At 72.0% G+C, this 54,910-nt stretch carries 55 protein-coding genes (2 of these 55 cut by a window edge); 20 read left to right on the forward strand and 35 right to left on the reverse strand.

All coding sequences use genetic code 11. The features are described 5' to 3' along the window. The 3 genes from ACIQ9G_RS12085 to ACIQ9G_RS12095 all read right to left on the reverse strand — a co-directional run. Window positions 1-17: the 5' portion of a methyltransferase domain-containing protein gene (locus ACIQ9G_RS12085; RefSeq protein ID WP_403608368.1), read on the reverse strand. Its footprint begins 790 nt before the window's first position; only the first 17 of its 807 coding nucleotides appear in the window; its start codon is at window positions 15-17; its stop codon lies beyond the left edge, outside the window. 121 nt (window positions 18-138) lie between these two features. Then, window positions 139-432, reverse strand: a complete 294-nt coding sequence (locus tag ACIQ9G_RS12090) for a hypothetical protein (RefSeq protein ID WP_403608369.1) — start codon at window positions 430-432, stop codon at window positions 139-141. Between the two features lie 74 nt (window positions 433-506). After that, window positions 507-968 (reverse strand): hypothetical protein, encoded by a 462-nt coding sequence (locus ACIQ9G_RS12095; protein ID WP_403608370.1) that lies wholly within the window; start codon window positions 966-968, stop codon window positions 507-509. 361 nt (window positions 969-1,329) lie between these two features. Here ACIQ9G_RS12095 and ACIQ9G_RS12100 point away from each other — a divergent pair, with 361 nt between their 5' ends. Then, the gene (locus ACIQ9G_RS12100) at window positions 1,330-1,698 is read left to right on the forward strand and encodes a DUF192 domain-containing protein (protein WP_403608371.1); all 369 of its coding nucleotides are present in this window, start codon (window positions 1,330-1,332) and stop codon (window positions 1,696-1,698) included. Between the two features lie 30 nt (window positions 1,699-1,728). Here ACIQ9G_RS12100 and ACIQ9G_RS12105 read toward each other — a convergent pair whose 3' ends face one another. The 17 genes from ACIQ9G_RS12105 to ACIQ9G_RS12185 all read right to left on the reverse strand — a co-directional run bounded on the left by ACIQ9G_RS12105 (window position 1,729) and on the right by ACIQ9G_RS12185 (window position 17,883). Next, entirely contained in the window at window positions 1,729-2,958 is a 1,230-nt protein-coding gene (locus ACIQ9G_RS12105; protein WP_403608372.1) for a hypothetical protein, read from the reverse strand. Further along, window positions 2,955-3,458 carry a hypothetical protein gene (locus ACIQ9G_RS12110; RefSeq protein WP_403608373.1) on the reverse strand — a complete coding sequence of 168 codons (504 nt, stop codon included), beginning with the start codon at window positions 3,456-3,458 and terminating at the stop codon, window positions 2,955-2,957. Before ACIQ9G_RS12110 ends, ACIQ9G_RS12105 begins: the two co-directional genes overlap by 4 nt. Then, on the reverse strand, window positions 3,455-5,608 hold the full coding sequence (locus ACIQ9G_RS12115; protein WP_403608374.1) for a Flp family type IVb pilin: 2,154 nt from the start codon (window positions 5,606-5,608) through the stop codon (window positions 3,455-3,457). The genes ACIQ9G_RS12110 and ACIQ9G_RS12115 overlap by 4 nt, the downstream gene beginning before the upstream one ends. Before the next feature lie 188 nt (window positions 5,609-5,796). Then, on the reverse strand, window positions 5,797-6,438 hold the full coding sequence (locus tag ACIQ9G_RS12120; RefSeq protein WP_403608375.1) for an OmpA family protein: 642 nt from the start codon (window positions 6,436-6,438) through the stop codon (window positions 5,797-5,799). Between the two features lie 10 nt (window positions 6,439-6,448). Beyond that, window positions 6,449-7,027 (reverse strand): hypothetical protein, encoded by a 579-nt coding sequence (locus ACIQ9G_RS12125; protein WP_403608376.1) that lies wholly within the window; start codon window positions 7,025-7,027, stop codon window positions 6,449-6,451. A gap of 34 nt (window positions 7,028-7,061) precedes the next feature. Beyond that, the gene (locus tag ACIQ9G_RS12130; protein ID WP_403608377.1) at window positions 7,062-7,667 is read right to left on the reverse strand and encodes a pilus assembly protein TadG-related protein; all 606 of its coding nucleotides are present in this window, start codon (window positions 7,665-7,667) and stop codon (window positions 7,062-7,064) included. Continuing rightward, the gene (locus ACIQ9G_RS12135; RefSeq protein WP_403608378.1) at window positions 7,664-7,897 is read right to left on the reverse strand and encodes a hypothetical protein; all 234 of its coding nucleotides are present in this window, start codon (window positions 7,895-7,897) and stop codon (window positions 7,664-7,666) included. The genes ACIQ9G_RS12130 and ACIQ9G_RS12135 overlap by 4 nt, the downstream gene beginning before the upstream one ends. Before the next feature lie 142 nt (window positions 7,898-8,039). Next, a complete protein-coding gene (locus tag ACIQ9G_RS12140) occupies window positions 8,040-8,942 on the reverse strand; it encodes a response regulator (protein WP_403608379.1) in 903 nt (300 codons plus the stop codon). Window positions 8,943-9,004: 62 nt separating this feature from the next. Next, window positions 9,005-10,420 (reverse strand): sensor histidine kinase, encoded by a 1,416-nt coding sequence (locus ACIQ9G_RS12145; protein WP_403608809.1) that lies wholly within the window; start codon window positions 10,418-10,420, stop codon window positions 9,005-9,007. Between the two features lie 473 nt (window positions 10,421-10,893). Then, window positions 10,894-11,781, reverse strand: coding sequence for a DUF5936 domain-containing protein (locus ACIQ9G_RS12150; RefSeq protein ID WP_403608380.1), 888 nt, complete (start codon window positions 11,779-11,781; stop codon window positions 10,894-10,896). Window positions 11,782-11,814: 33 nt separating this feature from the next. Next, entirely contained in the window at window positions 11,815-12,756 is a 942-nt protein-coding gene (locus ACIQ9G_RS12155) for a type II secretion system F family protein (protein ID WP_403608381.1), read from the reverse strand. An 11-nt stretch (window positions 12,757-12,767) separates the two neighbouring features. Continuing rightward, window positions 12,768-14,105 carry a CpaF family protein gene (locus tag ACIQ9G_RS12160; protein ID WP_403608382.1) on the reverse strand — a complete coding sequence of 446 codons (1,338 nt, stop codon included), beginning with the start codon at window positions 14,103-14,105 and terminating at the stop codon, window positions 12,768-12,770. A 29-nt stretch (window positions 14,106-14,134) separates the two neighbouring features. Beyond that, window positions 14,135-14,581: a TadE/TadG family type IV pilus assembly protein gene (locus ACIQ9G_RS12165; protein ID WP_403608383.1), complete on the reverse strand. Its 447-nt coding sequence runs from the start codon at window positions 14,579-14,581 to the stop codon at window positions 14,135-14,137. Window position 14,582: 1 nt separating this feature from the next. Then, a complete protein-coding gene (locus ACIQ9G_RS12170) occupies window positions 14,583-14,987 on the reverse strand; it encodes a TadE/TadG family type IV pilus assembly protein (RefSeq protein WP_403608384.1) in 405 nt (134 codons plus the stop codon). Continuing rightward, entirely contained in the window at window positions 14,987-16,231 is a 1,245-nt protein-coding gene (locus tag ACIQ9G_RS12175; protein WP_403608385.1) for a CpaE family protein, read from the reverse strand. Before ACIQ9G_RS12175 ends, ACIQ9G_RS12170 begins: the two co-directional genes overlap by 1 nt. Window positions 16,232-16,240: 9 nt before the next feature. Continuing rightward, the gene (gene cpaB, locus ACIQ9G_RS12180; RefSeq protein ID WP_356189528.1) at window positions 16,241-16,948 is read right to left on the reverse strand and encodes a Flp pilus assembly protein CpaB; all 708 of its coding nucleotides are present in this window, start codon (window positions 16,946-16,948) and stop codon (window positions 16,241-16,243) included. A 125-nt stretch (window positions 16,949-17,073) separates the two neighbouring features. Continuing rightward, complete coding sequence (locus ACIQ9G_RS12185) at window positions 17,074-17,883, reverse strand: hypothetical protein (RefSeq protein WP_403608810.1); 810 nt, start codon at window positions 17,881-17,883, stop codon at window positions 17,074-17,076. A 363-nt stretch (window positions 17,884-18,246) separates the two neighbouring features. On the opposite strand from ACIQ9G_RS12185, the gene ACIQ9G_RS12190 reads away from it, so the two are divergent. The 5 genes from ACIQ9G_RS12190 (at window position 18,247) to ACIQ9G_RS12210 (ending at window position 23,264) form a co-directional block, all read left to right on the forward strand. Then, entirely contained in the window at window positions 18,247-19,845 is a 1,599-nt protein-coding gene (locus ACIQ9G_RS12190) for a hypothetical protein (protein WP_403608386.1), read from the forward strand. 55 nt (window positions 19,846-19,900) lie between these two features. Next, window positions 19,901-20,479, forward strand: a complete 579-nt coding sequence (locus ACIQ9G_RS12195; protein WP_403608387.1) for a hypothetical protein — start codon at window positions 19,901-19,903, stop codon at window positions 20,477-20,479. Further along, the gene (locus ACIQ9G_RS12200) at window positions 20,479-20,910 is read left to right on the forward strand and encodes a DUF3592 domain-containing protein (RefSeq protein WP_403608388.1); all 432 of its coding nucleotides are present in this window, start codon (window positions 20,479-20,481) and stop codon (window positions 20,908-20,910) included. Before ACIQ9G_RS12195 ends, ACIQ9G_RS12200 begins: the two co-directional genes overlap by 1 nt. Continuing rightward, window positions 20,910-21,353 carry a hypothetical protein gene (locus tag ACIQ9G_RS12205; protein ID WP_403608389.1) on the forward strand — a complete coding sequence of 148 codons (444 nt, stop codon included), beginning with the start codon at window positions 20,910-20,912 and terminating at the stop codon, window positions 21,351-21,353. The genes ACIQ9G_RS12200 and ACIQ9G_RS12205 overlap by 1 nt, the downstream gene beginning before the upstream one ends. Before the next feature lie 216 nt (window positions 21,354-21,569). Further along, on the forward strand, window positions 21,570-23,264 hold the full coding sequence (locus ACIQ9G_RS12210) for a chitinase (RefSeq protein ID WP_403608390.1): 1,695 nt from the start codon (window positions 21,570-21,572) through the stop codon (window positions 23,262-23,264). Window positions 23,265-23,380: 116 nt separating this feature from the next. Here ACIQ9G_RS12210 and ACIQ9G_RS12215 read toward each other — a convergent pair whose 3' ends face one another. The 5 genes from ACIQ9G_RS12215 to ACIQ9G_RS12235 form a co-directional block, all read right to left on the reverse strand. Next, a complete protein-coding gene (locus ACIQ9G_RS12215) occupies window positions 23,381-24,043 on the reverse strand; it encodes a hypothetical protein (RefSeq protein WP_403608391.1) in 663 nt (220 codons plus the stop codon). Window positions 24,044-24,164: 121 nt separating this feature from the next. Continuing rightward, the gene (locus ACIQ9G_RS12220) at window positions 24,165-25,640 is read right to left on the reverse strand and encodes a GntP family permease (protein ID WP_403608392.1); all 1,476 of its coding nucleotides are present in this window, start codon (window positions 25,638-25,640) and stop codon (window positions 24,165-24,167) included. 135 nt (window positions 25,641-25,775) lie between these two features. Next, window positions 25,776-26,186, reverse strand: a complete 411-nt coding sequence (locus ACIQ9G_RS12225; protein ID WP_403608393.1) for a RidA family protein — start codon at window positions 26,184-26,186, stop codon at window positions 25,776-25,778. Then, complete coding sequence (locus tag ACIQ9G_RS12230) at window positions 26,183-26,956, reverse strand: IclR family transcriptional regulator (RefSeq protein ID WP_403608394.1); 774 nt, start codon at window positions 26,954-26,956, stop codon at window positions 26,183-26,185. The genes ACIQ9G_RS12225 and ACIQ9G_RS12230 overlap by 4 nt, the downstream gene beginning before the upstream one ends. Continuing rightward, window positions 26,953-28,032 carry a sugar kinase gene (locus tag ACIQ9G_RS12235; RefSeq protein ID WP_403608395.1) on the reverse strand — a complete coding sequence of 360 codons (1,080 nt, stop codon included), beginning with the start codon at window positions 28,030-28,032 and terminating at the stop codon, window positions 26,953-26,955. Before ACIQ9G_RS12235 ends, ACIQ9G_RS12230 begins: the two co-directional genes overlap by 4 nt. A gap of 134 nt (window positions 28,033-28,166) precedes the next feature. Between ACIQ9G_RS12235 and ACIQ9G_RS12240 the strand changes: the two genes are divergently transcribed. Both ACIQ9G_RS12240 and ACIQ9G_RS12245 read left to right on the forward strand, forming a co-directional pair. Beyond that, window positions 28,167-29,432 carry an amino acid deaminase gene (locus ACIQ9G_RS12240; protein ID WP_403608396.1) on the forward strand — a complete coding sequence of 422 codons (1,266 nt, stop codon included), beginning with the start codon at window positions 28,167-28,169 and terminating at the stop codon, window positions 29,430-29,432. 10 nt (window positions 29,433-29,442) lie between these two features. After that, a complete protein-coding gene (locus ACIQ9G_RS12245) occupies window positions 29,443-31,092 on the forward strand; it encodes an amidohydrolase family protein (RefSeq protein ID WP_403608397.1) in 1,650 nt (549 codons plus the stop codon). A gap of 354 nt (window positions 31,093-31,446) precedes the next feature. On the opposite strand, the gene ACIQ9G_RS12250 is transcribed toward ACIQ9G_RS12245, so the two are convergent. Further along, the gene (locus ACIQ9G_RS12250) at window positions 31,447-32,313 is read right to left on the reverse strand and encodes a serine protease (RefSeq protein ID WP_403608398.1); all 867 of its coding nucleotides are present in this window, start codon (window positions 32,311-32,313) and stop codon (window positions 31,447-31,449) included. 149 nt (window positions 32,314-32,462) lie between these two features. Beyond that, window positions 32,463-33,152: a hypothetical protein gene (locus tag ACIQ9G_RS12255; protein WP_403608399.1), complete on the reverse strand. Its 690-nt coding sequence runs from the start codon at window positions 33,150-33,152 to the stop codon at window positions 32,463-32,465. A 126-nt stretch (window positions 33,153-33,278) separates the two neighbouring features. Between ACIQ9G_RS12255 and ACIQ9G_RS12260 the strand changes: the two genes are divergently transcribed. Together ACIQ9G_RS12260 and ACIQ9G_RS12265 are read left to right on the forward strand one after the other, a co-directional pair. Continuing rightward, a complete protein-coding gene (locus ACIQ9G_RS12260; protein ID WP_403608400.1) occupies window positions 33,279-34,490 on the forward strand; it encodes a pyridoxal phosphate-dependent aminotransferase in 1,212 nt (403 codons plus the stop codon). A 120-nt stretch (window positions 34,491-34,610) separates the two neighbouring features. Continuing rightward, window positions 34,611-35,033 carry a hypothetical protein gene (locus ACIQ9G_RS12265; protein ID WP_403608401.1) on the forward strand — a complete coding sequence of 141 codons (423 nt, stop codon included), beginning with the start codon at window positions 34,611-34,613 and terminating at the stop codon, window positions 35,031-35,033. A gap of 290 nt (window positions 35,034-35,323) precedes the next feature. On the opposite strand, the gene ACIQ9G_RS12270 is transcribed toward ACIQ9G_RS12265, so the two are convergent. Then, window positions 35,324-37,147 (reverse strand): phosphoenolpyruvate carboxykinase (GTP), encoded by a 1,824-nt coding sequence (locus tag ACIQ9G_RS12270; protein WP_403608402.1) that lies wholly within the window; start codon window positions 37,145-37,147, stop codon window positions 35,324-35,326. 278 nt (window positions 37,148-37,425) lie between these two features. Here ACIQ9G_RS12270 and ACIQ9G_RS12275 point away from each other — a divergent pair, with 278 nt between their 5' ends. The 3 genes from ACIQ9G_RS12275 to ACIQ9G_RS12285 are packed head-to-tail and all read left to right on the forward strand — an operon-like array spanning window position 37,426 to window position 39,569. Continuing rightward, window positions 37,426-38,139: a hemolysin III family protein gene (locus ACIQ9G_RS12275; RefSeq protein WP_403608403.1), complete on the forward strand. Its 714-nt coding sequence runs from the start codon at window positions 37,426-37,428 to the stop codon at window positions 38,137-38,139. Between the two features lie 26 nt (window positions 38,140-38,165). Further along, a complete protein-coding gene (locus tag ACIQ9G_RS12280; protein WP_403608404.1) occupies window positions 38,166-38,804 on the forward strand; it encodes a TetR/AcrR family transcriptional regulator in 639 nt (212 codons plus the stop codon). 33 nt (window positions 38,805-38,837) lie between these two features. Beyond that, window positions 38,838-39,569 (forward strand): Mut7-C RNAse domain-containing protein, encoded by a 732-nt coding sequence (locus ACIQ9G_RS12285; protein WP_403608405.1) that lies wholly within the window; start codon window positions 38,838-38,840, stop codon window positions 39,567-39,569. 7 nt (window positions 39,570-39,576) lie between these two features. Here ACIQ9G_RS12285 and ACIQ9G_RS12290 read toward each other — a convergent pair whose 3' ends face one another. Beyond that, a complete protein-coding gene (locus ACIQ9G_RS12290) occupies window positions 39,577-41,607 on the reverse strand; it encodes a thioredoxin domain-containing protein (RefSeq protein ID WP_403608406.1) in 2,031 nt (676 codons plus the stop codon). Window positions 41,608-41,806: 199 nt separating this feature from the next. Here ACIQ9G_RS12290 and ACIQ9G_RS12295 point away from each other — a divergent pair, with 199 nt between their 5' ends. Continuing rightward, a complete protein-coding gene (locus tag ACIQ9G_RS12295; protein ID WP_403608407.1) occupies window positions 41,807-45,007 on the forward strand; it encodes a tetratricopeptide repeat protein in 3,201 nt (1,066 codons plus the stop codon). A 26-nt stretch (window positions 45,008-45,033) separates the two neighbouring features. On the opposite strand, the gene ACIQ9G_RS12300 is transcribed toward ACIQ9G_RS12295, so the two are convergent. Further along, complete coding sequence (locus ACIQ9G_RS12300) at window positions 45,034-45,279, reverse strand: hypothetical protein (RefSeq protein ID WP_403608408.1); 246 nt, start codon at window positions 45,277-45,279, stop codon at window positions 45,034-45,036. A gap of 6 nt (window positions 45,280-45,285) precedes the next feature. Continuing rightward, window positions 45,286-46,143, reverse strand: coding sequence for a mycothiol conjugate amidase Mca (gene mca / locus ACIQ9G_RS12305; protein ID WP_403608811.1), 858 nt, complete (start codon window positions 46,141-46,143; stop codon window positions 45,286-45,288). A gap of 224 nt (window positions 46,144-46,367) precedes the next feature. Between mca and ACIQ9G_RS12310 the strand changes: the two genes are divergently transcribed. Together ACIQ9G_RS12310 and greA are read left to right on the forward strand one after the other, a co-directional pair. Then, the gene (locus ACIQ9G_RS12310; RefSeq protein ID WP_392190925.1) at window positions 46,368-46,766 is read left to right on the forward strand and encodes a DUF4307 domain-containing protein; all 399 of its coding nucleotides are present in this window, start codon (window positions 46,368-46,370) and stop codon (window positions 46,764-46,766) included. Between the two features lie 176 nt (window positions 46,767-46,942). Then, window positions 46,943-47,443 carry a transcription elongation factor GreA gene (gene greA, locus ACIQ9G_RS12315; RefSeq protein WP_403608409.1) on the forward strand — a complete coding sequence of 167 codons (501 nt, stop codon included), beginning with the start codon at window positions 46,943-46,945 and terminating at the stop codon, window positions 47,441-47,443. Between the two features lie 88 nt (window positions 47,444-47,531). Here the strand turns inward: greA and ACIQ9G_RS12320 are convergent, their stop codons facing one another. The 3 genes from ACIQ9G_RS12320 to ilvA form a co-directional block, all read right to left on the reverse strand. After that, entirely contained in the window at window positions 47,532-48,389 is an 858-nt protein-coding gene (locus ACIQ9G_RS12320; protein WP_403608410.1) for an ABC transporter permease, read from the reverse strand. Continuing rightward, window positions 48,386-49,399, reverse strand: coding sequence for an ATP-binding cassette domain-containing protein (locus tag ACIQ9G_RS12325; RefSeq protein ID WP_403608411.1), 1,014 nt, complete (start codon window positions 49,397-49,399; stop codon window positions 48,386-48,388). The genes ACIQ9G_RS12320 and ACIQ9G_RS12325 overlap by 4 nt, the downstream gene beginning before the upstream one ends. A gap of 267 nt (window positions 49,400-49,666) precedes the next feature. Then, window positions 49,667-50,896, reverse strand: a complete 1,230-nt coding sequence (gene ilvA / locus ACIQ9G_RS12330; protein WP_403608412.1) for a threonine ammonia-lyase — start codon at window positions 50,894-50,896, stop codon at window positions 49,667-49,669. Between the two features lie 164 nt (window positions 50,897-51,060). On the opposite strand from ilvA, the gene ACIQ9G_RS12335 reads away from it, so the two are divergent. The 3 genes from ACIQ9G_RS12335 to ACIQ9G_RS12345 all read left to right on the forward strand — a co-directional run bounded on the left by ACIQ9G_RS12335 (window position 51,061) and on the right by ACIQ9G_RS12345 (window position 52,578). Beyond that, complete coding sequence (locus ACIQ9G_RS12335) at window positions 51,061-51,567, forward strand: MarR family winged helix-turn-helix transcriptional regulator (RefSeq protein WP_403608413.1); 507 nt, start codon at window positions 51,061-51,063, stop codon at window positions 51,565-51,567. A 178-nt stretch (window positions 51,568-51,745) separates the two neighbouring features. After that, complete coding sequence (locus ACIQ9G_RS12340) at window positions 51,746-52,333, forward strand: sigma factor-like helix-turn-helix DNA-binding protein (RefSeq protein ID WP_403608414.1); 588 nt, start codon at window positions 51,746-51,748, stop codon at window positions 52,331-52,333. Next, on the forward strand, window positions 52,330-52,578 hold the full coding sequence (locus ACIQ9G_RS12345) for a hypothetical protein (RefSeq protein ID WP_403608415.1): 249 nt from the start codon (window positions 52,330-52,332) through the stop codon (window positions 52,576-52,578). Before ACIQ9G_RS12340 ends, ACIQ9G_RS12345 begins: the two co-directional genes overlap by 4 nt. Window positions 52,579-52,621: 43 nt before the next feature. On the opposite strand, the gene ACIQ9G_RS12350 is transcribed toward ACIQ9G_RS12345, so the two are convergent. After that, entirely contained in the window at window positions 52,622-53,776 is a 1,155-nt protein-coding gene (locus ACIQ9G_RS12350) for a cystathionine gamma-synthase (protein ID WP_403608416.1), read from the reverse strand. 111 nt (window positions 53,777-53,887) lie between these two features. Here ACIQ9G_RS12350 and ACIQ9G_RS12355 point away from each other — a divergent pair, with 111 nt between their 5' ends. Further along, window positions 53,888-54,910: the 5' portion of a hypothetical protein gene (locus ACIQ9G_RS12355; RefSeq protein WP_403608417.1), read on the forward strand. It continues 96 nt past the right edge of the window; the window shows 1,023 of its 1,119 coding nt (coding positions 1-1,023); it begins with the start codon at window positions 53,888-53,890; the stop codon falls past the right edge of the window.

The following is a 54,910-nucleotide window of genomic DNA, read 5'->3' on the forward strand; positions in this document are numbered from 1 at the left end:
TGCCCGCTGTCTGCCATGCCCCGATGCTCGCAGGACACGATCGCCGCCCGCCTCCCATTTACGCCCCGCACGCAGGACACCGCGGCCGGGGCCCGGTCCCGCCGACGGAACCAGGGGCCCCGCGGCAGGGCCGCCCGCCTACTCGGCCGGGGCGAGGACCAGTTGGGCCCCGAGCCAGAGGAGCGCACAGTGCAGCGGTACACAGGCGGACCATCCCCTCGCCCGCCGCGGGCCGTGACGGACCACCTGCACCCAGCCGACGCCCGTCAGCAGCAGCGCGAGCCCCCACAGCACCCACGCCGCCACGAGCCACGGCGTGGAGAGACCCGTGAACACCCGCAGCAGCGCGACCGGGATCAGCACGATCAGCGGCACACCCCAGGTGCCCTCGGTGACGGGGGAACCGGTGTCCGCGGACTGGCCGTTCGCCATTGCCCTTCCTTTCGGGGTCGTTCCTTCGGCGCGGTCCGGCCCGCGGGGAGCGGGCCGGACGGCTCACCGACGACTCAGTGGTTGAAGTGCCACCAGATGTCGTAGAGGCTCAGGCCGGGAGAGACGGCCTTGATGGCGTACTTGACGTACCACGGGCGGGAGTCGACCCACCGCTTGAAGTCGTCGTACTTGCCCGCCACGGCCTTGGTGAAGCCGGCGATCCTCTTCAGTGCGGAGGCGATCTGGCCCCACTTGGGCACCTTGAGGGCCGTGATGCCCCCGCCGGGCTTGGTGGGGGCCGCGGCCGCCTGCTGGAGCGCCGCCAGGTCCTGGCCGCCGAACTCGGCCATGAAGGCCTGCACTTCGGGGTCCTTGCTGTCGAGCAGCGCCTGCAACGCCTGAGCCGCTTCGGGCTCCTGCGCGGACGTCACCACCGGCGTCGGCACCTCATCGGCCATCGCCATGGGGGCGGCTGCGGCCACGCCAAGAGCGGCCAGCACGCTCACGGCGGCCAGACGTATGCGAATGGGTTTCACGTAGACTTCCCCTTGCAGTTCCAAGGGGGAAGAGGACGTGCGGGAACGCCGGTAGGCGTCCAAACTTAACGGCCCCCCGAATGCGCTTCTTCCCCCTGCATTCACACCCGACCGGTTGGTCGTGCCGGTCGGTCGAAAAGGGACTCTAGCAGTAAAGATCATCTCTTTGGATCGCAAAGAGTGTGCAAGGAATCACTGGCGCGAACGGAACCTTTCGCCCCAATCAACCCTCCGTACCGGGTCGGCCCGTGAAGTGGATGGGCCCGTGGGCCCATGTGCGGCCGCCTGCTCGTGGATACGGTGCTGGCCGTACGGGAGTACGCGGGAGTACGTCGGTACGACGGGCGGAGGCGGGGCGGGGATGGGACGGCGCTGGCGGGACGGTCGGGGCGAGCTGACCGTGCACGGGGACGGAGCGGCACCGGTGACGGTCCCGCTGGAGCTGGCGACCTCGTACCGGGCCCGCACCAGGGGCCTGCTCGGCCGGGACACCGTCGACGGCGCGATCCTGCTCTCGCCCGCGAACAGCGTGCACACCTTCCGGATGCGCTTCCCCATCGACGTCGCCTACCTCGACCGCGACCTCACCGTCCTCGCGGTACGCACCATGCCCCCGAACCGCCTGGGCCTGCCCCGCCTGCGCTCCCGGCACGTGCTGGAGACGGACGCGGGCGTGATGGCGGGCTGGGGACTGCGGGCGGGGGTGCGGGTAGTGGTGGAGGCGGAGTAGAGGGACCGCCTCGGACGACGGGTCAGCGGTTCAGATCCATGACCAGGCCGAGCGCCAGCCCCTCCTCCGTGAGGCCGTCGGCGGTCTCCTCCTTCGCGCGTACCGCTCGGCCAGTTCCATCGTCCACGGGGTGACGAGGGCTTCGTCGTCGACGTACAGACCGGGCCAGGTGAAGACCTCGCCGGCGATCCAGCCGCCGATCCACGTCGTCCACCGCCGGACGAACCGTGCTCCTTCCTCTCCGTCCGGTTCCGGTGGAACGCCGGGGATGCCGAGCCGCGCGCACTCCCGCATCGCCTCGATCATTCGCTCCCGGGTGACGTGGCGCGCATACGGCATCAGGTCCCGCATGACCTGCCGCACCTCGAGCCAGGCGGGCGGCTCCTCGTCCTCGCTCTCCCTCCCGCCCCAGGTGGGGGCGGGGACCGGATCGGGCACGGGCTCGGCCGGCTGGCAGGCCTGGAGGATCGCCCGCGCCCGGGCGACGTTCTGCTCGGTCGCCGGCAGATCGGCCGGCCACTGGAAGCCCGCGGCCCATCCGTAGGGAAGCTCTCGTACGACGGGTGGCAGCGAGGGCTCCTCGCCAGGAGCCGGTTCCTGGACGCGCGCCTCGTAACGGGGGCGGCGCAGCAGGAGGAGCCGCGAACGGACGTACGGGCGGAAGTCCCGGACCTTGTCGTCGTGTACGAGTTCCAGCAACGCCTCCTCGCCGCGCGGCCGGCCGAGGGCCAGGAGCAGGCGGACCTCCGGCTCCACGGCCAGGCCGACGCGGACGTAGGCCTTGGCGAGCCGGGCCGCCTCGCCGTCGTGGCCTAGGTGGGCCGCGCGCTCCAGGAGGGCGAACGCGTCGGAGGCCAGGGCCTGCCGTACCGAGGTGGCCCATGCGGCGGCCGTGGTGTCGATCTGCTCCCGCGTCGGTGGCGAGGACACCGTGGGGATGCCGAGTTCGGACCACTTCACGAGCACCTGCGATATACGTTCCCGGGTGACGTCGGCGGTGGTCGGCATGAGCCGGGGCAGCCAGGCGTCGGCCTCATCCAGGGTGTGGTCGTCGCGGTCGTCGTAGAAGTCCCGCAGCGACTCGTCCCAGTCGTGCACACTGTGGCGGTGCTCGGGCAGGGAGGCCCGCAGGACCTCGAGCGCCTGCTCCGCGTGCGTGGGCAAGAGCTCCGCAAGGGCGGGACGCCTGCAACGGGTGAGGTCGTTCCAGGGCGAGGGCAGCTCACGCATGCCCATGGGCAGCAGGTGGCCGGGGGTCATCGATCGGCATCGCCCTTGTTCGTATGCAGTTCCCGAGCGATCTCGGGCAACTCGGAGACAGGGACATGCGGCAGCTCAGCGACGGCGGAGGCCACCGCGTCGATCGTGTGCACTGGTGGTTCGTCGTCCGAGGACAGCAGCCGGGCACGAGTGGTCCCACCCGAGGGGCTGGCGACCCAGTAGGCGGACGGGACGTCCTCCATCGCCGGATAGAGCACTGCGGCCCCGACTGCCGAGGCCAGTCGACCGGCGAACTCCGCCTCGGAGGGAACCTGGTCGAAGAGCTCGTCGAGGACGTAGATGTCCAGCGACATGGAAACGTCACCGCGGAGTCCGCTGTAGCCGCAGAGCACGGGCGCGGCCCAGTCCCGTGTGCTCTGGTCACCGTCCCGGTCCGCGACATCGACGTCGACCTCGCCCGCACCCACTGCCTCGATCAGGGCGCCGGCAAGCACGGCGGCACGTACCGGCCTCCCGGTCAGCAGCAGGTCGTAGATCATTTGTACGTCCCGTCGTAAACCTTCTTGGCCTTGGCCACGGCCTCCGGATTGTTGGCGAATCGCGGGTTCTTCGTCAGCGCGGGGGCGTTCACGTCGCCATTTGCCTTGGCTATCTCCGTCAGAGCCGCGTACTCGTTACGGTCCATCATCACGATCCCCGGACCCGAATCGGGGTACATCCGCCCCGAGTCCTCGATTCCGTAAGTACGGCCGTTGATCTCGTAACGGTTGGTCTGCTTGTTCCACACGGCCTTGTTCTCGGCGATCGCCTTGATGTCCGCCGCCACATCGCCCTCGTGCCCCTTCAGGATGACGCTGTTCTTCGGCCTGACCTGGCCGTGCTTGGCGCCGGCCACGGTGTGCCTGGGGTGCGGGAACTTCAGCGTCTTCCCCGCGGCCGGCCCCTCCACGTCGGGACCGGCGACCCACTCCTTCTTCTTCGCCTGGATGTCGTCGGACGTCTTGTCCGCCTCGTCCGCCTGCTTGCGGGCCTCCTGAGCCTCCTTCTTGGCCTCCTCGTCGCAGCCGTCCTCGGCGAGGATCACGAATGGGGAGGAGGCGCCGGCGGCCAGGACGGTGGTGCCGGTGCCGGGGGCGCCGGTGAGGGTGCCGGGGGTGGCATCGCGCGGGCCGTCGCCGTACGGGGTCCCGCGGGCCGGGGCGGAGAGGGTGCAGCCGGACTGCCTGGCCTTCTTCTCGGCCTCGTCGGCCGCCTCGTCGGCCTGCTTGGCCGCCTTCTCGGCGCCCTCGACGTCTCCCGCCCTGGCCGCCTTCTTGGCGTCCTCGGCCGCCTTGCCCGCCTTCTCCGCGAGCTTGCCCAACTTCGCGAGCTTGCCCAGCTCGCCGACCTTCTCCACGACCTTGGCGGCGTCGTAGCCGGGGATGAAGAGGGAGCCGACGTTCCAGATGACGTGGGTGACGGCGCGGGTCTTGTCGCCGTTCTTCCAGTCGTTCGCGACGTCGTCGCCGATGAACATGTCGTAGAGGACCGTGCCGCCGGTCTTCAGCGAGGCTCCGCCCCAGTCCCAGACGGCGCCGAAGTAGTCGCCCTTGGACCACTCGTCGCGGGCGCCCTGGGAGTTGTCCCACCAGTCCTCGCCGAGCTGCTTGCCGTAGTCGCCTATGCCCTTGAGGGTGTCGAGGGGGTGGCGGACCATGCCGTAGATGCCGGTGACGTCACCCCACACGCCGTCGACGAACAGGCCTTGGCCGACCTGCTTGACCTGGTCGCCGGCGCAGCCGAAGAAGGCACCGACACCGGAGAAGCAGCCGTCGTCCTTCTTCTCGTTGTCGCCCTGGTCGCCCCCGTCGCCCTGGTTGCCCCCGTCGTTCTGGTCGCCGTTGCCGTTCTCGTTTCCGCTCTCGTTTCCGTCGCTGTTCGTGCCGCTGTCGGTGGTCGTGTCACCGCCCGTGGGGCCGGTGTTCCGGCCGTCGGGGTTCCGGCCGTCCGTGCTCCGGCCGTCGGGGGTGGTGCCGGAGGCGTCCGTGGCGGTGCCGTTCGCCGGGGCCGGGCAGCCCATGCCGACGACCTTGCACACCTGGGCCTGTATGCCCCCGTATATCTGCGTACCGAGACCGCTGACCACCAGGGCGGTCACTATGGCGACGACGATGGAGACCAGGCCGGCGTACTCGATCGCGGTCTGCCCCTCGTCGCCGCCGCGCCGCCACCGGATCATCCGGGCGAGCGAGAACGGGCGGCGCTCGGCCCGCTCCAGCTCCGGGAGTCCGTACCACTCCCGGCTCTCGGACTGGAGCAGGAAGTAGACGATGAGGACGGGGAGGAAGAGCTGGACGCCCCCGCGGACGGAACCGGCGGCGAGGTTGGTGAGCCCGCCGAGGATCAGCCAGACCTGAACGGCGATCAGCCCGCGCCTGACCCGGGCCCCGCCCTCCCACGTCCGCCGGGCCAGCCACCACCCGAGGACACCGGGCGCGGCCGCGTAGGCGACGAGGGCGATCACGCCTCCGTCGAGGACGTCGTACGACGAGGCGGTCAGCAGCAGCCCGACCCCGCCGAGCACGGTGGCGACGAACAGCACGTGCACGAGCGTCAGTGCCACCGCCAGCGACCGCGGCATCCCGCGGCGCCCACCGCGCCCGGACGACCACGGTCCCTCGAACTCCGGCACTCCCCCGACCGAGGCCATGCCCCCTCCCCCCCCCACGTCGGCACACAACTAGGGGGAGATTAGGAAGGAAGCGCCCGCCCAGGATGGGCCCGTGGGCCCAATTCGGCACCCAAAGCACACGACGCGGTGCCCACCGACAGCCGAAAGCCCTCCGCGCCGCGATCCGGGAGATCGGGGCGCGGAGGGCCGGTCGCCTCGTGCGGTGATCAGCTCTGGGTGCGGGGGAAGGACACCTCCACCCGGCGGTTCTTCTTGCGGCCGGCCTCCGTGGAGTTGTCGGCGATCGGGTACTGCTCGCCGTAGCCGCGGACCTCGAAGGTGATGTTCGAGTCGTTCAGGTCCTGGTCCAGGACGTCCTGTACGGCGTTGGCGCGCTGCTTGGACAGGACGTCGCCGTGGGCGGAGGAGCCGAGGTTGTCGGTGAAGCCGAAGACCCGGACGTGGGTGGACTTCTGCTTCTTGATCTCCTCCGCGATCGCGGCGATACGGGACTTCGCCTCGTCGCCGAGCTTCGCGCTGTCCTTGCCGAACAGCACCTCGGCCTGGAGCGCGAAGGTCACGTCCGTGTTGGTGTCCGAACGGCGCTCCTCGCCGCCCTGGTCCTCCACCACGGACTTGATGTCGAGGACTTTGGGGGCGGCGAGGGTGGCGCCTTCCGGCAGCTTCAGGTCCGGGTCGTTCGGGTCGACCTTCACGGGGGCGGACGCGGAGGCCTCCGTGCCCGGGGGCACGCTGGGGCTGTCGTCGGCGTGCGCGACGACGGCGCCGTAGAGGTTCGCGGCGACCATGACGGTGGCGGCGGTGAGCGCGAGGGCGAGACGTGGGCGCCCGCCAGGGGTGTGGGTCATCGCGGCCGCCTCAGCCGGAGATCTGGATGGTGCCGCTGGAGAAGGTGGGCAGTTGGAAGCTCACTTCGGTCGTATTGGCCGGTGGCGCCGGGAACTGCATGAAGACCGCGACGGTGGCGCCCGCCTTGACGTCCTGGACACCTGTCGTGGTCAGGGGGCGTCCATCGGTGTCCCTCAGCACGTAGTACCGCTTCTTGCCCTGGGAGTCCACCAGGGTTGCGCCACCGAAGGACTGGCCGTTCTTCATGATCTCGGTCTCGTTGCCGGTGAGCTGAGAGGAAAGAACGGCGGTCTGGCCCCCGTCGTTCTTCAGCTCGCCGTTGACGGTGACGAACCCGCCAGTGTCCCTCTTGGCCGACGTGATCTTCAGAACGAGACCGTCGGGACCCCTCAGCTCGGCCAAGGGCTCATCCGACTGCCCTTCCTGAGCACTTGGCCCGGATCCGCTGCCCCTCGAGGCTGACGCCGAACCCTGCGGCTTCTTGTCGCCGTCGCTGCCACCGCAACCGGCCACGCCGAAGGCCAATCCGGCAGCCACGGTCAACGCGACCAGCCCCCTACGGGCCTTCGCAGTGAACCGAATGCTCATCGTTCTGCTTCCTTCTTCACTCGTCGTTCGCTTGTCAGTCGGAGTCGGCCAGGTGGACGTCGAACAGGTCCTCGGGGCCAGGAAGATCGGTGAGGTGGAGTGGATCCAGGGGCCAGGTCCTGTCCCTGCACTTGAGCTGTGGCAGCACATCGCCCCCGGCGTTGTCGCTAAGGGGCTTGAAGGTGCAGAGGGGCCTGATCACGGCGGTGGCAGACGCATGGGAGCGCTGACTCTCCGTACCGGGGACCAGCGAGTTCCCCACGGGCTTGGTCGCTTGGACCTCGACCGTGTAGCTCATGCGCCACGGATTCGGGTTGCACCCGGTCACGCCCGCGTCGTTCTGCGCAGCGAGTTGATAGGCCCGCGCGCATCCCCCGAACTCCATGTTCTGGCCGTGGAAGATGTCCTGCCACTTGGTCGGGTCGCGCACGTCTTTCACCCATGCGCCCGCGAGTTGTTTCCGGGTGTCCTGTGCCGCCGCCAACGCCGCCGCGTCGGCCGCCGTCTCAGCGCCGTTCCTGTTCACCGCGGCCTGACCGACCGCAAAGTAGGCGAACGCGAGAAAGAGCAGGCCCCCCACCACCGTGATGTAGATGGGGAAAGCCTGCCCTGCGTCGTCGTATTTGCGGGGTCGGATCAAGGAGCGACCTTGGTGACCTGTGCCTTGATCTTGTCGAGAATCGTCTTGCCGATGTCCGTGCCGGTGATCGCCAGCACGATCGCCACGACCACCGCGATGATGCCCAGGTACTCGACCGCGGTCTGCCCCTTGTCGCCGGCGCGGCGCCGAACGGCCCCAACCGTGGTGTTCTTCCATCCGTTCACGCGGACTTGGGTCGCAACGGCCGTCTTCAGCATCAGGTCGCTCATGGTGTTCCCCTCCAGGCTCGGTCTCGGTGTCGCTCACGACACGAGAAAGGTAGGCCGGGAGGCCCGATCCACCGGAGGGTCCCAGGGCCCATTTCCGGGCCCAAAGCAAGGCCCACCCGTTCCCCCGTACTGTCATTGCAGTTCACCCCACCCCTCGTCCGGAGCCCGGAGCCGTGCCCAGCCACTTCGCCGCGGCCTCCGCGCGGCTGGTGCTGTGGAGTTTGGCGAAGATGCGGTTGATGTGGTTCTTGACCGTCTTCTCGCTGATGAAGCAGGTGGCGGCGATCTGCTGGTTCGTCATGCCGGACGCGATGAGGTCCATGATCTCCGCCTCCCTCGTGCTGAGTTGGAACCTCGACCTGTCGACGGCGGCCGGACGGCCACCTGTCCATCCAGACGACGACTCTCCCACATTCGGTTGCAGTTGCGAAAGGTTTTCTGCAGAAATAGCCTGAACGCCGCCTGTTGCGAGGTCGGACGTGTGTGCAGTCGCACCTCCCAAGCCCTCGGGGAGTGGTCCCCCGCTCCCGGGGCTCCGGTCATCCTGGCGCAACTGCGCCAGGAGCGCCCCTGCCGCCGTGGGGGTGAAATGGGCCCTGCCCTCCTTGATGTCCCTTACCGCCGCCACCAGCTGATCCGCCGTGAACTCGCCGTGCACCAGGTATCCGCCCGCGCCGCGGCGCAGCGCCTCCTGGACGATCTCGGACTCGCGGCTGTAGGTGAGCATCACGACCGGGGCGATCCGGACGAGGTACGGCAGTGCGGAGATGCCGTCCACGCCGGGCATACGGACGTCCAGCAGGACGACGTCGGGGCGGTGGTGCTGGGCCGCCTCCCACGCCTCGCGGCCGTCTGCTGCCTCCGCGACCACCGTGATGTCCGCGCGGCCGGACAGCAGCGCCGTCAGGCCGGCCCGGACCACGGGGTTGTCGTCCGCGACGACGACCCTGAGGGGTGCGCTCGGCGCGGGGCGGGGGAAGCCCTCGAAGGGGTTCGGGGGCGGGGACTGCTGGGGGCCGGGGTGGGATGTCGTCCGGTCCGGCATCTGCGGCCTCCTCTCGGATGGTGGGTGGGGGGACGGGATGGTGCGGGATCCGTACGCCGGTGTCATGCGGGTGGTCCGGTCAGGGCCGCCAGCGGGAGTTCCAGGCGGACCTCCGTGCCCCGTGGGTGGGCGCCGCGGCCGATGCGGATGCGGGCGCCGACGGAGGCGGCCCGCTCGACCATGCCGACCAGGCCGAAGTGGCCCGCGCGGCGCAGCTGTTCGAGGCTGGTGCCCGCGGGCAGGCCGCGCCCGTCGTCGTACACGCTGATGCGCAGCAGGCCGTCGTGGACTCCGGCGTGTACGTCGACCCGTGTCGGCTCGGCGTGGCGGTGGGCGTTCTCCATCGCCTCCGAGGCGATCGTGAGGAGCTGACGGGCCACGGCGGGCGGGACCGGCGGGACGGCGTACTCGCCGGTGGGGCGGTAGGTGGCGGGCAGACGGGTCCGCTTGCTGAAGTCCCGTGTACGGGCCGCCAGTTCGACCAGCACGTCGGTACCGTGGCCGGGGTCGGACTCGCGGCGCAGGTCCGCCAGGAGTTCGCGGGCCTCCGAGGCGGCGCGGCGGGCCGAGCGGGCGACCAGCTCGGCCTGTTGCCTGACCAGCGCCTGGTCCATGCGCTCGGCTCCCGCCGAACCGGCGAGCCCGTCGGCGGCCAGGGCCACGCCGTGCAGGGTCTTGGCGACCGAGTCGTGCATCTCGCGGGCCAGCCGGGCGCGTTCGGCGGCGACCGCCTCCGTGACGGCGAGGCGGGCCTGGACGGTGGTGAGGGCCTCGGTGGCCTCGCCGAAGCGGAGCATGAGGTTGCGCAGGGTGGACCCCACCGCCCCGCTGATGACGCACAGTCCTGGCAGGAGTGCCACCTGCGCCAGATGCGGGTGCGCGTGCCTTCCGGCCGTGAGCACCAGCAGGAGGATCAGGGACTGCAGGGACGCGAAGGCCGCGGCGCCGCGCCAGCCGTAGACCAGGCCGGCGAGCAGCGGGGTGCAGACGCTGACGTAGGCGAGGGTGGTGTCGGGGCCCGCGGACACCAGGAGCAGCGAGCCGAAGAGGGTGTCCACGGCCAGGAGGCTGGGGTGGCGCAGGAGGAGGGGGCCGAAGCGTTCCCAGTCGCGGAAGAGGACGTAGGAGCCCATGAAGGTGACCACGACGGCCGCGCCGACCAGGCGGGTGGCCAGTCCGGGGGCGGCGTTGACCAGGGCGGAGGGGGCGGCCAGGGCGATCATGGCCAGGCGGAAGCCGAAGACCTGCCGGCACATGGCCTGGAGCGCGTTGATCTGGATGGCCGTCTTCTCGGGGGCCGTCGGTCCGGTCGGTGCGGGTGTGTCCCGGGGGGCGCCCGCGTCGGCGGTGGGGGGGCCTTCGTTCGGCGGCAGCGGTGCGGCGGGCGGTGGCCCGGCAGGAGCGGGAGCGGGAGGACCGGCGGGGCCAGGAGGACGGCCGGGGCCAGGAGAACCGGCAGGGCCGGTCTGTGCCGCCATCGGCCCGGCGGGCCCGGACCCGGCTCCAGACCGCGAGCCGGTCCCCGCCGTCGTCGCCGACGGCCCGGCCGCCGCGGCCGGTACCGGCACCTCCGGCGCACTCGACGCATCCCGTACACCAGGCCCACCGGGCCCACCCGGCGCCCCGGTGCCGACCGCCGGGCTCCCGCCCCTCCGCCCGATCCGCACCGTCCGCTCCGCGCCGACCCCGCCTCCGGCGTCCGTCCCCGCCGGCTGCGTGCCGCCCGTCCACGGGCTCGTGTGCTGCGGCACCGCCGGGAGGGCGGCCGTCGCGGGTTCCCAGCCGGGTGGGAGGGCCGGGGTCACCGAGGTGACCGGGATGTCGGGGGCTCCCGTGCGGACGTGGGCGGGCAGGACCGTGCCCGCCGGAGGGGTGGTGATCTCCGGGGGTTTGGGGCGGCGGCGCAGCAGGCCGACGCGCTCGTTGGCCGGGGTCATGTCCTCGTCGCCCCCTATTTGCCCGTGACGGAGCCGAAGTCCACGCCGGAGCCGAGGAGCAGGCCCGCGCCGAGGAGGATCATCGTGGCCGGGACCATGAAGGTGGTGATCATCATGGTGGCCTTGGGGACCGCGCGGGCGGCCTTGCGGCGGGCGTTCTGCGCGTCCGTGCGGCGCATGTCCTTGGCCAGCGCGACCAGTGTGTCGACGATCGGCGCGCCGAGCTCCTCGCCCTGCTGCAGGGCCGTCACGAACATCGCCACCTGCTCGGAGTCGTTGCGGCGGCGCAGTTCGGCGAAGGCCTGGCGGCGGCTCATGCCGAGGTCCATCTGGCGCAGGGTGATGCGGAGTTCGTCAGCCCAGGGGCCCTCGTACTTGGCGGCGACACGGTCCAGGGCCTGGCGGAAGCCGAGGCCCGCGCTGACCACGACCGCGAGCACGTCCAGGAAGTCGGGGAGGGTCCGTTCGATCACGTCCTTGCGGATGCGGATCGCGGACCAGATGCCGACCTCCGTCCAGAACGCGCCGAAGGCGAACAGCAGGAGCGCGACGAAGATGCTGCCGCGCATGAGGAACACCAGGCCGCCCACGCCGCCGAGGAAGCCGTAGACCGCGCGGCGGGCGGCGTAGCGGTCGATGGTCAGGCCGCCGGGGTTGCCCGCCAGGTCGATCCTGCGGCGGTACCGGGCCACCAGCTTGGGGCCCATCAGGCGCAGGACGGCGGGGGCGTAGCGCATGCCGAGGCGGTCGATCAGCGAGTCCACCGCACCGGTGCGGGTGGCGCCGACCTCCAGGGCCAGCGCGAGGTCGCCGGGCAGCTTGGCGTCCGCGCGGTACATGCGGACGCCGGCGAAGGCGCCCCAGACGCTGAGGCCCATGACGAGGGCGAGCAGCAGTGCCATGCCGGCCTCACCTCCTTTCCTTGAACGGTGGACTCAGACGTCGATGCGGGACAGGCGGCGGATGAGGAAGAAGCCGACGGCGTACAGCGCGAAGGCGATGATCACGGCTCCCTGGCCGATCGGGGAGCCCGTCATGCGGTCCAGCGCGCCCGACTTGACGCCGTTCATCAGGAACAGCGAGCCCACGCCCAGCACCGGCACCGCGTACGAGGTCATGTTGACCTGGGAGAGCTGGGTGCGGACCTCGCGGCGGGTCTCCTTGCGCTCCTCCAGCGTCTCGGTGAGGTTGCGCAGGGCGCTGACCACCTGGCCGCCGGCCCGGTTGGACAGGACCAGGGTGGTGACCAGGACGACCAGCTCGCGGGAGGGGAGGCGGTCGGCCAGTTCGCCCAGCGCGTCGTCCATCGAGGCGCCGAGGGCCAGCTGGTGTGCCACCTTGCCCAGTTCCTCGCCCGCCGGGGCCTCCAGCTCCTCGGCCGCCATGCCGATCGCGGTGCGCAGGGCGAGACCGGCCTGGGTGGCGTTGGCCAGGATGCGGGCCAGTTCGGGGAGTTGGCCGATGAACCTCTCGATGCGTTTCTGCCGCTGCCAGTTGAGGAACTGCAACGCCGCCCAGATGCCGAGCAGCCCGGCCAGCGGACCGAAAAAGGGCGCCAGGGACGCCTGGCCGATCAGCCACAGGGCCGCCACGGTGGCGAGCATGTAGACGAAGAACTCGCCGGGGGTGACGTCCAGGCCCGTCGCGGCCAGCCGCAGCTCCAGTTTCCGGCCGAGTTTGGTGCGGCGCAGCCGGCGGTCCAGGGTGCGGAAGCGCCGGCGGCGGCCCACCGGGATCTGGCCGGTCTGCGAGAGGCGGTCGACCAGCGCCGCCCGCTGCGCCCGGCCGGTGGCGTAGGAGTGCAGGCCCATGACGGCCAGGACGCAGGTCAGCAGGGTGACGCCGACGGTCAGCGGGACGAGGGTGTGCAGATCCATGGGACGGGTTCCTACCTGGCTTCTCGGGTGGCGAGCTGGTCTGCGGAGTGGGCGACGCCGAAGGCCTGGGGGATGGGCTGGCCGGCCATGTAGAGGCGGTCGGCGGTGCGGCGCGGCAGCGGGTAGTACTCGAAGGTCCCGTGGACCCGGCCGTCGGCGGTCATGGGCAGCGCGGCGAAACGGGCCACGGTGGCCAGCCGGTACGCCTCGCCGCCGTGGCTGTCGAGCAGCGCGATCTCGGTGACGCGGCGGGCGCCGTCGGCGAACCGGGTGAGCTGGACGATGACGTCGACGGCGCTGTTGATCTGGTCGTGCAGGGCCACGAAGGGGATCTCCACGTCGGACATGGAGGCCAGGGTCTGCAGGCGCATCAGCGCGTCCTCGGCGCTGTTGGCGTGCACGGTGGCGAGGGAGCCGTCGTGGCCGGTCGACATCGCCTGGAGCATGTCCAGCGACTCGCCGCCGCGGACCTCACCGACGACGATGCGGTCGGGGCGCATACGCAGCGAGTTGCGCACCAGGTCGCGGATGCTGACCTGGCCCCGGCCCTCCACGTTGGGCGGCCGGGACTCCAGCCGGATCACGTGCGACTGCTGGAGCTGGAGTTCGGCGGAGTCCTCGATGGTGATGATGCGCTCGCCCTCCGGGATGAGGCCGGACAGGGCGTTGAGCAGCGTGGTCTTCCCGGTGCCGGTGGCCCCCGAGACGATGACGTTGAACTTCGCCTGCACCAGCCCGGCGAGCAGGTACAGCATGTGCTCGTCCAGCGAGCCGAAGCCGATGAGTTCCTGGAGTGTGAAGGAGCGCGGGAAGCGGCGGATGGTGAGGATGGGGCCGGTGAGCGACAGCGGCGGGATGATGACGTTGACGCGCTCGCCGGAGGGGAGGCGGGCGTCGACCATCGGATTGGACTCGTCCACACGGCGGTTGACGGTCGAGACGATCCGCTCGATGGTCTGCATCAGCTGGTCGTGGGAGGCGAAGCGGAGCGGGAGTTGTTCGACCCGGCCGCCGCGCTCGACGAAGATCGCGTCGGGGCCGTTCACCATGATCTCGGTGATGGAGGCGTCCTCCAGGAGCGGTTCGAGGATGCCGAGGCCGAGGGCCTCGTCGACCACCCGGCGGATCAGCTGCGAGCGCTCGACGGTCGACAGGACCGGGCCCTCGCGGCTGATGATGTGCCCGAGCACCCGCTCCAGCCGCACCCGGCGCTCGGCGGCGGCCAGCGAACTCATCTCCGCGAGGTCGATCTCCTCCAGGAGCTTCGCCCGGTAGGAGGCGACCAGGTGACCGTCCTCGCCCCGACTGCTCTTCTCCTCGGGTGCGTTGATGCGTGCGCGGAGGCTCATGGGTCCTGCTTCCTCGGTCCGTTCCTCGTTCAGTGGTCGAGCGGCATGGTGGCGCGCTTGCGGGCGGGGCCGAAGTCCCAGCCGGGGACGACGGACGGGATGGTCACCGTCGCGGTGACGGTGACCGTGTCGCCGCCGGGGGCCTCCCCGCAGCTCGTGCGGCCGGCCAGCCAGTCGGCCACCGCCTCCTGGCAGCCCGCTTGCGCGCCCATGCGGAGCGAGGCCGCGCGGGCCCCGGCCCGGGCCGCCGTGCCCGCCTGCTGTGCGGTGTAGGCGATCAGCCCGATCTGGACGACGGCCATGGCGACGATCATCAGGATCGGGACGAACCCGAGGTACTCGAGGGCGGCCTGCCCGCGGTCGCGCCGTCCGCGGTCGTGCCGCGTGCGGTCGCGCCACCCGCGCTCGGGCCGCCCGCGGTCCTCCCATCCGCGGTCGTGCCGCCCGCGCTCGTGCCACCTGCGCTGGTACGCCATGTCACTTCGCCTCCTCGACTGCGCCCGCGTGTCCGTGGATCCTCGGGAAGGGGAAGCCCACCGACCCGGGGAAGAGGACGGGCACCTCCAGATAGACGTCGGCCGTGACGTACCCGCCCGCGCCCGAGCGGCAGTCGATGTCGCCGCCCTGCCATGCGCTCGGCAGGTCCCGCCTGCCCTCCCGTTCGCACGCCGCCTGCCGGTCCTGAGCCGCCGTTCCCGCCCGTACGGCTTCGTCGGCAGCATTACCCGCGAGCGTGAACGTGTATCCCACCAGTACGGCCTGCCACAGCAGCACCAGCGTGATGATGATCGTCGGCAGCATCCCGAGGAACTCGACGGCGACCTGCCCGCTGTCCGAACGCAGCCGCGGTCGTCGTCTCAAGGCGATCCCCAGCACCGTCATCACCCTCCCCCTGCCTCTCTGCGCCGCCGGAAGCTCACCGCTCCCCGGCCGCCGCCCTTCTGCGTGCCGTCGGGCACCTTGACGAGTCCGAGCTCGCCCGCGAGGCCCCACAGGGCCTGTTTGACCACGCTCCTGCTGTCCAGTTCGTGGATGCGCCCGGCGTCCACCGCGCCTTGAAGCTCCTTGAAGTTGGCGGGGATCGCCGTGCCGGCCACCGCCGCGCCGGTGATCCGCTGGATGAGCGGCGGCTGGATCTCCGTACCGCGGGTGTGGCGGTTGACCACCACGGTCGTCTCCTCGGCCTTGCGGATCTGCAGCCGGTCCCACATCCGTACCGTGCGCTTGGCGGCGCGGACCGCGACCACGTCCGGGGTGGTCACCAGCAGGGCCGTGTCGGCCATCTCGACGGCGGCCGCGCCCGCGCCGCTCATCTGGGCGCCGCAGTCGAGGACGACGACCTCGTAGCGGGAGCGCAGGGCGCTGACGATCTGGCGGGCGGCGCGGTCGGTGACCTCCTCGCCGCGTTCGCCCTCCCCGGGGGCGAGCAGCAGCGCGACACCGGTGTCGTGCCGGAAGACGGCGTCGGCCAGGACGCGCGGCGAGATGTCGGTGATGGCGGCCAGGTCCACCACCGAGCGGCGGAACTGGACGTCGAGGTAGGAGGCGACGTCCCCGGCCTGGAGGTCCATGTCGACCAGGGCGGTGCTGTGCCCGGAGGCCTGGGCGGCGAGGGCGAGCTGGATGGCGGCCAGCGTGGCGCCCACCCCGCCCTTGGCGCCGCTGACGGTCACCACCCGGCCGCCGACACCGCTGAACACGTCGCTGCCGTGGCCGAGGTGGCGCCGGACGCCCACCGACCACTGGGCAACCGCCTGGACCCGGCTGACGAGTTCCTCGTAGCTCAGGGGCAGGGCCACCAGGCCGCGGGCGCCGGAGTCCATGGCCGCGGAGAAGAGGCCGGGGCTCGCGTCGGAGGTGACGAGGATGACCCCGACGGCCGGGAAGCGCAGGGCGACTTCGCGGATCAGTTCCAGGGCCGGCACCGGGCCGATCCGCTCGTGCACCACCACGATCTCGGGCAGTTCGTCGACGGACTCGGCGGCCAGCCGTGCCAGGGTGTCGATGAGCTGGGTCGAGTCGGCGACCGGGGACACCGGCTCCGCGTCGGGGAGCTGGCTGAGCAGTGTCGTGATGGACCGGACCGCGTCCGCGTCACCGACTGCCGGGAGGATCCTGGTGGGCATGCGGGCCTCTCACTTGTCGTTCGCGAGTTCGTAGGTCCGGTCCTTGGCCGGGACGCTGGTGTCGCTGCCGGGGGCGACCAGCGCGAGCCGGACCCGCTGGGCGAAGGACTCGGCGTAGGTGATGCGCTGGGCGTCGATGGTGGTCAGCGCGAACGTGATGGGCACCGCGTCGGTGGGCTGCTGGTTCTTGTTGCCGGCGTCGGGCTCCAGGGCGGTGATCCGGCCGACGTCGAGCACCTTGGCGTTGGTGACGATGATCTTGGACTGGGCGGGGTCGCCCTCACGCTGTCCGTCGAAGGTGGCGTACACGTTGACCGTGGAGCCCGGCGTGATCTTGCCGGCCACGCCGGTCGCCGCGTCGATCATGATCGCGACCTCCTGCTGCCCCGGCTGCAGGGCGGGCTGGTTCACGATCATGTCGCTCTGCAGCAGGGAGCCCGCGCGCAGAGTGGTGACCGCGATCTTGCCCTGGATCTGGGCCAGGTCGGTGACGGCGTTCGACGACAGCCACCGCTTGGGCATCTCGATCTTCTCGAACTGGCTGGTGTCCAGCGGCGTGTAGGGCTTCACATCGGTCCTGAGCCGGTACGCCGCGACCTCGGGGCCCACCTTGGACTTGACGTCCCCGATGACGGAGAGCACGCCCGCGAACGCGCCGAAGGCGCAGATGACGGACAGGAGCAGGAGTATCACGCCGCGGCGCTGACGGGAGTTCATGAACCGTGCAACCTCGTTGGGGATTCGGTCGGGCGGAGTCGAGTGGTCTGAGCGGTGTGCGCTGTTCCTCGGGTGTACTCGGTGCCGCCGGGGCTCCGGACGGCCGGTGCTGCGTGGTCCGGGGGCTAGCCGGCGGGGACGGGGCCGTCGTAGGCGGGCGGGGTGGCGGAGCAGAAGACGCAGCGGTCCCCGATGACGTCGATGCCGCACCAGTGGCAGACGCCCTGGCGCACCGAGGTGACCAGTTGGTAGAGGACCGACAGGTCGGGCAGGTAGGTGCAGAACTCGACGAGCTTGCCGGTCCCCCACCAGTTCGCGGACTCGGCGGGCAGCGCGGCCTCCCGCAGCCCCAGCACGTTCCAGGACGGGGCGAGGGTGGCGCTGACCCAGTCCGACTGGAGCTGGCCCTTGGCGACCAGCATCCAGGTGCCGAACTCCGGTCCGTTCAGGGTCGCTTCGGGACCGATCCTGACCAGTTGCGGCGCGGGGTGCGCGACCACGCCGAACTGGCTTCCGGGCACCCAGGACTTGGCGTGCGTCCGCAGGCCGACGGGGACGCGGTCGAGCCGGGTGACGGAGTTGAGAACGGCGCCGGCGTGGACGTAGTGGGTGAGCAGCCGGCCCGCCGAGGCGAGTACGCCGGGGCTGAGGTCGCAGGAGGCGAGCTGACGCAACTGCCGTGCCAGCACGGCGAGTCCGAGCGGCGGCAGGTCCGGGCGGAACAGTGCGATGCGGTCGCTCTCCAGCAGGGAGCGGACGGTGTGCAGCCGTTGTTCCACACCGCTGTCGACGGCCGCGGAGCAGACGACGATCAGGTGTCCGTGCTGGTCGAGCAGCGCCTGCACCTCGGTCAGCGACTGCTCCAGCGGCCGGCGGTCGAGTTCGCGCAGGACGACGGCGGGCACCGTCCGCTCGTCCTGAGCGGGCAGCGCCATGTCGGCACTGGTCACAGCAATGGCAGTTGGCACGCGCAGCTCCCCGTTTCACGCCTGTCGGTACGCCGCCGTTCCCCACGGCACACCGAGTCGACTTCACTGCGTGACTACCTCAGCACTGTATCCACGCCTCTGTGACCGGAGAACAGCGATTCTGTAGCTGCCTGGCAACTCTCCTTGCACAAGACACGTCAAACCAGGGCAGGACGAACATCCCGCGGGACCCAAAAGTATGGGCCCGCGACGCACCGTTGACTCTGGGCCTTCGTTTGGGTCCCCGGGCCCACGCCTGAAGCCCGCTCCCGCTCCTACGCTCGCCGTCCACGCAGGGGCTGTTGGCCGCGAGGCGGGAAGGGGTGCCGTGTGACGGGCGGGGGCGGCATACGGACGTACGGAGCGGGCACGGCCGGGAGACCGGAGCGGGGCGCGCGGCGCCGTGAGCGTCCCTTCGACGACCGCGGCGCGACCGGGACCGAGTACCTCGGGATGATCGTGGTCTCGGTCGCGATCGCGCTCGGCGTCTCCGCCACCGGTGTCGGCCACACCGTCTACGACCGGATCACCGCGGAGATCTGCAAGGTGACCGGCGGCGGCTCCTGCGGGACGGGTGGCGGCGACGCGGGCCGGCCGCTCACCGACGGGGACTACGAGCCGGCCCTGTGCCAGGTGTCGAGCGTGACCGACAAGGCGGGCTCCAAGGCGAAGATCCTGTTCTGGGAGATCGGCAAGGAGTACGGCTTCCAGGAGCAGCACCTCAAGGCGCACACGGACGTCAACCACGACGGCAAGGTCGACGACCGGGACGAACTCGTCTACCTCACCTTCACGGACGCGGCCTCGGTGGCCGCCAAGAAGGACTTCAAGCCCGGTATGAAGGTGGGCAAGTTCGGGATGGACAAGGTGGAGCTGGGCGCCGGGATCAAGGTGACCAACGGCGACACCTGGGTCTTCGAGAGCCCCGAGGAGGCGCGGAGGTTCCGCGACGACATAGAGAAGCTGGAGATGTACCGGATGCGGCGCGAGTCGCCGGGCGGCGCGGACGCGAGCCTGGGCGACAGCATCCTCTACCTCTTCGGCACCGGCCCGCTCAAGGACGAGGAGGAGACGGAGAAGAGGGTGAAGGACCACCTCGGCGACAACCGGAAGATCAGCTACGGCAAGGTGGGGCTGGAGGCCTCCGCGGCCGGCGGTCTGAAGATCTCGGCGGGTGACGAGAAGAAGCTGAGCGCCACGCTCGGCGGCAACTTCAAGTACGCCCCCGACGTCACCTGGACCGACAACGCCTACAAGAACACCAAGTCGTACACGTACTCCTCGTCCATCGAGTACGGCACCAAGGCCGGCTACGAGGCGGGCCCGCTGAGCGGCGACTACTCCGCCTCCACCACGCAGACCGGCACCATCACCGTCACCTACGACAAGACCACCGGCAAACTGATCCGCGTCGACATGACCCGCACCGTCGAGCAGGGCGGCCAGAAGGACGGCGCCAAGGCGGGCGGCGACAACGGGAAGTCCGGCGGCGACAAGCGCGGCGGCGGGGTGAGCGAGAAGGGCACCGACAGCGGCACCGGCATCGAGGTGGTCACCAACTCCGCCAGCTTCGACCCGGGACCGGCGGGCGACCAGGACCGGGCCGTCGCCGAGCGGTGGCTGGACAGCAACAACGAGCAGGTCGCGACGCCCTTCCAGTACATGTTCGACGATCACGCGCCGACCAGGCGCCCCGGTGACGACGACCCCTTCGGTCAACTGATGTTCGACAAGGGCAAGTCGAGCCGGATGACCTACACCGGCGAGGTGAACGCCGCCGAGTACGGCTTCGAGCTGAACCTCGGGCTCAGCCTGGGCCTGTCGATCAGCACCGAGAAGAAGTCGGAGACGCTGACGGACGCGCAGTTCCTGGGCGCCCCCCGGGGAGACAGCCGCGCCTACCTGCCCTACAGCTACTGTGCGAACTGATCGGGATCGGGGAAGAGTCATGCCAGCCGATCACCCCCGACGGGAGCCGCCACCGATGAACACCCGCCGTACCCATGGAGCCGTGCTCACGGGCCTGCTGACCGCCGCCGCCCTGGCCCTGTCCGCCTGCGGGAAGGACGGCTCCGGCACGGCCTCCGTGCCCGACGGCTGGGGGACCCTCGACACCAAGGGCGTCTCGGTGTCGTACCCGAAGGGCCCGCAGGGCTTCACCGAGCAGAGCGCGGCCGGACGCAGCCGGTACAACGCGGCCGCGGCGGTGCGGAAGCGGGACGGCCGGACGGTCTCCGTCATCACCGTGCAACTGGGCTTCACCAAGGCGGACTCGGCCGAGCAGGCCGCCATCGCCGCCGAGGCGGGCATCGAGATGGGGGCGAGGGTCACCGGCGAGAAGGACGTGAAACCGGCCGGCGGCGACGGGGCCAAGCGCGTCGACTTCACCTTCGAGGCCACGGGCGAGGACGGCGGCCCACCCAAGGGCACGCCCGTGGCGGGCGTGATCGTGACGGGCCTGGACTCGCACGGCAGGACCTACGCCGTCCGCGTCGACGCGGCCCGGGGCGCGCTGCCGGCCGCGGACCTGAAGAAGATCGTCGACTCGGTCGAGGTGCACTAGTGGAGGTTCCCGGTGCCGGTTATGTGGTCCTCGGCCTGCTGGTGGCCCTCTTCGGCGCGCTGGCGTGGAAGTACGCCCGGCGGCTGCTGACGGTGGCCCGCGTCCTGCGGCGGGGTGTGCGCACCGGCGGCGAGTGCGTCCGCGTGGAGACGGAGCCGTACCACCGGTCCGACGCCACCCGCCACTGGTTCGCCTTCCACGCCGCCGACGGCACCCGCGTCGAGTTCGAGGACCTGGCGGGCTGGTCGATGACGGAGGGCACCCCGGTCACCGTCACCTACGACCCCAGGGACCCCGGGGGCACGGCGACCGTGGCCGGGCGGGGCAGTTGGTCCCCGGTCCTGCAGGCCCTGGCGCTGACCGCGGGCTGCGGCCTGGCGGCCCTGGGCTTCTCGACGGTGCTGGTGTACCAGGCCGTGGGCGGCCGGTGATGGCGCGCCAGGGCTACGGAACGCCCGCCGCCGCCGGTCCCGGACCGCTGCTGTCCCTGGTGCGGTCCTGGGCGGCGGGCGTGGTCGTGCTGGTGGTCACGGAGTACGTCCAGATGTCGCTGCTGTACGCGCATCTGGTCGGCCCGCGGGGCGTGGGGTCGTTCGGCGCGGCCCTGCTGCTGGTGCATCTGCCGAACCTGGCCTGCGTCACGCTCGCCGTGTGGGCGGCGGCACGGGTGCATCCGGAGCCGTGGCGGGAGGTACCGGTGCGGCACGCGGCGGCCGCGTGCGCGGTGCCCGCGGCCGCCCAGGTGCTGACGCTGTCGCTGCGGTGGGAGCGCACCGGGTTCGGGTCCCTCGCCTTCTGGATGTCCACGGCGGTGCTGCTGACGGGGTGTGCGGCGGGGCTGCTCCTCGACCGGTGGCGGGAGGCGGGGGCGTAGGGGTCCGGCGCAGGGGAGCGATCCCAAGGGGTGTACCGGGCAGGGGGGTTGAGTTGGACCGGCGATGACCTGCAAGTTGGTCTGGACCTCTTGACAAGTCAATTGGTCTGGACCAACTTGTACGACCAGGACGACCTGACGGTGGCCACCGCCCGCTGCTCCTCCCCCTCCTCTCCCCTCTCCCCCACGGAGGCCCCAGTGGACCGCGTTCCAGCCATGCCCGGACGCAGACGGCTTCTGCGCGTCTGGTCGGGAGCCGTCACCGCGGCCCTCGCCCTCGCCCTCACCGGCGGCGGCCAGGCGTCGGCGGCGGACGTCGACAACGCCAGGAACCCCGGCTTCGAGTCGGGCCTCGGAGACTGGACGTGCTCGGCCGGCAGCGGCACGACCGTCTCCTCACCGGTGCACAGCGGCTCGGCCGCCCTGAAGGCGGCACCGGCGGGGCAGGACAACGCCCGGTGCGCCCAGACGGTCGCGGTGCGGCCCGGCGCCACGTACACGCTGAGCGCCTGGGTGCGGGGCGGGTACGCCTATCTCGGCGCGACCGGCACGGGCACCACGGACGTGTCCACGTGGACCCCGGACACGGCGGCCTGGAAGCAGTTGTCGACGACCTTCACCACGGGCGCGTCGACGACGTCGGTGACCGTGTACCTGCACGGCTGGTACGGCCAGGCGGCGTACTACGCGGACGACGTGTCGGTCTTCGGGCCCGACGGCGGCGGGGGCGGCGACCCCGCTCCGGGCGTCCCGTCGGCACCTGGCGGCCTGGCGGTGACCGGCACCACCTCGTCGTCCGTCTCGCTGTCCTGGAACACGGTCCCGGGCGCCACCGGCTACAACGTCTACCGCGACGGCACCGAGGTGACGGCGGTGACCGGCACCTCGGCCACGGCGACCGGCCTGTCCGCCGCCACCTCGTACTCCTTCCAGGTCACCGCGGCCAACTCGGCGGGCGAGTCGGCGAAGTCCGCCACCGTGACCGGCACGACGGCGGCCTCCGGCGGCGGGGGCGGCGGGACCGGGGTCCCGAAGCACGCGGTGACCGGCTACTGGCAGAACTTCGACAACGGAGCCACGGTCCAGAGGATCTCGGACGTCCCCGCCCAGTACGACATCATCGCGGTGGCCTTCGCGGACGCGACGGCCACGCCGGGCGCGGTCTCCTTCACGCTGGACTCCGCGGGCCTCGGCGGCTACACGGCCGACCAGTTCAAGGCGGACATCAGAGCCCGGCAGGCGGCGGGCAAGAAGGTCGTCGTCTCGGTCGGCGGCCAGAACGGCACCGTGTCGGTGAGCGATCCGGCGTCGGCGGCGAACTTCGCCGACTCGGTCCACTCGCTGATGCGGACCTACGGCTTCGACGGCGTCGACATCGACCTGGAGAACGGCCTGAACGCGACGTACATGACGCAGGCGCTGCGGGCCCTGTCGGCGAAGGCGGGCCCCTCGCTCGTCATCACGATGGCGCCGCAGACCATCGACATGCAGTCGACGTCGAACCCCTACTTCCAGACGGCCCTGAACATCAAGGACATCCTCACCGTCGTCAACATGCAGTACTACAACAGCGGTTCCATGCTGGGCTGCGACGGCAAGGTCTACAGCCAGGGCTCGGTCGACTTCCTGACGGCCCTGGCCTGCATCCAGCTGGAGGGCGGCCTGGCCCCGTCCCAGGTGGGCCTCGGCCTGCCTGCCTCCACCAGAGGGGCCGGCAGCGGCTACGTGTCGCCGACGGTGGTGAACAACGCCCTCGACTGCCTGACCAAGGGCGCCGGCTGCGGCACCTTCAGACCCTCGCGGACGTACCCGGACCTGCGGGGCGCGATGACCTGGTCGACCAACTGGGACGCCGCGTCGGGCAATGCCTGGTCGAACGCGGTGGGCCCGCACGTGCACGCACTGCCGTGACCCGGGCCCCGTCGTCGGCGTACCGCGGCTAGGGCCTTTCTTTCGGATCAGGCCGGCTCCGGGCGACGGTGCCTTCTGAGGTGCCCGCGACCCCGGCAAGATCCGAAAGAGAGGCCCTACGCCTCCTGGCCGGCGGGCTCGGCCTCGGCGTCCTTGGGCTGCTCGCCGTCCTTGGGCTGCTCGCCGTCCTTGGGCTGCTCGCCGTCCGGGGCCTGCTCGCCGTCCCGGCCCCGCTCGCCGTGCTCGCCGTCCTCGAAGAAGGCGTCGAGCACCGCGTCCAGTCGCGCCTCCCACTCCGGGAAGCGGCTCCTGGCCGTCGCCTCGATCTCGATCGGGTACCAGCGGCGGTCGGGGGTGTGCACGGTGACGGTGAACCGCTTGCCGAAGCGCGGCGTCGCCGTCTCGACGGCGCCGATCTCGTCCCAGCGGAACTCGCACTCCTGGTCGTCGAGGGTGAGCCGTACGCCCCTGCCGTCGGCGACGATTCTCGCGCGGCGGTCGGACGCCTCGAAGACGGGACCCTCGGGGGCCGCCTCCGGCTCGGCGGAGGCCCCCGAGGGCGCCTCGGCGGAATCCTCGGCGGACGCCTCGGCGGACTCGGCCCGTTCCGGGGCCGCGCCCTCGCCGGGGGCGGTCTCCTCCGCGGCCTTCTCCCCGGGCCGCACCGGCCCGGTGTCCTCCGGCTCCGCCGAAGCGGGCGAGGAGAGCCCGGGGATGAAGGCCGGGTCGAATCCGGCGCCCTCGAGGGGCTGGCTGCTCGAACCTATGCGCTGCTCCACGCGGGAAGTATGGACGATGTCCCTGTGCGGGGAACAGCCAACCCTCCTCCCACGGCTCTCACCTCGGCCACAGCCGTGACCCGCGGCCCCGGGCGGCCGCGGGTCACGTCCGCGTCCCGGTCTACACGAAGACGCTCAGCACCGCCGCCACCGCGAACCCGACCACCGACAGCACGCTCTCCAGCACCGTCCAGGTCTTCAGGGTGTCGCGCTCGCTGATGCCGAAGTACTTGGCGACCATCCAGAAGCCGCCGTCGTTGACGTGCGAGGCGAAGATCGAGCCGGCCGAGATGGCCATGATGACGAGGGCGACGAAGGCCTGCGAGTGGTGGCCCTCGGCCAGCAGCGGCGCCACGATGCCCGCCGTGGTCACGATCGCGACCGTGGCCGATCCCTGGGCCACCCGCAGCACCACGGAGATCAGGTACGCCAGCACGATCACCGGCAGGCCGACGCCGTTGAAGGTGTCCGACAGCGCCTGCGCGACCCCGCTCGCCTTGAGCACGGCGCCGAAGACGCCGCCCGCGCCGACCACCAGCAGGATGTTGCCGACCGGCTTCAGCGAGGAGGTCGACACCGTCTCCAGGGACTTGCGGGACCAGCCGCGGCGGATGCCGAGCAGGTAGTAGGCGAGGAGCAGGGCGATGGTGAGGGCCACGAACGGGTGGCCGAAGAACTCGACGACCGAGCGGAGGGTGGAGGGGTCGAGGGCGATCGAGGAGAAGGTCGCGGCGAGGATGAGCACCAGCGGCGTACCGATGATGCCGAGGACGGTGGCCAGCGGCACCGGCTTCTCGCGCGGTTCGACGCCCGCCGCGCGCTGCTCCTCGAGCACGGCGCGCCTGGCCTCGTCCGACGCCTCGACCATGTCCTGCGGCACGTCGACGAAGATGCGCCGGCCGATCCAGGCGGAGAACACCCAGGCGGCGAGCACCGCGGGGATGCCGCAGACGATGCCCATGAGGACGACCCAGCCGAGCTGCACGTGCAGCAGTCCCGCGGCGGCGACCGGGCCGGGGTGCGGGGGCAGGAAGGCGTGGGTCATGGACAGGCCCGCCAGCAGGGGCAGGCAGTAGAGCAGGATCGATTTGCCGGATCGCTTGGCGGCGGCGTAGACGAGGGGTGCCAGGACGAAGATGCCGACGTCGAAGAAGACGGGGATGCCGAAGATCAGGCCGGTCAGGCCCATGGCGAGCGGGGCCCGGCGTTCGCCGAAGAGACCCAGCAGCCGGGACGCCAGCACCTCGGCGCCGCCGCTGACTTCGAGGATCGCGCCGAGCATGGTGCCCAGGCCGATGATGATCGCGACATGGCCGAGGATGCCGCCCATGCCTGCCTCGATGGTGGAGACCGCGTCGGAACGCTGGACGGTGCCGAAGAGTTCGGTGACCGACAGGCCGGCCAGCAGGCCGACGGCTATGGAGACGGCGAGCAACGCGACGAAGGGCTGGAGCCTCGCCTTGATGATCAGGAACAGCAGCAGGGCGATGCCGAGGGCGGCGACCAGCAGCAGCCCGGCGGTGCCGTCGACGAGGAGGAGCAGGCCACCGGTGTGCGGTGGCGCGGGCGGCGCGGGGGCGGCGAGCGGGAGGGACATACGGGGGTCCTCTGGCTAAGTACATGGAGCTTTCGGGCAGGGCGGAGCGCGGCACGGCACCCCAGGGGGTCGGGGGCGCCGCGCCGAGCGGACGTGCGGAGTGCGGGGGGGTGGGGGTGAGAGACCGTCAGCGGCTCAGCCCAGTACGGCGAGCGCGTCGATCTCGATGAGGAGCCCGGCGGGGAGACCGACGTAGACGGTCGTGCGCGCGGCGGGCGGCTGGGTGAGGCCCTGCTCCTCGAAGTAGGCGTTGTAGAGCGCGTTCATCTCGGCGAAGTGGTCCACCTCGGTCAGATAGACGCGGATCATCATCACGTCGTCCCAGGTGGCGCCGCCCTCCTCCAGGATCGCCTTGACGTTGGCGAGGGTCTGGAGGGTCTGCTCGCGCAGGGTGGGCCCGGCGGGCGTGGGCGGCTTGCCCTCCTCGGCGGGCAGGAAGCCGACCTGGCCGGCCACCTGGAGGATGTTCCCCTTGCGGACACCGTGCGAGAACTTCGCGGGCGGGACGGTGTGGGTCTTCGGTGTGAGCGCGGTCTTCTCGGTCATTCGGTGTCCCTGTCTGGGGTCGGTACGGGGGTCCTGCCGGAGTACTCGCCGCTGATGGCGTCCGCGGTACGGCGCACCAGCGGGAGCAGGGCGAGGAGTTCGTCGGCGGTGACGACGACGTTCGGCGCGGAGACCGACATCGCGGCGGCCACCCGGCCGTCGGCGCCGCGGACGGGGGCCGCGACGCAGTTGATGGACTCCTCGTGGCCGCCGAGGTCGGTGGCCCAGCCCTGCTCGCGCACCTTCTCCAGCTCACGCAGGAAGGCGGCGGCGTTGGGCGTCGAACGGGGCGTGTAGGAGGGGTAGTCGAGCCGCTCCGCGACGGCGCGGCGCTCGGCCTCGGGCAGGTCGGCGAGCAGCAGTTTCGCCACGGCCGCGACGGTGATGGCGACCGGTTTGCCGATCCGGGAGTACATGCGCACCGGGTAGCGGCTCTCGACCTTGTCGATGTAGAGGACCTCGTTCTCCTCGTACACGGCGAGGTGGACGGTGTGGCCGCAGCTCTCGTTGAGGCGGACCAGGTGGGGGTGGGCGATCTCGCGGATGTCGAGGTTCTCCATCGCCTCCTGGGCGAGGGCGAAGAGCCGGGCGCCGAGGCGGTAGCGCTGGTCGGACTGGCGGTAGACCAGGCCGTGTTCGTGGAGGGTGCGCAGCAGGCGCAGCGCGGTGGACTTGTGCACGCCGAGCCGGTCGGCGACCTGCCCGAGGTCGGCGGGGCCCTCGGCGAGCAGCGGCAGGATGCTCAGCGCGCGGTCGACGGTCTGGCTCATGACGGACGTACCTCCTCCTCGGCCCCCGGAGCGGTGCGCGTCCAGCCGGGGCCGAGTCGCAGTCTCCCCCACGCCCTCTCGTCCAGGGCGGCCAGACGGTCGGCGTGGTCGCGGGCCGGGGGCGCGGCGAGGTCGCCGGGGGCGGTGAGCGCGGCGGCGGCCGTCAGGTGCCCGTGCCGGAGGCGGTCGCGGAGGGGCAGGGCGCGCAGGGTGGCGGAGAGGAACCCGGCGGCGAAGGCGTCCCCGGCGCCCACGTGGGCGACGACGTCGACCTCGGGCGCCCGGACGAACGTCACGGTGCCGTCGCCGTCCGCCGGGCCCGCGGTGGTCCGGCTGAAGGCAGTGGCCCCGGCGCCGCCCTGCTTGACGACGACGACGTCCGGCTCGGGCAGCGCCTCCCGGACGGCCCGGCCGCCGTGCAGCCCCCAGGCCGCGCGCGCCTCGTCGTCCCCGACGAACACGATGTCCGCCCCGCGCGCCAGTTCCAGCAGCACCCGCGGCCCGTCGGCGTCCCGCCACAGTCCGGGGCGGTGGTTGACGTCGAAGGAGACCAGCGGGCGGCCGGGACGGCGGGCGGTCAGCTCGCGCATCAGGTCCAGGCAGCCGGCGGAGAGCGCGGCGGTGATCCCGGACAGGTGCAGGACGCGGCCCGCGCGCACGGCGTCCAGGTCGACGGTGTCCACCGCCATCGCGGAGGCCGCCGATCCCGCCCGGTAGTACGCCACCTCGTGCGCGTCGGTGGCCCGGTCGCCGGCGGTGCGGAAGTAGACGCCGGTCGGCCGCGCCGGGTCTCGCCGTACGGCCGTCACGTCGACGCCGTAGGCGCCGACGGCCTCGATCAGATGGTCGCCGAAGCCGTCCGCGCCGACCCGGCCGACCCAGCGGGCGGAGTGCCCGGCGGCCGCGAGCACGCAGGCCACGTTGGACTCGGCGCCGCCGATGGCCCGCGCGAAGGAGGGGACGTCGGCGAGGCGTCCCGGGCGGGAGGGCAGGAACGTGACCATGGACTCGCCGAGCGCCACGACGTCCACGACGTCCACGGCGCCGGGGCCGTTGCGGGGTCCGGTGGCGGTCACGATGCTCGTAGCTCCTCGGGTTCGGCGGCGGGGGCCTTTTCGTTGACCCCGCGTCGGCCGAGATGTTAGACAGCGCACAACGACATACGCAATGGATGTTGCACATGATGCAACGCACCAGATCAGGAGGCTCCATGGGCACCGAGGCGCTCGCCCGCCTGGCCGAGGAACGTGTCGACCACCGTTTCAAGGGCCTCCCGCCGGACGCCGACGGGCTGACCGTCGGCGAACTGGCCGCCCAGCGCCGCAACCTCTTCACCGGCGGCTTCGCCACACCCGTGCTCGCCCTCTCCGCCGAGCGCCTGGAGCACAACCTGCGCCTCATGGAGACCTACGCCGCCCGGCACGGCCTCGCCTTCGCCCCGCACGGCAAGACCTCCATGGCCCCGCGGCTCTTCCAGCGCCAGATCGAGCACGGCGCCTGGGGCATCACCCTCGCGGTGCCGCACCAGGTGCGGGTGGCGCGGGCCTTCGGCGTCGAGCGGGTCTTCCTCGCCAACGAGGTCGTCGACGCTGCCGCGCTGCGCTGGATCGCCGCCGAACTCGCCGCCGACCCGGCCTTCCGCCTCGTCGCCTACGTCGACTCCGTGCGCGGGGTGGAACTGATGGACGCGGCGCTGCGGGGCGCGGCGCGGCCGGTGGACGTCGTGGTGGAGCTGGCCGCCGGCGAGGGCGCCCGGACCGGTGTGCGCACGGAGGCGGAGTGCGCGGCCGTCGCGGACGCGGTGGCCGCGACGCCGGCCCTGCGGCTGGTCGGTGTCGCCGGGTACGAGGGCGAGGTGCCGCGGGCGGACCCGGAGCGGGTGCGGGCCTGGCTCGGCCGGCTGGTGGCGCTGGCCGTGGACTTCGACAAGGCGGGCCGGTTCGCCGGCCTGGACGAGATCGTCGTCAGCGCGGGCGGCAGCGCCTGGTTCGACGCGGTGGCCGAGGTGTTCGCCGGGATTCCCGAACTCTCCCGCCCCGTGCTGAAGCTGCTGCGCTCCGGCGCCTACGTCTCGCACGACGACGGCCACTACCGGAAGCTGACCCCCTTCAACCGGGTGCCCGAGGAGGGCGCCCTGGAGCCCGCGTTCCGGCTGTGGACGCAGGTCGTCTCGCGGCCCTCCCCCGAGCAGGCCTTCGTCAACGCGGGCAAGCGGGACGCGGCCTACGACCTCGACCTGCCCTTCGCCCAGGTGGTCCGCCGGGACGGCGCCGAGCGCCCGGCCACCGGCATCACCGTCACCGCCCTGTCCGACCAGCACGCCTGGCTGCGCACCGAGCCGGAGGCGGACCTGGCGGTGGGCGACTGGGTGGGCCTCGGGCTGTCCCACCCGTGCACCTCGTTCGACAAGTGGCCGCTGATCCCGCTCGCCGAGGCGGACGGCACGGTCGTCGACTACGTCCGCACGTTCTTCTAGGAGGCGCCGTATGGATCCGGTCGAGCTCGCCGACTTCGCCGACCTCGTCGTCCGGGACGCGGAGGTCGTCGACGGCACCGGCGCGCCCTCCTACCGCGCCGACGTGGCGGTCCGGGGCGGCAGGATCGTGGCGATCGTCAAGGAGGCCGCGGCCGCGGGCTGCCAACGGCCGCGGGCGAGGAGGGAACTGGACGCCGAGGGCCTGGTGCTCTCCCCCGGGTTCATCGACATGCACGCGCACAGCGACCTCGCCCTGCTGCGCGACCCGGACCACAGCGCGAAGGCCGCGCAGGGCGTCACGCTGGAGGTCCTCGGCCAGGACGGGCTGTCGTACGCGCCGGTCGACGAGCGCACGCTGGAGGAGGTGCGCCGTGCCATCACCGGCTGGAACGGGTACGGCGAGGACGTCGACTTCACCTGGCGGTCGGTCGGCGGGTACCTGGACCGGCTCGACCACGGCTTCGGCGGCGAGGGCATCGCCGTCAACGCCGCCTACCTGGTCCCGCAGGGCACGGTCCGCGCGCTAGCCGTCGGCTGGGAGGACCGCCCGGCAACGCCCGGGGAGCTGGCCCGGATGCGGCGGCTGGTCGCCGAGGGACTGGAGCAGGGCGCCGTCGGGCTGTCGTCCGGGCTGACCTACACGCCCGGCATGTACGCGCCGGACGCGGAACTGACCGAGCTGTGCCGGGTGGTGGCCTCCTACGGCGGCTACTACTGCCCGCACCACCGCTCCTACGGCGCGGGCGCGCTGGAGGCGTACGCGGAGATGGTGGCCCTGACCCGGGCGGCGGGCTGCCCGCTGCACCTGGCGCACGCCACCTTGAACTTCGGCCCGAACAACGGCCGGGCGCCCGAGCTGCTGGCGCTGCTGGACGAGGCTCTCGCCGGCGGCGCCGACATCACGCTCGACACCTACCCCTACACCCCCGGCTGCACCACCCTGGCCGCCCTGCTGCCGAGCTGGGCGAGCGAGGGCGGCCCCGATGAGGTGCTCAGGCGGCTCGCGGACGAGGAGACCGCGGCGCGGATCCGTCGTGACCTGGAGGTCACCGGCTCGGACGGCTGCCACGGCGTCCCCGTGGAGTGGGACACGGTCGAGATCTCCGGGGTCTCCGATCCGGCGCTGGCCGAGTACGTCGGCCGCACGGTGCGGGAGTCGGCGGACCGGCGGGGCGAGGAGCCCTGGACGACCGCGCGCCGGCTGCTGGTGGAGGACCGGCTCGGCCCGACGATCCTCCAGCACGTGGGCCACGAGGAGAACGTGCGGGCCATCATGCGCCACCGGATCCACACCGGCGGCTCCGACGGCATCCTGCGGGGCGCCAAGCCGCATCCGCGCGCCTACGGCACCTTCCCGCGCTACCTCGGACGGTACGTGCGGGAGCTGGGCGTGCTGTCGCTGGAAGAGTGCGTCGCACACCTCACGGGGCGTCCGGCGGCCCGGCTGCGCCTGCCGGACCGCGGGCTGGTGCGCGAGGGGTACCGGGCCGACCTGGTCCTCTTCGACCCGGCCACGGTCGCCGCGGGCTCGACGTTCGAGCGGCCGCGGGCGCTGCCGACGGGCATCCCGTACGTGCTGATCGACGGCCGGTTCGTGATCGAGGACGGCCGGCGCACGGACGTACTGGCGGGTCGGGCGGTGCGCCGCACTCCGGCGTGAGCGGCGGGCCGTGCGCCGCACTCGGGCGCGAGGGGCGGGCTGTGCGCCGCACTCGGGCGCGAGGGGCGGGCTGTGCGCCGCACTCGGGCGCGAGGGGCGGGCTGTGCGCCGCACTCGGGTGCGAGGGGCGGGCCGTGCGCCGTACCCCGGCCGGTCCGCCGCGCTCCAGGGGGGCGGGATCGGGCGGTCCGCCTCGCTCCGGTGGGAGGGGAGGCGGACGGTCCGCGTGCTCAGTGGGACGGGAGACGGACGGTCCGCGTCGCTCGGTGGGACGGGAGGCGAACGGTCCGCCGCGTCGCGGTGTGACCGCCCGCCCCTCGCCGGTCCCGGTCCGCGGGTCCCGGTCCGCGGGCCCTACGGCTTGGGCAGGGTGCAGCCGCTCGCGCTCAGGTTCAGCTTGTTGCCGGCGCCGAAGCACGCCGCGATCTGGTACGTCTCCTCGGCGTAGTTGATGCCCTGACGGACGGTCACGTTGCCGCTCTCGTCCACCTCGCACGGGTTGTTGACGGTGCAGGACTCGCCGTCCTCGTTGCCGGTGTTGTTGACGGCGACGACCTTGCCGGTGGCGACGTCGACGACGGGCGAACCGGAGGTGCCGCCGATGGTGTTGCAGGCGGAGGTGTAGCGGACCGAGTCCTTCCAGGTCCAGTCGCCCTCCTTCAGGCGGTAGACGAAGCCGTCGACGTTGCAGCTGTAGATCCGCTTCCAGTAGCCGGAGACGACCTTGATGGCGCTGCCGGCGACCGGGTGGGTGTCGCTCATGGTGAGCGCGTTGATCCCGTACGAGCTCTTGATCTGCGCGTAGCTGCGGGTGAGCTGGTAGATCGTGACGTCCGTGTCCGTCATGGTCGAGTAGGCGACCTTGCTCGCGCGGAGCGTGCCGATCCGGGTGCCGGCCGAGTTGAGCAGACCGAAGGAGCGGCTGGAGGCCTGGTCGACGACGACCTCGCCGGGCGCCGGGAAGCCGGTCTCCAGGCAGTGGCCGTTGGTGAGCACCAGGGCCGGGTCGCTGTCGGCGGAGCCGGGGAAACGGATCACGGAGCCGGAGCAGTTGCTCAGCGAGACGGTGCCCGCGAAGTCGACGGCCTGGATCGCCGGCGCGGTTCTCTTCGTCGTGGTGGCGCGGGCCGGCGCGGCCGTCGTCGGCGCGGCGACCGCGGGTGCCGCTCCCGCCCCGGTGATCACCAGGGTCGCGAGGGTGGCAAGGAGAGGCTTGTTCATGTGGGGGTCCCCTCTTCGGACGCGGGCGACCGGAGATCTTCCGGCCGCCTGTCTTGTCATGCGCATTGTGATGGCGCGAGGGGTGCGCCACAAGAAGACGTCAGCGGTCCGCGGGGGCGGACCGCCCGTCAACAGGGCGGATGCGTCCGCTACTTGGGCCCTTTGGTGCCCCTGCCGAGCCCCCTGCCGGGCGGGTCCACGGAGGGGGACGGCGCGGTGGTCGAGGTGGGCGCGGTGGTGGTCGTGGCGGTGGCGCCGGAGGACGTCGGAGAGGGGGAGCCGCTCCGCTTCTCCGCCGCCGAAGCGCTCTGCGAGGCATCGCCGCCCGTGCCCGACGGGGCGGCGCCCGAGGTACTGCCGGCCTCCGGTGCGCCGCCGCCGGCCGGATCGGACGACGACCCGGGGGAGCCGGTGGGGGCCTCCCCCGGCAACGTGACCGTTCCGGCCGAGGGCCCCGCACCGCCCCGCTCACCCTCCGTCCCACCCGACGAGGACATGGCGGAGAACCCGGCGATCATCGCGAGGGAGACGGCCCCCACCGCCCCGGCGGCGAGCAGCACGCGCCGGGACCGGCCGTCACCACCCCGCTCCTTCCTGCGCCCCCGGCGCCCGCCCCGATGGCCTTGACGGTCCGGACCCGGTCCCGCGGATTCGCCGTCCGGCACGGAGGGCAGTTCGCACGTCTCGTCGAACGCGTTCTGCCAGCCGTGGGCGGACGCCGGGTCGGTGTAGTCGTCGTACGTCGGAGTGGCCGCGGTCTGCGGGTGGTACACGTTCGGCGCACCCTGGGGCGCCCCCTCTGCGGGCGGCACTCCGTGGACGTCGGGAGGCATGGACATGGCCGGAAAGTCTAGGCGCCGCAGGGGTCCGAGAGACAGCTACCGACGGTAACCACCCATTCCGACGCGTCTCACGTGGCGGAAAACACCACCCAAGCAGCATTACCCGGCCGTAAGCTCCCAAGCATGCAGGTGATCCAGTCGACGAAGCTCGCCAACGTCTGTTACGAGATCCGGGGCCCGGTGCTCGAGGAGGCGATGCGGCTGGAGGCGGCCGGTCACCGGATCCTCAAGCTCAACACGGGCAACCCGGCCGCGTTCGGCTTCGAGTGCCCGCCCGAGATCCTGGAGGACATCCTCCGCAACGTGTCGTCGGCCCACGGCTACGGCGACGCCAAGGGCCTGCTCGCCGCGCGCCGCGCGGTCGTCATGCACAACCAGACCCTCGGCATCGAGACGGACGTCGAGCACGTCTTCATCGGCAACGGCGTCTCCGAGCTGATCGTGATGGCGATGCAGGGCCTGCTGGACGACGGCGACGAGGTCCTGGTCCCGGCGCCGGACTACCCGCTGTGGACGGCCGCGGTCTCCCTGTCCGGCGGCACGGCGGTCCACTACCGCTGCGACGAGCAGTCGGACTGGATGCCCGACCTCGCCGACGTGGAGCGGAAGGTCACCGACCGCACCAAGGCGATCGTCATCATCAACCCGAACAACCCGACGGGCGCGGTCTACGACGAGGCGGTGCTCAAGGGGCTGACCGACATCGCCCGCCGGCACAACCTGCTGGTGTGCTCGGACGAGATCTACGACAAGATCCTCTACGACGGCGCCACGCACACCCCGACTGCGGCGGTCGCCCCGGACCTGCTGACCCTGACCTTCAACGGCATGTCGAAGGCGTACCGGGTGGCCGGCTACCGGGTCGGCTGGATGTCGATCTCCGGGCCGCGGGCGCACGCCGACTCCTACATCGAGGGCCTGACCATCCTGGCGAACATGCGCCTGTGCGCGAACATGCCGGGACAGCACGGCGTGGTCGCGGCGCTCAGCGGGCGGCAGACCATCGGCGACCTGGTGCTGCCCGGCGGCCGACTGAAGGAGCAGCGGGACGTCGCCTACGAGCTGCTCACCCAGATCCCGGGCGTGAGCTGCGTACGGCCGAAGGGCGCGCTGTACCTGTTCCCCCGACTCGACCCCAAGGTGTTCAAGATCAAGGACGATCGGCGGATGGTCCTGGACCTGCTGCGCCAGGAGAAGATCATGGTCGTCCAGGGCACCGGCTTCAACTGGCCCGAGCCGGACCACTTCCGGGTCGTCACCCTGCCCACGGTCGGGGACCTGCGCGACGCGGTGGGGCGGATCGGGACCTTCCTCGAAGGCTACGGCCAGCCCTGACACGCCCTCCCGACCCGGCCCTCACGCAGGGTGTCCCTACGGTCCGGTTCCGCGAACCGGCTCAACTTTAGACGAGTTCTAAGCTAGGATGGCTTCCGTCAGCGCACAGGAGGCCATCCCATGTACGAGCCGATCCGCACCAAGTCGGTCCACAGCACGATGGCCGGCGCCCCCTCCGACTTCCCCCACCGCTCCCGCGAGGAGGAGCTGGACATCCAGCTCGCGGGGCACCTCGCGGCGCTGCTCGCCGTCACCGACGAGCTGCGCGCGCTGACCCCGTCCGCCGACCTGGACGCCGCCGCGGAGCGGCTGGCCGGGCAGGTGGCCCGGCTGCGGGGCGGCCGCGCCCCGGCCCGTGCCTCGTCGGCCGCCGTACAGGAGCCCTCGGCGCTGCACCGGCAGGCGCACGCGCTCGCCGGACGCGCCCTCGTCGTGGCCGCCTCCCGGGCCGACACGGCTGCGGCGATCCTCGCGGCGGAGCGGATGGACGCGCACGCCGCCGCGGCGGGCGAGCCGCAGAAGCTGAGCGGCGTCGCCCACTAGGCCACGCCCCCTACCGCGCCCCCATCGCGCGCCCGCCGGGCCCCGTGCCCGGGGAGCCGCGCCCGCGCCCGGCCCCACCCCCAGAGGGCCGGCCGCCGTACGCGTCGTACCGCGCCCCCGGAGGCCGCACCCGCACGCCGAGAGGGCGCCCCGCACGTCCCGCACCGCACGCCAAGAGGCCGGTCGCGCACGCCGTTGTGCGCGTCCGGCCTCTCGGGGGTCGTCACCGCGGCCGGCCGTGACGATCGCTGGTCAGGGCACGCGACCGGCCGCGGAGTCGTACGGGCTCGTCAGCCCAGGCGCTCGACCAGGGCGCGGTACTGGTCCCACAGCTCCTTGGGCGTGTGGTCGCCGAAGGTGTTCAGGTGCTCGGGGACCAGGGCGGCCTCCTCGCGCCACACGTCCTTGTCGACGGTGAGCAGGAAGTCCAGGTCGGACTCCGACAGGTCCAGGCCCTTGGTGTCCAGGGCGCCCTTCGCCGGCAGGACGCCGATCGGGGTCTCCACGCCCTCGGCCTTGCCGTCCAGGCGCTCGACGATCCACTTCAGCACGCGGCTGTTCTCGCCGAAGCCGGGCCAGACGAACTTGCCCGCGTCGTTCTTGCGGAACCAGTTGACGTAGTAGATCTTCGGCAGCTTGGACTGGTCCTTGCCCTTGGCCACCTCGACCCAGTGACCCATGTAGTCGCCCATGTTGTAGCCGCAGAACGGCAGCATGGCGAACGGGTCGCGGCGCAGCTCGCCGACCTTGCCCTCGGCGGCGGCGGTCTTCTCGGAGGCGACGTTGGCACCGAGGAAGACGCCGTGGTTCCAGTCGAAGGACTCGGTCACCAGCGGCACCGCGCTGGCGCGCCGGCCGCCGAACAGGATCGCCGAGATCGGCACGCCCCTGGGGTCCTCCCACTCGGGCGCGATGATCGGGCACTGCGAGGCGGGCGTGGTGAAGCGGGCGTTGGGGTGCGCGGCGGGCGTCCCGGACTCCGGGGTCCAGGAGTTGCCCTTCCAGTCGGTGAGGTGGGCCGGGGTCTCCTCCGTCATGCCCTCCCACCAGACGTCGTTGTCGTCGGTGAGGGCGACGTTCGTGAAGACCGAGTTGCCCCACAGCGTCTTCATCGCGTTGGCGTTGGTGTGCTCACCGGTGCCGGGCGCGACGCCGAAGAAGCCGGCCTCGGGGTTGATCGCGTACAGGCGGCCGTCCTCGCCGAAACGCATCCACGCGATGTCGTCGCCGATGGTCTCGACGGTCCATCCGGAGATCGTCGGCTCCAGCATGGCGAGGTTGGTCTTGCCGCAGGCGCTCGGGAAGGCCGCGGCGACGTACTTCGACTCGCCCTGCGGCGGGGTCAGCTTGAGGATCAGCATGTGCTCGGCGAGCCAGCCCTCGTCGCGCGCCATGACGGAGGCGATGCGCAGGGCGTAGCACTTCTTGCCGAGCAGCGCGTTGCCGCCGTAGCCGGAGCCGTAGGACCAGATCTCACGGCTCTCGGGGAAGTGCGAGATGTACTTGGTGGAGTTGCACGGCCACGGCACGTCCGCCTGGCCCGGCTCCAGCGGGGCGCCGAGGGTGTGCACGGCCTTCACGAAGAAGCCGCTGTCGCCGAGCTCGTCCAGCACCGGCCGGCCCATGCGCGTCATCGTGCGCATGGACACCGCGACGTAGGCGGAGTCGGTGATCTCCACACCGATCGCGGACAGCGGGGAGCCGAGCGGGCCCATGCAGAACGGGACGACGTACATCGTCCGGCCCTTCATGGAGCCGCGGAAGAGTCCCTGCTCACCGGCGAAGATCTCCCGCATCTCGGCGGGGGCCTTCCAGTGGTTGGTCGGACCGGCGTCCTCCTCCTTCTCGGAGCAGATGAAGGTCCGGTCCTCGACGCGGGCGACGTCCGTCGGGTCGGAGGCCGCGTAGTAGGAGTTGGGGCGCTTGATCGGGTCGAGCTTGCGGAAGGTGCCCTTCGCGACGAGCTCCTCGCACAGGCGCTCGTACTCGGCCTCGGATCCGTCACACCAGACCACGTTGTCCGGCTGCGTCAGTTCGGCGATCTCGTTCACCCACGAGATCAGTTCCTGGTGCTTGGTGGGGATGACGGGGGGAGCCGCGATGTCGCGCGCCACGATCGCTCCTAAATGAGGGATTTTTGTCTTGTCGCCCCGTGGGGGCTGCGACCCGGATGCTTCGTAGCCGCTCATCCGGTGCCGACCGCACTCATTTGATCATCCGACGAGAGTGCGCATCTGTCCAGAGGGCGTCACAGGTGAGCAACGTGAGGAACGCCACGGTTGCCGTGATTCTTTGCGTCCACGTTGGGTTCAGCTGGAAGACTTTTTGCGTTCCGGCCGGTCACGGACCGCACTGATGGGCCACTTACGGTGGCGTAGGTACCATGCAGTCCATGACTGCGTCCGCCTCCGACGCGCCTCTGGACCCGCCGGCCGCCGGCCGCGGTCCGGTCGCGCTCTCCCTGCCGCATCCGGTCAAGCCCAGGCTCCGAGGCTGGCTGCACCTGGGCATGTTCCCGGCCGTGCTCGTCGCCGGGCTGGTACTCACCGCCCTGGCCGACTCCACCCGCGGCCGGATCGCGTGCGGGATCTACGTCCTCACCGCCTGCCTGCTCTTCGGCGTCAGCGCGCTGTACCACCGCGGCAACTGGAGCCCGCGCATGGACGGCGTGCTGCGCCGCCTCGACCACGCGAACATCTTCCTGATCATCGCGGGCACCTACACGCCGCTGACCATGCTGCTCCTGCCCGGCGCCAAGGGGCAGTGGCTGCTGTGGGGCATCTGGGCCGCGGCCGCCGCGGGCATCGTCTTCCGCGTCTTCTGGGTCGGCGCCCCACGCTGGCTCTACACCCCCTGCTACATCGCGATGGGCTGGGCGGCCGTCTTCTTCCTGCCGGACTTCATGCGCACCGGCGGCATCGCCGTCCTGGTCCTGGTGATCGTCGGCGGCCTGCTGTACAGCGCGGGCGGTGTCGTCTACGGCATCAAGCGGCCGAACCCGTCACCGCGCTGGTTCGGCTTCCACGAGGTCTTCCACACCTTGACCCTCGCCGCCTTCGTCGTCCACTACGTCGGCATCTCCCTGGTGGCGTACCAGCACGCCTGACCTCGGCCCCGGACCGATGCCGGACAATGACCTCCATGACGGCCCCCCGCACCACCACTCCCGCCGGCCCCCCGCAGCCGGGCCTGCGCGAGCGGAAGAAGATCAAGACCCGTGAGGCGATCCGCGCGGCGACGTACGCACTCGTCGAGGAGCAGGGGTACGACGCCACGACGATCGAGCAGATCGCCGAACGGGCCGAGGTGTCGCCGTCGACCGTCTTCCGGTACTTCCCCACCAAGGAGGACATCGTCCTCACCGACGAGAACGACCGGGTCCTCCTGGAGGAGCTGCGCGCCCGCCCCGCGGACGAGCCCTGGACGGAGTCCGTCCGCCAGGTGCTGCGCCAGGCCGTCGGCCTCGGTGTCGGTACGGACCCCGGGCCGGCGCGGCTGCGCACCCGGCTGATGGTCGAGGTGCCCGCGGTGCGCGCCCGGATGACGGAGAGCATGTCGGTCACCGGCCGTATGCTCTGTGCCGCCATCGGCGAGCGCACCGGCCGCGACCCGCACGGGCTGGAGGTGCGGGTCTGGGCGATGTCCCTCATCGGCGCCCTGACGGAGACCTCCCTGTACTGGGCCGAGCACGGCCACCGGGAGGACCTCGCGGACCTCGTCGACCGCGCCCTCACCGTTCTCGAACACGGCGTCCCGGCCAAGAACACCTGAGGCGCCGGCCGCCGGCCGTGCCATCCTGGCCGGGTGAACGGTCCCGAGATCCTCGTCGGCTTCGACCCCGGCCTGCGCCTGTTCGTCCCGCACACCCGGCGGGGCGGCGCCACCCCCGTCGTCACCGACGGCGTCTCCACGCTCGGCCACGTCGTGGAGTCCCTGGGCGTCCCGCTCACCGAGGTCGGCGCGCTGGTCGTGGACGGCCACGAGGTGCCGGCCTCACACATCCCGGCGGCCGGCGAGGCCGTGAGCGTACGCGCCGTGGAGCGCCCCCAGGAGGTCCCCGGCGCGCCCCTGCGCTTCCTCCTCGACGTCCACCTCGGCACGCTCGCCCGCCGGCTGCGGCTGCTCGGCGTCGACGCGGCCTACGAGTCCACGGACATCGGCGACCCGGCCCTCGCCACCCGCTCGGCGGCCGAGAAGCGGGTGCTGCTCAGCCGCGACCGGGGGCTGCTGCGCCGCCGCGAACTGTGGGCGGGCGCCTACGTCTACAGCACCCGCCCCGCGGACCAGCTCCGCGACGTCCTCGACCGCTTCCACCCCGAGCTGCGCCCGTGGACCCGCTGCACCGCCTGCAACGGGCTGCTGCGGCAGGCCACCAAGGACGAGGTGGCCGACCGGCTCGAGCACGGCACGCACCGCACCTACGACGTCTTCGCGCAGTGCCTCGACTGCGGGCGCGCCTACTGGAAGGGCGCCCACCACGACCAGCTCGTGGCGATCGTGGAGCGCGCCCTCGCCGACTACGCGGACCACGGCTGACGCGGCCTCACCCGCTCAGCGCGGCACGCAGTCGCTCCGGGTCGCTGGTCGGGGCCTCACAGGTGAAGTTGCGGCAGACGTACGCGGTCGGCTCACCGCCGGCGAGCGGACGCTCGGCGAGCAGCGGGAACTCGTCGCTGTCCGGAGTCCCGTAGGCGACCACCGCGCCGGGCGCGGTGCCCAGCAGCGCCGTACGGTGCAGCGCCTTCGCCGCGGCGTCCTGCTGCGAGGGGCCGACCACAGCGACCTCGCGCGGCCCGTCCAGCAGCGCCTCGGCGACGGCCAGCCCCCAGCCGACGAAGCGCGGAACCCGCGGGCCGAGGGCCGCGACGACACCCGACGCCCGCTCGGCGGCCGTGCGGTGGGCCTCGGAACCCGTGTGGGCCGCGTACCCGAGCAGGGCGCCCGCGGCGGCGGTCCAGCCGGAGGGGGTGGCGTTGTCGGTGGGGTCCTGGGGGCGGCGGATCAGTTGCTCGGCGTCGGCGGCGGTGTCGTAGAGAGCGCCGGAGTCGTCGGTGAACCGGGTGAGGACGTGGTCCAGGAGCAGGCCCGCGAAGTCGAGCCAGACGCCCTCCCCGGTGACCGAGGCCAGGGCGAGGAAGCCCTCGGCGACGTCGGCGTAGTCCTCCAGCACGCCCGCGTTCGCGCCGGCCCGGCCGTCCCTGCTGGTGCGGGACAGCCGCGCGTGCTCGTCCAGGTGCAGCCGGACCAGGAGATCGGCCGCGCCGACCGCGGCCTCGACCAGGTCCGGACGGTCGAAGTAGGCGCCGGTCTCGGCGAGAGCGGCGATCGCGAGCCCGTTCCACGCGGCGACGACCTTGTCGTCGCGGCCGGGGGCGGGCCGCCGCGCGCGGCTGTCGAACAGCCGGCGCCTGACCGAGGCGACCCGCTCCGCGTCGGACACGCCCTCTCCCTCCGGCAGCTGGAGCACCGAGGAGCCGTGCTCGAAGGTGCCCTCCTCGGTCACGCCGTAGTAGCGGGCGGCGAGTTCGGCGTCGTCCTCCCCGAGGACCTCGCGGAGCTGGTCCGGAGTCCAGACGTAGTACACCCCCTCGACGTGCCGCCCGGTGCCGTCGTCGCTGTCGGCGTCGAGCGCGGAGGCGAACCCGCCCTCTTCCGTGCGCAGTTCCCGCACCATGAAGTCCGCGGTCTCCAGCGCGACACGGCGGGCGAGCCCGGAACCGGTGGCCCGCCACAGGTGGGCGTAGACCCGGCACAGCAGGGCGTTGTCGTACAGCATCTTCTCGAAGTGCGGCACGACCCAGTCGCGGTCGACGGAGTAGCGGGCGAAGCCGCCGCCGAGCTGGTCGTAGATGCCGCCTCGGGCCATGCGCTCGCACGTGTCCCGGGCCATCTGCAGGGCGCCCTCGGAGCCGGTGCGGGCGTGGTGGCGCAGCAGGAACTCGATCACCATCGACGGCGGGAACTTGGGAGCGCCGCCGAACCCGCCGCGCTGCGGGTCGTACTCGCGGGTGAGGCCCAGCAGGGCCTGGGCCAGCTCCTGCTCCCCCGGCATCTGGGTGCCGCCGTGGGTCAGCTCGCGCCCGGCCAGGTCCCGCACGATCTTCTGGGCGACGTCGGTGACCTCGTCCCGGCGCGTGGCCCAGGCCTGGTGGACGCCCTCCAGGACCTGCCGGAAGGAGGGCATTCCGTGACGGGCGTCCGGCGGGAAGTACGTGCCGAAGTAGAAGGGTTCCGCGTCGGGCGTGAGGAAGACGGTCATCGGCCAGCCGCCCTGCCCGGTGGCCGCCTGCACGGCCTCCATGTAGACGGCGTCGACGTCGGGGCGCTCCTCGCGGTCGACCTTGACGCTGACGAAGTTCTCGTTCATGACGGCCGCGGTGGCCTCGTCCTCGAAGGACTCGTGGGCCATCACATGGCACCAGTGGCAGCTGCTGTACCCGACGCTCAGCAGCACGGGGACGCCGCGCCGCCGCGCCTCCTCGAAGGCCGCGCCCGACCAGGGCCACCAGTCGACGGGGTTCTCGGCGTGCTGGAGCAGGTAGGGGGACGTCTCGTGGGCCAGTCGGTTCGGCATATCCCCATCCTGCCTCACCGGCCGTGCACGGGCACGGAACGTGACCGCCGCCCGCCCCGCCCCCGCCGGCCCCTCCCCCACGCCGCCACGGGCCGGCACGGCCGCCGGGGCCGAGGCGTTGATCGCCGCCCTCTCGCGCTCGCGCCCGTGCCGAAGGACACTCGTGGGCAAAGGAGTTGTGGCCGGAGGGGGACGGGACATGCGGGACGCTCATCGGGCGGAGGCCGAGCGGCTGCTGACGCGGGCCGTGGAGGAGGAGGTGCGGCGGTCGGGCGGCCGTGTGGACGGCGGCGTGCTGCTGTCCCGGGCGCGCGGCGCGCTGGACGGCATGGCGGGATCGGCGGCCGAGGAGTACGACGCCTACACGCACGCCCTGGACGAGGCGGCGGCCGGACAGCCGACCTTCGCCCAGCGGTACGCCCGGGACGGCGCCGGAACTCCCCTGCTGGTCGCCGCCGTTGCCGCGCTCGCCGCCGCCGTCGCCGACGTGGCGCTGGGCACCGGCGCGGGCACCGCCGTCGGCGCGGGCGTCACCGTCGGCGTCGTCGCCGCGGCGGCCACCGTCGTGAAGGTGACCGCGGCCCACCTGCCCGCGGCACACCACCGCGCCGGTGCGGCCGGCCAGCCCGGCGGCCCGGAGCAGTTGCGGCTGCAGTGGCTCACCGCGCTGGAGGTGCGCGGCATCCGCCCGTTCCTCGACCAGCAGCGGGTGCTCAGCGCCTCCACCACGCCGAAGAGGACGGCGCCCCGGCTGCGCGGCGCGGACAAGAGCGCGGCGGCCCGCCGGCGCAGTGTCCTGGAGCAGTCGTTCGGGCAACTGCCGGAGCCGACGGGCGTGTTCGCCGGACGACGGCAGGAGACGGCGCGGATCCGGCAGTGGGTGCAGGCGGCCCGCGCGAGCACGCGGACCCGGCCGACGGTCGTCGTCCTGCACGGCGAGCCCGGATCCGGCCGCAGCACCCTCGCGGTCCGCGCCGCGCACGACCTGAAGGACCAGTTCCGCGGGGCGGTCGTCGTCGACCTGCGCGGCGCCAGCCCGGAGGAACCGCCGCTGCCCACCCGCGACGCCCTGCTGCACCTGCTCAACCGGCTCGGCGCCCCCCGCGAGCAACTGCTGTTCCGCGAGCGCTCCTCCCCCGACCAGCAGGTCAAGCGGCTGAGCGAGCTGTACCACCAGCATCTGACCGACCTGCCGGTGACGATCGTGCTGGACGACGCCTCCGATCCCGATCAGGTCCGCGCCCTGGTGCCCGAACGCTCCGACAGCCTGATCCTGGTCACCGCGCGCACCCCGCTGGACCTGCCCGCCGACCTGCCGGCCTGGGTGCACCAGCTGCCGGTGGAGGCACTGGACGCGGCGGGCGCGGAGGAACTGCTGAACGCGGCCGCGCAGGACACCTCGGGGCCCTACGACGCCGAATCCGCCGAGAAGGTCAGGCAGTTGTGCGGGGGACTGCCGCTCGCGCTGCGCATCGCGGGCTCCTCCCTCGGCCCGCGCTCGCCGCGCCGGCTGGCCACCGATCTCGGCGCCTACGGCCCGGTGGAGCCGGTCGAACGGGCGCTGTGGCTGCGGTACACCGACCAGCCGGAGCCGGCCCGGCGGCTGCTGCGGCGGCTCGCCCTGGCCGGCCGGTCCTCCCTCGGGGCAGCCGCGGCCGCCGCGCTGGTGGCGGCGGACGAGGCGGAGGCGACCGGGCATCTGGCGGCCCTGGCCCGGGCGGGCCTGATCGACCACGTCCGGGGCAACCGCTACCGCCTGCACGACCTGGTGCGCGCCTTCGCCCAGGCCCGGCTGCTGGACGAGGAGGACCCCGCCGAGCGGACCGCGGCGCAGGAGCGGCTGATCGTGAACTACGCCGAGCTCGCCGACTCGGTGCTGCGGCTGGTCGACGGCAACATGTCCACCCGCTCGGACCGCTTCAGCCCGCACGGCTTCACCTCCCTCGACGAGGCGCTGCGCTGGCTGGACGACGAGTCGAGCTTCATCACCTCGGCCCTGCGGCACACCGAGGGCGTGAACCAGGCGGCCGTGCTGAACCTGCTCGGCGCGCTGTGCGACTACTGCCTGCTGCGCGGCGACCTGTACCGGCTGGGCGAGATCAGCGAGCTGACCCAGGCCGTGGACCAGGGCCTGCTGGTCCGCTCCGTGCAGTGGCGCACCGGCATCGCGGCCCGCCAGCTCGGCGAGCTGGACAAGGCGCGCACCACGCTGACCTCCGTCGTGGACCTGTATCTCCAGGCCCACCACGACGCGGGGGCGGCACGGGCCCTGACCTCCCTCGGCATCACCCTGCACCACCAGGGCAACCTCACCGAGGCGGCGGCCAGGCTGCGCGAGTCCCTGGAGATCCAGGCCGCGCCGGAGCTGGCGACCGACCGCGCCTGGACGATGCACGCGCTGGCGGCGGTGCAGCGCGACCGGGGCCGCCTGGCGGAGGCCCTGGACCTGCTGAACCGGTCCCTGGTGCTGCACCGGGAGGGCGGGTCGGTGCACGGCGAGGCATGGGCCCACTTCCAGCTGGGGCAGCTGGCCCTGCGCCGGAACGACGTACCGCGCGCGGAGACGGACCTGCGCGAGGCCCTGGACCGGTACGGACGCACCCGTGACGCCCGCGGCGAGGCGTGGGCCATGACCCAGCTGGCGCGGGCACGGCTGGTGGCCGGGGACGCCTCCGAGGCGGTGGACGGACTGCGCCTGGCGGCGGCCCGGCACCGCGACAACGAGGACGCGCGCGGCGAGGCGTGGACGCTGTACTACCTCGGGCAGGCGCTGGAGGAGACCGGCACCCTCGACCAGGCGGTCCGTGAACTGGAGCGGTCCCGCACGATGTTCTCCCGGATGCGGGACGTCTACGGTCTGGCCTGCGCCCGTCATCACTCGGCCCGGGTGACCCGGAACCAGCGGGCGGCCCAGACCGGTTCGCTGCGCAACTCCGGGTTCGCCCGGCAGCTGCTGGTGGACGCCCGCGCCGACTTCCAGCGCATCGGCGTCGCCCACGGCGAGGCCTGGACGTGCCTGGAGCTGGCGGTGGTCGACGCGGGCAACGCCCGTACCCAGCAGGCGCTGGCGCTGTGCGACGAGGCGGCGGCCCTCTTCGCGTCCTACGGCGACCGCCGCGGCGAGGACTGGGCCCGCTTCCTGCGCTGCACCCTGCTGCCGTACGCGGCCCCGGGCGGGGTGGAGGTGGGTACGGCGGTGGCCCAGGAGGAGCTGTCCCGGCTCGCCCGCGACGGCCACCCGGCGCGCGACGGCAAGCTCGACGACTACGTGGAGGCCTACCAGCTCCTCCTGGAACGCGGAGTGAACCTGGAGGCGGGCTGGCAGGCCTGGCGCCTGGGCATGGTTCCGGACCGGCACGCCCGCGAGGTGATGGGGGTGGCGGTACCTGCGGACCGGTGACTGCGGTCACCGGCCCCGCCCGGCGGTCAGCCCTGGTGGGCCTTGGGGTCGGCCGAGGGGGCCTCGGACTCCTCCTTCGGGTCCGGGGCCTCGTGGAAGTCGACCCTGCCCATGTGGCGACTCATCGACTTCATCAGGCCCCACACCGCCAGGGCCATCACCGCGAAGACGATGAAGCCGAGGACGCCGGGGGTGACCTTGTTCTCGTCGATCTCCGCCAGAGGGACGAGGTGCGTCATTGCCAGGCTCGCGCTTGCGCTCATGTCAGGCATTGTCCCTCAGTGCTGCCGGACGCCCGCAAAGAGGTCGTCCTCGGGGAGCGAGGTGTCCACGAGGGACTTCGCGAGCTCGTACTCCTCCGTCGGCCAGACCTCCTTCTGCAGGTCCAGCGGCACCCGGAACCAGCCGCCGTCGGGGTCGATCTGGGTGGCGTGCGCGATCAGCGCCTTGTCGCGGATCTCGAAGAAGTCGGCGCAGGGGATGTGCGTGGTGAGCGTGCGGTCCTTGTGGCCGGACTTGTCCCAGCGCTCCAGCCACTCGCCGTAGGGGGACTCCATGCCCCGGTCCAGCAGGGCCTTGTGCAGCGCCTCGGTGCGGGGGCGGTTGAAGCCCTGGTTGTAGTACAGCTTCCGCGGCTGGTACGCGGGGCCGAACTGCTCCTCCGGGTACTTCTCGGTGTCCGCCGCGCCCTCGAAGGCCACCATCGAGATCTTGTGGGTCATGATGTGGTCGGGGTGCGGGTAGCCGCCGTTCTCGTCGTAGGTGGTGATCACCTGGGGACGGAAGGACCGGATCTTCCGCACCAGCTCGCCGGCCGCCTTGTCGACGTCCTCCAGGGCGAAGCAGCCCTCCGGCAGCGGCGGCAGCGGGTCGCCCTCGGGCAGACCGGAGTCGACGAAGCCGAGCCACTCCTGGCCGACGCCGAGGATCTCCCGGGCCTCGTCCATCTCCTTCTTGCGCACCTCGTGGATGTGCTCCTCGATGTACGAGTCGCCCTGGAGCTTGGGGTTGAGGATGGAGCCGCGCTCTCCGCCCGTGCAGGTCACCACCAGCACGTCCACCCCCTCGGACACGTACTTCGCCATGGTGGCCGCGCCCTTGCTCGACTCGTCGTCGGGGTGCGCGTGCACGGCCATCAGTCGCAGCTGGTCAGTCAAGGCTCAATCCTCAGTCGGGTCGGTGCCCGGTGTGATCGGGCAGTCAACGGTTTGCCGTCCCGGGGGGACGAGCGTCCGGGGCGGCGGTCTGGCGCCGGGCGGGGGGCTTCTATAGTGACCGAATCGGGGGGCGAATAATTCCGGGGTACGGCTCCGGGAGCCCCTCGCGGGACCCACGTCCCGCCCCTGCGGAGAGGACGATCATGAGCACGGCGAGCACCCGGCTGCCCGAGGGCCGCTACGGCCGCTCCCCGGCCGAGCGCGGCGACCGCCCGCTCAAGATCGCCGGCGCCGTCTTCGGGGCGCTCCTCGTCGCCCTGATCGGCTACTTCGCCTACCACTACGTGGGAGAGAACAAGATCAGTGGCCAGGTGATCACCTTCCAGGCCGCCGACGACGCGGTGCGGGTCCATCTGGAGGTCCGCAAGGACGCCGGCGCCCGCGGCTACTGCACCCTGCGCTCGCAGGCCGCCAACGGTGACGAGGTCGGCCGCGCGGACTTCCGTTTCGACCAGCACGCCACCCGGATCGACAAGGTCGTCACGCTGCGCACGACGTCCCGGGGCACGACGGCCGAGCTGCTCGGCTGCCACGCCGGCTGAGGATCCGGTTTCATACGGAATACGTACGCACCGACCTGCGCTGACACGAATCCCGTGACTTATGTCCTCCCCCTTGCGCCGCTGAATTGTTAGGCTCGTGGTTTCGCCCATCCGAGAGGGAACATTCTTCTGGGTAGGGCGATGCTTTGTATTCCCAGTACCGACGAGGAGCACCTGTGACCCAGACCAGCGAGAACGTCACCTGGCTGACCCAGGAGGCGTACAACAAGCTCAAGGACGAGCTTGAGCACCTTACTGGTCCTGCGCGCACGGAGATCGCCGCGAAGATCGCCGCCGCGCGCGAGGAGGGCGACCTGCGCGAGAACGGCGGGTACCACGCGGCCAAGGAGGAGCAGGGCAAGCAGGAGCTCCGTGTGCGCCAGCTGACCCAGCTCCTTGAGAACGCCCAGGTCGGCGAGGCTCCGGCTTCCACGGACGGCGCGGTCGCGCCCGGCATGGTCGTGACGATCGCCTTCGACGGTGACGAGGACGACACGCTGACCTTCCTGCTGGCCTCGCGTGAGTACGCGAGCGCCGACATCGAGACCTACTCGCCGCAGTCGCCGCTGGGCGCCGGCGTGATCGGCCACAAGGTCGGCGAGGGCGCGGAGTACGAACTGCCGAACGGCAAGACGGCCAAGGTGAAGATCCTCAAGGCCGAGCCGTACTCGGGCTGAGTACCCGCACGGACACTTCGGCGAGCCCCCGGCGCTCTTTCGCGCCGGGGGTTTCGTCATGTCCGCTTCAGCGCGATCACGCGGCGGCTCACGCCGTCGCCGAGCGGTACTTCCGTACGGCGAGGGTGCGGAATATGACGATGATCAGGACCGAATAGAGCAGTGAGGCCCAAACCGGGTGCTGCATCGGCCAGGCGGTGGAGTCCGACCGTCCCGGGTTGGCGAAGAGCACGCGGCAGGCCTGGACGGTGGCGCTGAACGGGTTCCACTCCGCGATGTGGCGCAGCCACGGGGTCATGTTGCTGGAGTCCACGAACGCGTTGGAGATGAAGGTCACCGGGAACAGCCAGATCAGTCCGCCGGAGGTGGCCGCCTCCGGTGTGCGCACCGACAGGCCGATCAGGGCGCCGATCCAGGTGAAGGCGTAGCCGAGCAGGAGCAGCAGGCCGAACCCGCCCAGGACCCGGCCGGCGTTGGTACTGCCGTCGGACCCGACGCGCCAGCCGACGAGCAGCGCGACGACGGCGAGGACGAGCAGGGTCAGCGCCGTCTGCACCAGGTCGGCGAAGGTCCGACCGGTCAGCACCGCGCCGCGCGCCATGGGCAGTGAGCGGAACCGGTCGATCAGGCCCTTGTGCATGTCGTCGGCGATGCCCGCGCCGGAGCTGGCGGTGGCGAACGTGACGGTCTGCGCGAAGATGCCCGCCATCAGGAAGTTCCGGTAGGTGGCGGGGTCGGTGCTGCCGCCCACCTGCATGGAGCCGCCGAAGACGTACGAGAACAGCACCACGAACATGATCGGCTGGATCAGGCCGAAAATCACCATCTCGGGGATCCGGGACATCCGGATCAGATTGCGTTTAGCCACGACCAGCGAGTCGCGGATCGACCCGCTGAGGGCGTTGCCGGGCGCCGTGGGGCGCGCCCGCTCGGTGACGGCACTCACTTGACGGCCTCCTTGTTGCGCCTGCGGTCTCTGGCGTCCGCGCCCTTGTCACCGGTCTCCTCGTCGCCGCTCTCGGCGACGTGGCCCGTCAGGGACAGGAACACGTCGTCGAGGGTGGGGCGGCGCAGTCCGATGTCGTCGATCTCGATGCCGCGGGTGTCGAGCTCGCGGATCACCTCGGCGAGCAGCTTGGCGCCGCCCGTGACCGGCACGGTGAGCCTGCGGGTGTGCTCCTCCACGGTGGTGTCGCCCTTGCCGAAGCCGCGCAGCACCTCGGAGGCGCCCGGGATGCGCTCACGGTCGTGCACGACGACCTCGACGCGCTCGCCGCCGGTGCGGGCCTTGAGCTCGTCGGAGGTGCCGCGGGCGATGACACGGCCGTGGTCGACCACCGCGATCTCGTGTGCCAGGTGGTCGGCCTCTTCGAGGTACTGGGTGGTCAGCAGCAGTGTCGTACCCCCGGAGACGAGCTGCTTGATGACCTCCCACAGCTGCTGCCGGTTGCGCGGGTCGAGGCCGGTCGTCGGCTCGTCCATGAACATGACCGGCGGCGAGACGACGAGCGCGGCCGCCAGGTCGAGCCGGCGGCGCATGCCTCCGGAGTAGGTCTTCGCGGGCCGGTCGGCGGCGTCGGCGAGGTTGAACTGCTCCAGCAGCTCCCGGGCGCGGGCCTTCGCCGCCGCGGACCTCATCTGGTAGAGCTGTCCGACCATCTGGAGGTTCTCACGGCCGGTCAGATACTCGTCGACCGCGGCGAACTGGCCGGACAGCCCGATGGAACGGCGTACCTCGTCGGGCTGCCGGAGGACGTCGAGGCCGGCGACGACGGCCTTTCCGCTGTCGGGCCGCAGCAGCGTCGTCAGACAGCGCACGGCGGTGGTCTTGCCCGCGCCGTTCGGCCCGAGCAGCCCCAGCACCGTGCCCTCGGGGACATCGAGGTCGACGCCGTCCAGAGCCCTTACGTCGCCGAAGGTCTTCACCAGGCCTTCGGCATAGATGGCGCCTGGCATGTGTGTCTCCACGTCGTCGGAAATGGTTCGTGGGAGCGAGGCCGGAGGAGGAAGGATGGTGCCGGCCCCGCGCGAGCAGGAACTGCGGACGTGCGGGTGTGCGTGCTCCACCTCGGTCAGGGAGGTGGCATGCGACACACCATAACGCGATGTATCGCGTCTCTCAATGGATTTTCCCGAACGAGTGACTAGGGGTTCCCTGAGCCGCGGTTCCGCCGTTCCGGCGACTCAGCCCAGGACCTCGGTCCACGGCCTCACGCCGTGACCTCAGCCCATGACCGTGTAACCGGCGTCGCGCAGAGCCTGGTTGACCTCGGCGCAGTGCTCCGGGCCCTTCGTCTCCAGGTGCAGCTCCACCTCCGCCTCCGTGAGCCCGAGCCGCGGATCGGTCCGTACATGGCTCACATCGAGGACGTTAGCGTCCACCACTGACAACACCCCCAGCAAAGTGGCCAGCGCGCCCGGCCGGTCCGTCAGCCGCAGCCGGACGGCCAGGTAGCGGCCCTGCGCGGCCATGCCGTGCCGCAGGACGCGCTGGAGCAGCACCGGATCGACGTTGCCGCCGGAGAGCACGGCCACGACCGGGCCCTCGAAGGCGTGCGGGTCGCCCAGCAGCGCCGCCACCGGGCTGGCCCCGGCCGGCTCGACCACGAGCTTGGCCCGCTCCAGGCAGAGCAGCAGCGCGGCCGACAGCTGGTCCTCGGACACCGTGCGCACCTCGTCCACCAGATCGCGCACGAGCCCGAACGGCACATCGCCCGGCCGCCCCACCTTGATGCCGTCCGCCATCGTCGCCGGGTGCGGGACCGACACCGGATGGCCGGCCGCGAGCGAGGGCGGGTAGGCCGCCGAACCCTCCGCCTGCACACCGACGATCCGCACGTCCGGCCGCAGCGCCTTCACCGCCACCGCGATGCCCGCAAGGAGCCCTCCCCCGCCGACGCCCACGACGATCGTGCGCACCTCCGGGCACTGCTCCAGGATCTCCAGCCCCACCGTGCCCTGCCCCGCGATGATGTCCGGGTGGTCGAACGGATGGATGAACACCGCCCCGGTCGCGGCCGCGTACTCCTCGGCGGCCGCCAGCGTCTCGTCGACCACCTGGCCGTACAGACGCACCTCCGCGCCGTACTCCCGCGTGGCGCTGACCTTCGGCAGCGGGGCGCCCTTGGGCATGAACACCGTGGCGTGGACGCCGAGCAGCGACGACGCGAGCGCCACACCCTGCGCGTGGTTGCCGGCGCTCGCGGCCACCACCCCGGCGGCCCGCTCCTCGGGCAGCAGCCCGGCGATACGGACGTACGCGCCGCGCAGCTTGAACGAGCCCGTCCGCTGGAGGTTCTCGCACTTGAGGTGCACCGGCGCGCCCACCAGCTGGGACAGATGCCGACTGCCCTCCATCGCGGTCACCCGCGCGACTCCCGAGAGCATCTTCTGGGCCCCGCGCACGTCGTCGAGGGTGACGGTGCGCGACGGGCCGGCCGTGCTGTAGCTCATGACTCGAGTCTCGCAGTTCACAGGCCCCACGCGCCCGGTGTGACCAACGTCCGAGACCGGTTTGCGCAGCGCTGGTACGACCCGCCCCCCGGCCGCGTACCCTGTCCCCCAACCCAGCACCCCTTATATGAAGTGAGCCCCCGGCCATGCCCACAACACCTGAAATGTCGATGGACATGACGACAGTCGGTGACACCGGTCTTCTCGACACGCTGCAGCACGAGGTGGCGGTGTTCGCACGCCGTGCCGAACAGACCCGGCTCGGCGGAGTCGGGCAGGTGCGCAACTCGATGGACCGCGCCGCATACCTGCTGCTCAACCGCCTCGACAAAGAGGGCCCCATGGGCGTCAAGGCACTCGCCGCGAGCATGGGCATCGACTCCTCCACGGTCACCCGGCAGGTCGCGCCGCTCGTGGACACCGGGCTCGTGAAGCGCACCTCGCACCCGGAGGACGGCCGGGCGGTGGTGCTTCAGCTGTCCCCGCGCGGACTGTCCCGCCTGGAGGAGGTGCGCTCCTCGCGGCGTCAGCTGATGGCCGAGCTGACCCACGACTGGGCGCCGGAGGAGCGCGAGACCTTCTGCACCCTGCTCACCCGCTTCAACGGCGCGCTCTCGGCCCGCCAGTCGGCCCAGGGCGGCCCGGCGCCGGAGAGGTCGCCGGCCTCCTGAGGCGGCTGCGCGACTCTTGACCGGAGGGCCGGCCCTGGCCTCATATGAGACCGGGTCCTCGTCGTACGTCCGGAAACGGTGCGGTGCTCCGAGCGTCGTGGGATGTGCTTCGGCGGGCTTCTTCGGTTCCTCGACGAGGTTCTTCGGTTCCTCGGGGATCGCCCTGGCGGGAGGCGCGGTGCGAGAACGGCAGGCGTCCCACGGCGCTCGCCGGGCCCGGGAGTGCGAGGCATTCGTCGCGGGCGCGGCGGGTCGGCTGCTGCACACCGCCACGCTGCTGACCGCCGAACCCCCGGACGACAACCCGCGCGCACGGCGTCTGCTGACCCTGGCCCTCGCGCACACGTTCGCGTGCTGGGACCGGCTGCGCGGCGAGGACCCCTACGACCGCGCCCGCCAGTACCTGGCCACCCGCTTCGCCCGTGAGGCCTGGCTCCGCCACGGCCGCCTGGGCCGCGCCCGCCCCCGGCCCACCGGTCTCCTGGCCGCCCTCACACCGCAGGAGCGCCTGATCCTGGTCCTGCGTCTGTACGAGGGGGTGGCCGAGGAGCAGGCGGCGGCCCTGCTCGGCCTGCCCACGGAGCGGGTACGCGCCATCTGCGATCGGGCGATCACCGCCCTCACCCGGGCCCGGACGACGCGCGGGGGGACCGCGCGGGAGAAGCCGACGCAGGGGCAGACGGCGCAGGGAGCGACTGCGCGGGGGCGGACGGCGTACGTGGGGGCGGGCGGCGGGAAGCGGGTCGGGCGCGGGGGGCGGGCGTGAACCGCGCGGAGCGTGAGGCGGCCGTACGGCATCTGATGGAGCAGAGGCCGCCGCAGGTGCCGCCCGAGTTGTACGCCGACGTCGTACGCCGCGGGAGCCGCCTGACGAGCCGCCGCACGGCCGCCCGCCGGGTGATGTGGCTGCTGCTGTTCGCGGCGGCCGTCGCCTTCACGGCGTGGGCGCTGACCGCGCGCCCCTGGGTGGAGCCGCCGTCGCAGACGACCCCACCCGTGATCTCTTGGTGAGACCAGGGCGCCCCCTCGGCCGCGGCCGAGGGGGCGGGAGCGGCTAGCCCAGTGCCTGCTGCAGGTCCGCGAGCAGGTCGTCGACGTTCTCGATGCCCACGGACAGGCGGACGAGGTCGGCGGGGACCTCCAGGGCGGAGCCGGCCGCGGAGGCGTGGGTCATGCGTCCCGGGTGCTCGATCAGGGACTCGACACCGCCGAGCGACTCGCCGAGCGTGAACACCTTGGCGCGGTTGCAGACCTCGACGGCCGCCTCCTCGCCGCCCTCGACCTGGAAGGACACCATGCCGCCGAACGCCTTCATCTGCTTGGCGGCGACCTCGTGGCCGGGGTGCTCGGGCAGTCCCGGGTACAGGACGCGCGTCACGCGCGCGTGCCGGGTCAGCATGTCGGCGACCTTGGTGGCGTTGTCGCTGTGCCGGTCCATGCGCACCGCGAGCGTCTTCGTGCCGCGCAGCACCAGCCAGGAGTCGAAGGGCCCCGCGACCGCGCCCATGGCGTTCTGGTGGTAGGCCAGTTCCTCGCCCAGACCGGCGTCGCCCGTGATCAGCGCGCCGCCGACGACGTCCGAGTGGCCGCCCATGTACTTGGTCAGCGAGTGCACGACGACGTCGGCGCCGAGCGCGAGCGGCTGCTGGAGGTACGGCGTGGCGAAGGTGTTGTCGACGACGAGCCGGGCGCCGGCGTCCCGGGCGACCTGAGCGACGGCGGCGATGTCGGTGATGCCGAGCAGCGGGTTGGATGGGGTCTCCACCCACACGACCTTGGTCTTCGGGGTGATCGCGGCGCGGACGGCGGCCGGGTCGCTGGTGTCCGCGACCGACCATTCCACGCCCCACCGGGAGACGACCTTGGCGAAGAGGCGGAACGTGCCGCCGTAGGCGTCGTTGGGGATCACGACGTGGTCGCCGGGGCTGAGCAGCGTGCGCAACAGGCAGTCCTCGGCCGCCAGTCCGGACGCGAACGCTAGGCCGCGGCGGCCGCCCTCCAGGGCGGCGAGGTTCTCTTCGAGGGCGGTCCGGGTCGGGTTGGCGCTGCGGCTGTACTCGTAGCCGCCGCGCAGACCGCCCACGCCGTCCTGCTTGTAGGTCGAGACCTGGTAGATCGGCGGGACGACCGCGCCGGTGAGGGGATCGGCGGTGTTGCCCGCGTGGATCGCGAGGGTCTCGAAGTGCTGACTGATGTGCCTGTCGCTCATGGGCCCGAGGGTAATGCGCTCGCGGGACGGGCGAGGGACCGGCGGGCGGGTTTTCCACAGGGCCGCCGGACGGGTTGGCCATTTGTCGGCGCCGTCTGGTTCGCTTGCCCCATGGAGATTCTCTGGGTCCTGATGGCGCTGGTCATGCTGGGCTTCGTGCTGCTTCCGGTCCTGCGGCGCAGGCGCGGCGGGATCGAGCAGGTGCCGCCGGGGCATCCGGACGCCGCGGACCCGGCGAACTACGGTTTCGTCCGCCAGGAGGAGCTGGACGTCCGCATGCCCGGCCCCGACCAGGACCTGCTGGACGTCCTGGAGCTGGTGCAGCGCACCCAGGACTACCGCGCGGCCGCCCAGCTCCTGGCCGGCACCGAGGCGGAGGGCGAGCTGCGCTGGCAGCGCGTGCAGGCCTTCGCGGGCGCGGCGGCGCTGGAGCTCCGGCAGCGGCCGGGCGGGGTCAGCGAGACGCCCGGCGGGCAGTGGCTCAGGGTGTGGCGGGCCGAGGCGCCCAAGGACCCGGGCGGCGCCGCGGTGCACGCGGAGTTCCTGGTGCAGCAGGCGTGGCGGACGTCGACGCCGGGCACCGAGGAGTTCCGGATCATCATGGAGGAGGCCGGCCAGGCGTGCGCCCAGGCTGCGCTGCTGGCGCCGGGCGACCCGGTCCCGCACATCGTCGAGCTGTCGGTGGCGCGCGGACTGGCGTACTCCCAGCCGGAGTTCGAGAAGCTCTGGCTGAGGATCCTGGACACCGCGCCCAACCACATGGGCGCGCATCTGGCGGCCCTGCACCACTGGTGCGAGAAGTGGCACGGCTCACGGGAGACGGCGATGGCGTTCGCCGAGGCCGCGGCGGCCCGCGCGCCCCGGGGCTCCCTGCTCGCGGCCATGCCCCTGTTCGCGGTCTTCGAGCACCTCCCCGAGGTGAACCTGGTCAGCGGCTTCTACCAGAGCGAGGTCGTGACCAAGGCGATCCACGGCGCGCTGTTCGCGGTGCACGCGGCCCGCGCGGACGACCCGATGGCGGCGCACGTCCGCCACCTGCTGGTCTTCTTCCTGGTCCGCTCCGAGCGCTGGGCGGAGGCCATGAACGAGCTGATACACGTCGACGGCCATGTGGGCGCCCTCCCGTGGACCCTC

It is taken from the genome of Streptomyces sp. NPDC096152, assembly GCF_044763235.1.
GTDB lineage: Bacteria > Actinomycetota > Actinomycetes > Streptomycetales > Streptomycetaceae > Streptomyces.

Bases quoted from the DNA above. Each gene is read 5' to 3' on its own strand.
- ACIQ9G_RS12090 (WP_403608369.1), bottom strand. From the start codon at position 432: ATGGCGAACGGCCAGTCCGCGGACACCGGTTCCCCCGTCACCGAGGGC.
- ACIQ9G_RS12100 (WP_403608371.1), top strand. From the start codon at position 1,330: ATGGGACGGCGCTGGCGGGACGGTCGGGGCGAGCTGACCGTGCACGGG.
- ACIQ9G_RS12105 (WP_403608372.1), bottom strand. From the start codon at position 2,958: ATGACCCCCGGCCACCTGCTGCCCATGGGCATGCGTGAGCTGCCCTCG.
- ACIQ9G_RS12110 (WP_403608373.1), bottom strand. From the start codon at position 3,458: ATGATCTACGACCTGCTGCTGACCGGGAGGCCGGTACGTGCCGCCGTG.
- ACIQ9G_RS12115 (WP_403608374.1), bottom strand. From the start codon at position 5,608: ATGGCCTCGGTCGGGGGAGTGCCGGAGTTCGAGGGACCGTGGTCGTCC.
- ACIQ9G_RS12120 (WP_403608375.1), bottom strand. From the start codon at position 6,438: ATGACCCACACCCCTGGCGGGCGCCCACGTCTCGCCCTCGCGCTCACC.
- ACIQ9G_RS12125 (WP_403608376.1), bottom strand. From the start codon at position 7,027: ATGAGCATTCGGTTCACTGCGAAGGCCCGTAGGGGGCTGGTCGCGTTG.
- ACIQ9G_RS12135 (WP_403608378.1), bottom strand. From the start codon at position 7,897: ATGAGCGACCTGATGCTGAAGACGGCCGTTGCGACCCAAGTCCGCGTG.
- ACIQ9G_RS12140 (WP_403608379.1), bottom strand. From the start codon at position 8,942: ATGCCGGACCGGACGACATCCCACCCCGGCCCCCAGCAGTCCCCGCCC.
- ACIQ9G_RS12145 (WP_403608809.1), bottom strand. From the start codon at position 10,420: ATGGCGGCACAGACCGGCCCTGCCGGTTCTCCTGGCCCCGGCCGTCCT.
- ACIQ9G_RS12150 (WP_403608380.1), bottom strand. From the start codon at position 11,781: ATGGCACTGCTGCTCGCCCTCGTCATGGGCCTCAGCGTCTGGGGCGCC.
- ACIQ9G_RS12155 (WP_403608381.1), bottom strand. From the start codon at position 12,756: ATGGATCTGCACACCCTCGTCCCGCTGACCGTCGGCGTCACCCTGCTG.
- ACIQ9G_RS12160 (WP_403608382.1), bottom strand. From the start codon at position 14,105: ATGAGCCTCCGCGCACGCATCAACGCACCCGAGGAGAAGAGCAGTCGG.
- ACIQ9G_RS12165 (WP_403608383.1), bottom strand. From the start codon at position 14,581: ATGGCGTACCAGCGCAGGTGGCACGAGCGCGGGCGGCACGACCGCGGA.
- ACIQ9G_RS12170 (WP_403608384.1), bottom strand. From the start codon at position 14,987: ATGACGGTGCTGGGGATCGCCTTGAGACGACGACCGCGGCTGCGTTCG.
- ACIQ9G_RS12175 (WP_403608385.1), bottom strand. From the start codon at position 16,231: ATGCCCACCAGGATCCTCCCGGCAGTCGGTGACGCGGACGCGGTCCGG.
- cpaB (WP_356189528.1), bottom strand. From the start codon at position 16,948: ATGAACTCCCGTCAGCGCCGCGGCGTGATACTCCTGCTCCTGTCCGTC.
- ACIQ9G_RS12185 (WP_403608810.1), bottom strand. From the start codon at position 17,883: ATGGCGCTGCCCGCTCAGGACGAGCGGACGGTGCCCGCCGTCGTCCTG.
- ACIQ9G_RS12195 (WP_403608387.1), top strand. From the start codon at position 19,901: ATGAACACCCGCCGTACCCATGGAGCCGTGCTCACGGGCCTGCTGACC.
- ACIQ9G_RS12205 (WP_403608389.1), top strand. From the start codon at position 20,910: ATGGCGCGCCAGGGCTACGGAACGCCCGCCGCCGCCGGTCCCGGACCG.
- ACIQ9G_RS12210 (WP_403608390.1), top strand. From the start codon at position 21,570: ATGCCCGGACGCAGACGGCTTCTGCGCGTCTGGTCGGGAGCCGTCACC.
- ACIQ9G_RS12220 (WP_403608392.1), bottom strand. From the start codon at position 25,640: ATGTCCCTCCCGCTCGCCGCCCCCGCGCCGCCCGCGCCACCGCACACC.
- ACIQ9G_RS12225 (WP_403608393.1), bottom strand. From the start codon at position 26,186: ATGACCGAGAAGACCGCGCTCACACCGAAGACCCACACCGTCCCGCCC.
- ACIQ9G_RS12230 (WP_403608394.1), bottom strand. From the start codon at position 26,956: ATGAGCCAGACCGTCGACCGCGCGCTGAGCATCCTGCCGCTGCTCGCC.
- ACIQ9G_RS12240 (WP_403608396.1), top strand. From the start codon at position 28,167: ATGGGCACCGAGGCGCTCGCCCGCCTGGCCGAGGAACGTGTCGACCAC.
- ACIQ9G_RS12245 (WP_403608397.1), top strand. From the start codon at position 29,443: ATGGATCCGGTCGAGCTCGCCGACTTCGCCGACCTCGTCGTCCGGGAC.
- ACIQ9G_RS12250 (WP_403608398.1), bottom strand. From the start codon at position 32,313: ATGAACAAGCCTCTCCTTGCCACCCTCGCGACCCTGGTGATCACCGGG.
- ACIQ9G_RS12255 (WP_403608399.1), bottom strand. From the start codon at position 33,152: ATGTCCATGCCTCCCGACGTCCACGGAGTGCCGCCCGCAGAGGGGGCG.
- ACIQ9G_RS12260 (WP_403608400.1), top strand. From the start codon at position 33,279: ATGCAGGTGATCCAGTCGACGAAGCTCGCCAACGTCTGTTACGAGATC.
- ACIQ9G_RS12265 (WP_403608401.1), top strand. From the start codon at position 34,611: ATGTACGAGCCGATCCGCACCAAGTCGGTCCACAGCACGATGGCCGGC.
- ACIQ9G_RS12275 (WP_403608403.1), top strand. From the start codon at position 37,426: ATGACTGCGTCCGCCTCCGACGCGCCTCTGGACCCGCCGGCCGCCGGC.
- ACIQ9G_RS12280 (WP_403608404.1), top strand. From the start codon at position 38,166: ATGACCTCCATGACGGCCCCCCGCACCACCACTCCCGCCGGCCCCCCG.
- ACIQ9G_RS12290 (WP_403608406.1), bottom strand. From the start codon at position 41,607: ATGCCGAACCGACTGGCCCACGAGACGTCCCCCTACCTGCTCCAGCAC.
- ACIQ9G_RS12295 (WP_403608407.1), top strand. From the start codon at position 41,807: ATGCGGGACGCTCATCGGGCGGAGGCCGAGCGGCTGCTGACGCGGGCC.
- ACIQ9G_RS12300 (WP_403608408.1), bottom strand. From the start codon at position 45,279: ATGCCTGACATGAGCGCAAGCGCGAGCCTGGCAATGACGCACCTCGTC.
- mca (WP_403608811.1), bottom strand. From the start codon at position 46,143: ATGGCCGTGCACGCGCACCCCGACGACGAGTCGAGCAAGGGCGCGGCC.
- ACIQ9G_RS12310 (WP_392190925.1), top strand. From the start codon at position 46,368: ATGAGCACGGCGAGCACCCGGCTGCCCGAGGGCCGCTACGGCCGCTCC.
- ACIQ9G_RS12325 (WP_403608411.1), bottom strand. From the start codon at position 49,399: ATGCCAGGCGCCATCTATGCCGAAGGCCTGGTGAAGACCTTCGGCGAC.
- ilvA (WP_403608412.1), bottom strand. From the start codon at position 50,896: ATGAGCTACAGCACGGCCGGCCCGTCGCGCACCGTCACCCTCGACGAC.
- ACIQ9G_RS12335 (WP_403608413.1), top strand. From the start codon at position 51,061: ATGTCGATGGACATGACGACAGTCGGTGACACCGGTCTTCTCGACACG.
- ACIQ9G_RS12350 (WP_403608416.1), bottom strand. From the start codon at position 53,776: ATGAGCGACAGGCACATCAGTCAGCACTTCGAGACCCTCGCGATCCAC.